Here is a 52,696-nt window from a genome sequence, read left to right as displayed (position 1 = left end):
CCCCTTTCGTCGTCCGGTCCCGGCGCTGCTCGCAATTCTGGTCGCGGCGCAGGCGCTGTTCTGCTGGCGGCTGACCACGCCGCACATGCTGGTGTTCGACGAAATCCATTACGTCCCTGCCGCGCGCACGCTGCTGGCGCTGGAGGGGCCGGTAAATATCGAGCATCCGCTGCTGGGTAAGGCCCTGATCGCGCTCGGCATGATGATCTTCGGTGACAATCCGCTCGGGTGGCGCGCATTGTCGACGCTGGCGGGGACGGCGATCGTCGGGGGCGTGTTCGCGATCGTCTGGCGGATGACCGGGCGGACGCGGGCCGCAGCGATCGGGGCGGTGCTGACGTTCGTCAATTTCATGGTGCTGGTCCAGGCGCGGATCGCGATGCTCGACGGGTTCATGGCGGCCTTCGTCGTGTTGGCGGTCGCCGCGATGGGCTGGGCGTTGCGGGGAACCCCCGCGCAGAGCCGGTGGCGCTGGGGGCTGGGCGCGGTGTTGCTGGGGCTGGCGGTCGGGGTGAAGTGGGCGGCGGTGCCCTATCTCGGCTATGCGGCGATCGGTTTCGTGCTGATGAAGCGGGACGACGCCAGCCGCTGGCCGGGCCTGCGCTGGTGGTCGGCCTGGGGGCTGCTCGGGCTTGGTGCGGCCATCGCCTATGCCGCGACCTTCGCGCCCGCCTTCTTCTATGCGCGCGAGCCGATGACATGGGCGAGCCTCCTGCCCTTCCAACTGGAGATGTACGCCCGCCAGACCCAAGTCCTGCCGCCGCACCATTACCAGTCGGTCTGGTGGAGCTGGCCAGTGATCGGGCGGCCGATCTGGTATTTCTACGAGGTCGCGGACGGAGCGCAGCGGGGCATCTTCCTGCTCGGCAATCCGGCGGTGATGTGGGGCGGGCTGATCGCGGTGGCGGCATGCGCGCTGGGCTGGTTGCGGACGCGCGAGGTGCGGCTGGGAGTTGCGGCGGGCTTGTGGATCGGCGGATTCGCGGTCTGGGCGATCATCCCCAAGTCGCTGGGCTTCTATTATTACTACTTCCTGCCGGCGATCTGGCTGTCGGTCGCGCTGGCAGTGGCGATCGACCGGTGGCGGGTGCGGCTGAAGGATTGGGACGAGGCCTATCTGGCCGGGGCGGTGTGCCTGTTCGTCTATTTCCATCCGATCCTGACGGCGGGGGCGCTGGCGGGGCCGCGCTCCTTCCTGCGCTGGGCGTGGTTTGCGGATTGGCGGTGAGCTTCGGGGCGTGCACTTCGACTTCGCTCATTTCCCTTGAACCCCATTCAGCCTGAGCGAAGTCGAAGGCCAAGGGAATCCCTCAGTACCGCCCCCACACAAACCGCGATGACAGCGCATAATTCCACACCGCGCCGATCAGAACTCCGATCAGCGCCGACACCGCCCACTCGTTCGCCCGGGCATCGTGCAGGAAGGCCGCGACACCGACATTGGCGATCGCCCCGACCGAGCAGACCAGGCAGAAGGACACCCACCCGTCGAGCAGCGGCTTGAACCCCCGCAAGCGCCGGTCGCGATAGGTCAGCGCGTTGTTCAGGAAGAAGTTGAACGTCATGGCGGCGGCCACCGCAACGATCTGGCTGGCCAGGAAACTCGCGCCCAGAGCGATGAAGAACAGGCTGAGTACCGCCATGTGCACACCCACACCCAGCACACCGATGGCGGAGAACATGGCGAAGCGCACCGGCACCACCTTGCCAAAGCGGCGGTCGTAGAGCGCGATCAGATATTCCATCGCCACGACATGATCGAGCTTCGACTCGCCCTCGGTCCGCAGGCGGAACACATAGGGCATCTCGGCGGCGCGAAGCGGGCGCGGCGAGGCGCTCATGATGTCGAGCAGGATCTTGAAACCGATGCCCGACAGATGCGGCACCGTCGCGCGCGCGACATCGGTGCGGACCATGAAGAAGCCGCTCATCGGGTCGGACAGGTCGACGTTCAGCACCCGCTGCGACAGCTTGGTCGCGAAGGCCGACTTGGCGACGCGGTCGCGATCCCAGTCGCCGGTCCCCCCGCCCTCGACGAAGCGCGATCCGACGACCAGGTCGAGATCGGGTTCGGCCTGCAACCGGTCGAGCATCCTGGGCAGCAGCGTCTCATCATGCTGGAGGTCGCCGTCGATCACCGCGACCATCGGCGCGGCGGTGGCGCACATCCCCTCGATACAGGCGGAGGACAGCCCACGTCGCCCGATCCGCTGGATCACCCGGACGCGGGGATCGACCCGCCCCAGCTCGCGCGCGGCGTCCGCCGTGCCGTCGGGGCTGTTGTCGTCGACGAAGATCGCCTCCCACCGCCGCCCGGCCAGCGCCTGGTCGAGCTTGGCGATGAGCACGGGCACATTGGCGCGCTCGTTGAAGGTCGGGATGACGACCGCGAGTTCGAGGAGCGCGCTCACGGGCGTCAGAGCCGTTCGAGGATCGCGTCGGCCATGGCACGGGTCGACAGGCTGCCGCCCAGGTCGCCGGTCCGCGCACCGTCGCGGATCGCGCCCGCCACCGCCGCGTCGATCCGGTCGGCCGCCTCGGCCAGGCCCAGCGAGTGGCGGAGCATCATCGCCGAGGACAAGATCGCAGCGCACGGGTTCGCCTTGCCCTGTCCGGCAATGTCGGGGGCCGAGCCATGGATCGGCTCGTACAGCCCCTTGCCGGTCGCCCCCAAAGCGGCGGAGGGCAGCATCCCAATCGACCCCGCGCACATCGACGCCTGATCCGACAGGATATCGCCGAACAGATTGCCGGTCAGGATGACATCGAACTGGCCCGGATCGCGCACCAACTGCATCGCGCAATTGTCGACATACATATGGTCGAGCGCGACCTCCGGGTAATCCTTCGCCACCTCGACCACCACGTCGCGCCACAACTGCGAGGTCTCCAGCACATTGGCCTTGTCCACCGACAACAGGCGGCGACGACGACGCATCGCGGTCTCGAAGCCGACACGGGCGATCCGCGCGACTTCCTCTTCGTCATAGCGCATCAGGTCATGGCCCTCGCGCAGGCCCGCCTCGGTGGTACCCCGGCCCTTGGCACCGAAATAGACGTCGCCGGTCAGTTCGCGCACGATGACCATGTCGATGCGCCGCGCGATCTCGGGGCGCAGCGAGCTGGCATCCTCCAGCCCCTCGAACAGGCGGGCGGGCCGCAGATTGGCGAACAGGCCGAATGCCTTGCGCAACCCCAGGATCGCCTGTTCGGGACGATGCGCGCGCTCGAGGTTATCAAAGCGCGGATCGCCCACCGCGCCGAACAGCAGCGCATCGGCGCGCTCCGCCACGTCCAGCGTCTCAGGCGGCAGCGGGTGCCCGGCCGCCTCATAAGCCGCACCGCCGACCTTGGCCTCCTCGAAGGTCAGCCCCAGGTCCAGCGCCTCCAGCACGCGCCGCGCTTCCGCCGTCACTTCCGGCCCGATGCCGTCACCGGCGAGGATCGCGATCAATGCCATGGCTGGCCCCTTCTCATCTATGTTCGGAGCGCCCTTTGCCTTAGCGGGCGGGCATCACGCAACCGCCCTTTTGAACCGGTCGAACAGCCGCGCACGGGCGGGCATCGGATCATGGCGCAAGCCCACCAGGATATCGCGCGCCAGAAAGTGCGCGGTGATCCGCCCGGCGGCGAAAATCTCGGGCCAGTCCCCCACCCCGCCCTCGCGCAGGAAATCGGGGAGCGGAAACAGCCGCGCCTCATAGCCGAACGCCGCCCCCACCGACACCGCCGCGCCGCTCTTCGGGCTGACATAGCCGAGGTCGTCGGTCCCGCCGGTCACCGTGCACCGCTCCAGATCGAGCCCGAACCCGAGTTGCCCCAACAGCAGCAGCTCATACCGCACCAGCGCCCCCGCCCAGCCGCGCGCCGAGGGCGCCGACTCGATCGCGGTCAGCACCGCGTCCAGCGCGTCGTAGAGGACGGGATAGGGCTGTTCCTCTGGCAGCGCGGCGGCGGTCAGCGCGCACAGCCACTCGATCCCGGCGGCGGCCAGCGGTTCGCCATGCAGCCCCGCACGGCTATGCCCCGGCTCGATGGTCAGCGCGGCGAGTTGCTCTACCGTACGCGCCCGCCACTCGCCGATGATGCCATTGCCCGGTTGCAGGACGGGCCGCAAAGCCCGCGACCGACCGCCCCGGACATAGCCGGGCTGCACTCCGTCCTCGCGGGTCAGGGCCCGCACGATCGCCCCATGCTCGCCATGCGGCCGGACCGACAGGATGATGGCGGGGGCGACCCGGTGCATGAGGAAGGATGTAGGGGGAAATGGGGTGGGATGCCATGGATGACGGCGGCATGCGCCGGAAGACATGGCCGCCGACCAACGTTATGAGCGCGGCATGGCCCGGCTGCTCCTGTTCAACAAACCCTTTGGGGTCTTATCGCAATTTACCGACCGGGGTTCTCCGACGGCCCGGTCGACCTTGTCGGACTTCATCGCGGTGAAGGGCGTCTATCCCGCCGGGAGGCTCGACCGGGACAGTGAGGGCCTGCTGCTGCTATGCGATGACGGCCGGCTGCAGGCACGGATCGCCGATCCCCGCTTCAAAATGCCCAAGACCTATCTCGTGCAGGTGGAAGGCGATCCGCAGGAGCCGGAACTGGAGCGCTTGCGGCGGGGCGTCCGGCTCAACGACGGCATGACCCTGCCCGCCGATGTCGCGCGTATCGACGCGCCGGACCTGTGGCTGCGCGATCCGCCGATTCGCCAGCGCAAATCCATCCCCGATAGCTGGCTGAAGCTCACCATTCGCGAGGGACGCAACCGGCAGGTGCGCCGCATGACGGCGGCGGTCGGCTTGCCCACCCTGAGGCTGGTCCGCTGGTCGATCGGCGACTGGTCCGTCGCCGGGATCGCGCCGGGACAGTTCCAGGAGGTCTCCGGCCTGGGCAAGGCTCCCGGCACCCTATAGCGGCTTCTCGTCCCGTGACGCCCCCAAAGATATATCGGCAGGGTTCTGCACTTCCATGAATTATCGCCATTCCTTCCATGCCGGCAACAGCGCCGATGTCGTCAAGCACAGCCTGCTGATCGCGCTGGTCCGGGCCTTGCAGCAAAAGCCCGGCGCACTGACGCTGATCGACACCCATGCCGGTTGCGGGCTCTACGACCTGGGCGGCGAGCAGGCGCAACGCACCGGCGAAGCCGCACAGGGCGTGGTCCGCGCCTTTGCCGACACGAACCCCTTGCTGGACGACTATCGCGCCGCCGTACGGGCGGTGAATGTCGAGGCAGAGCCGCAGCTCTACCCCGGCTCGCCGCGCTTCCTGGCACAACTCCTGCGCGCGCAGGATCTGCTGATCGTCAACGAAAAGCACCCCGAGGACGCTCGCGCCTTGCGCGGCGCGATGCGGGGTACCCCGGCGGCCGTGCATGAGCGCGATGCCTATGAGCTGTGGCTGGCCATGCTTCCGACCCGTACGCCGCGCGGCGTGGTGGTGGTCGATCCGCCCTATGAGCAGACCGACGAACGCGAACGCATCACGGCCACCCTCGCCGCCGCGCACCGCAAATGGGCGCATGGCGTGACGGTCATCTGGTATCCGCTGAAAGACCGCGCCACGCACCAGCGGTGGAAATATGAGCTGCGCAAGCTCGGCATCCCAAAATTCCTGGTCGTCGAGCATTGGTTATATGATGCCGATCAGCCCGGCATCTATAACGGCGCGGGGCTGTTCATCGTCAATCCGCCCTATGTCTTCACACAAGGCCTGCCGCCGCTGCTGGAAGCCCTCCGCGCCGCCCTGGCGCCGGAAGGACATAGGGGCGAGATCATGGCAGATTGGCTGAACGAATGAAGAGCAGCCGAGGGAAACCCCCTCACCGGCTATGATAGAAGTCGTACACCTGCTGTGCGACGGCCTGGCTGACCCCCGGCGCTTTCCGCAAATCCTCCAGGCTCGCATTGCGTACCGCCCGGCCCGTGCCGAAGTGCATCAACAGCGCCTTCTTTCGCGCCGGGCCGATGCCGGGCACTTCGTCGAGGGGACTCGCCCCCATCGCCTTGGCCCGCTTGTCGCGGTGGGCGCCGATCACGAAGCGGTGGACCTCGTCGCGTAGCCGCTGGAGGTAAAAGAGCAGCGGCGCGTTGACCGGCAGCATCCGTTCGCTGCCATCCATCATGTGGAAGACCTCGCGCCCCTCGCGGCCGTGGTGCGGGCCCTTGGCGACGCCGACCAGGCAGACATCCTCGATGCCCAGATCCTCCAGCACCGCCTTGGCCGCGTTGAGCTGGCCGCGCCCGCCGTCGATCAGCACCAGATCGGGCCAGGTCGCGTCGTCGCGGTCGGGATTTTCCTCCAACTGGCGGGCGAAGCGGCGGCGGAAGACTTCGCGCATCATGCCGAAATCGTCGTTGGTCGCCGCCTCGTTCCCCTTGATGTTAAACTTGCGATACTGGCCCTTCTGGAACCCCTCCGGCCCCGCCACGACCATCGCGCCCAGCGCGTTGGTACCCTGGATATGGCTGTTGTCGTACACCTCGATCCGCTGCGGTGGCTCCGACAGGTCGAAGAAGTCCGCCACCTCGCGCAGCAGCTTCGCCTGGGTCGTCGACTCGGCCAGACGCCGGTCGAGCGCCTCGACGGCGTTGCGCTTGGCCTGGTCGAGCAGGCGGCGGCGGTCGCCGCGCTGGGGCACCGACAGTTGCACCTTATAGCCCGCCCGCTCACCCAATGCCTCGGTCAGCAACGCGCCCTCGGGCAACTCGCGGTCGAGCAGGATGGTCTTGGCGGGCGGCACCTCCTCATAGAATTGGCTGAGGAAGCTGGTCAGCACCTCTTCCTCGGGCACGTCCGTCGTGTGCGCAGGAAAGAAGCTGCGATGCCCCCAATTCTGGCCGCCACGGATGAAGAAGGCCTGGATGCCCATCACCCCCTCGCGATTGGCCAGCGCGAAGATATCGGCGTCGCCCACGCCCTCCGCATTGATCGCCTGCGTCCCCTGGATGAAGGTCAGCGCCTTCAGCCGGTCGCGCAGGATCGCGGCGAGTTCGAAGTCCATCGCCTCGGCGGCGTCCTGCATCTGCTTGCCGAGCTTGGCCTGGACCTGGGTGGACTTGCCGCCGAGGAAGTTCTTGGCGTCCGCGACCAGTTCGGCATAGGCGGCCTCGTCGATCCGGCCGACACAGGGCGCCGAGCAGCGCTTGATCTGGTAGAGCAGGCAGGGCCGGTCGCGCCCCTTGAAGAAGCTGTCGGTGCAGGAGCGGAGCAGGAACAGCTTTTGCAGCGCGTTCAGCGTGTTGTTGACGCTGCCCGCGCTGGCGAAGGGGCCGTAGTAATTGCCGACCGCGCGCCGCGCGCCGCGATGCTTCTGGATGCGCGGGAAATCATGGTCGTTGCGCAGCAGGATGAAGGGGAAGCTCTTGTCGTCGCGCAACAGCACGTTGAACGCAGGGCGGTAGCGCTTGATCAACTGCGCCTCGAGCAGCAACGCCTCCGCCTCGTTATTGGTCGTGACGATGGTCATCGACCGGGTCTGCGACACCATGCGTTGGAGCCGTTTGGGCAGGCGTTCGACCTGGGTATAGTTGGCAACGCGGTTCTTCAGCGCGCGCGCCTTGCCGACATAGAGGACGTCGCCGCGTGCATCCTGCATCCGGTAGACGCCCGGCCGCAAAGGCAGCGTCGCCAGCACGTTGCGGATTGCGGCCACCCCCGCCTGCAGATCGGGCGCATCGGCGCCGCGCAGGGTGAAGGTGGATTTCTCTTCGTTGAAGCGGTCGACGGGAGGCTCGGACATTGGCCCCGATTTAGGGGCGCGGGGGGCGGATCGCCAGTCCGTCGGACCCAATTGGTTCACGCGAAGACGCGATGGCGCGAAGCTTTTTGGTTCGCGCGGGGGCGCGGGGGACGCAGAGCAGAGTTCCCAACGGTCATCCCAGCGAAGGCTGGGATCTTGTCGTTAAAGGCCCCAGCCTGCGCTGGGGCGACGGGAAAAAAATGGCGCAAGTTCCTCCGCGCTCTCTGCGCCTCTGCGCGAACCACCTTCTTCGCGTCTTCGCGGCTTCGCGCGAACAAAAGACGGGGCGGCTCACCCCTGCGCGAAAAGCTTGGTCCCCATCACGCCGATCACGGTCAGCACCATGAAGCCCGCCTGGATCGGCGCGATCCGGTCGCCGAACACGATGGCCCCACCGATCACCACGCCGATCGCGCCCAGCCCGGTCCACACCGCATAGGCGGTACCCGCCGGAAGCCCGCGCATGGCGAGCGCGAGCAGGCCCATATTCACGAAGCTGAGGATGATCGGCACGCTCGACGCCTGCCAGGTGGCCAGCGTCGCCGCCCATTTCAGGCTGAGCGCCCAGCAAATCTCGGTGATCACGGCAATGCCCAGAATGACCCATGCCATCGGAGCGTCTCCTTGGTCACGGGCTCGAAAAATGGGCATCGGCGCCGGAAACCCGGAAGAGGCGGCGATGCGGGCCTGCCTTTGAGGGGCAGGCTATGATGTGGAGATGGAGTCGGCCCCTCCACCACCGGGCTTTGCCCGACGGTCCCCCTCCCCAAGCGAGCTTGGGGAGGAATGGGCTTTCCCCGCCCTCCGTTCAGGCTGAGCGACGTCGAAGCCTACGCCCTGCCCTATCCACGCGCGGGGAGAGGGATTCCCTTGGGCTTCGACTTCGCTCAGCCCGAACGGAGGAGTGGTGAGCTGCCCTTAAAACGGCCGAACCGCGCCTCGGTCACCCGAAGCGCGGTCCTGTCATCGGCACTCGGACCCGATCAGTTCGGGCGGCCGAGCCCCGCGATGCTGCGGTCGATCATCGCCCGGTCGGCATCGGCCGAGTGGTGCTCGGCGATCAGCAGACCGGCGGCCTTGGCGGCCGCCTCGGCGGCGCGGGCGCGGACCTCGGCCAGCGCGGTGCGCTCGGCGGCGGCGATCTTGTCCTCGGCCATCTTGGCGCGACGCTCCATCAGCGCCTCGGCATCCGCCTTGGCCTTGCTGAGCAACTGCCCGGCCTCATGCTGCGCCTGGACGCGCATCGCCTCGGCATCGGCATGCGCCGCCTTCGCCTTGGCCTCATATTCGGCCTTCAGCGTCTCGGCTTCCTGACGCAGCTTGGTCGCTTCGTCGAGCTGAGCGCGGATCGCGGCGATCTTCTGGTCGAGCGAACGACCGATCATCGCGGGGACCTTCTTCACCAGCATCCCGATCAGCACGACCAGAGCGGCCAGCGCCACCCAGCCGGTCGAATCGAAACCCAGCGCGGTCGGGCTGACGGCATGATGCTCTGCTTCGGCAGGGGCGACGGTGTTGCCAGTCAGGCCATCGCCTTCACGGATCGGACGCGGCGTCATGCCTTCGGCCGATGCCGCATCCGCCAGGTTCTGCGCCACCAGCGCATCGCCATTGGTCAGCACGCCGTTCGCGGAATGATTAGCCATGCGCGCTCACCTTTCGCACCGCGTCGGCCGCCGCATCCTCGCCCAGATGGACGCCGGACAGCTTGGCGACGAGATCGCGCGCGGCTTCCGCCGCCACGGACTGAAGATTGGCCATCGCCTCGGCCTTGGCATTGGCGATCGCCAGGTCGTGATGACCCAGCCGCTCGGCCAGGTCGGCATCGGCCGCCTTGACCTGCGCCTCGAAGGCATGGGTGGCCCGCGCCTTGGCGGCGTTGGTTTCCGCCATCGCGGCGACGCGCGCGGCGTCCATCTCGGCCCGCCATGCCGCCTCGACCCGGTCGGCCTCGGCACGCGCGGCCTCCGCCGCCGCCAGATCGCCGGCGATACGGGCTTCGCGAGCGTCGACGGTCGCCTGAATCTTGGGCACCATCCCACGACCGACCACGAAATAGAGCAGGCCGAAGGTGATCAGGAGCCAGAAGATCTGCGACGCATAGGTCGCACTGATCTGTGCTATCTGGGGCATGGAGTCCTCGTTGCCATATCAACCGGGCGACGGAAGCGCCGCCCGGTTGATCAGAATTATTGGGCGACGAACACCAGGATGATCATCGTCACGAAGGCGAGCAGGCCCAGAAGCTCGGCACCGGCGAAACCGATGAAGAGGCGGCCCTGCTGGCTGTCCGCCGCACCCGGATTGCGCAGCGCGCCTTCGAGGAACTTGGCGAACACGTTGCCCACGCCGAGCGCGGCGATGCCCATGCCGATCGCGGCCAGGCCGGCGCCGATCATCCGTGCAGCTTCTGCGTCCATTTCAATCACTCCAGTTCAAAAAGGGTCGTTTGGGTATTCAAGTCGGCGGCGCGTCCGCCTGCCCGGTCCGGCGTTACCGGATCAGTGCAGGTTGACGGCGTCGTTCAGATAGACCGAGGTCAGCAGCGCGAAGACATAGGCCTGGATCGCGGCGACCAGCAGTTCGAGAAGGGTGATGCCGATCATCAGCAGGAAGCTCGGCAGGGTGATGAGCGCGGCATAGCCCGGGCCCATGTTGATGCCGTTGATGACGAAGGCGGCGAGAACCTTCAGCAGGATGTGCCCCGCGGTCATCGCGACGAACAGTCGCAGACCCAGCGAGAAGGGGCGCACCAGGAAGCTCATCAGCTCGACCACGAAGATCAGCGGGATCATCAGCTTGGGCGTACCGTGCGGCACGAACAGCGCGAAGAAGTGGAAGCCGTGGCGACCGAAGCCGACGATCAGCACGATCGCGAACGAGATCAGCGCGAGCACGCCCGTAACGGTCACATGGCTGGTCACGGTGAAGGGATGGACACCCGGCACCACGCCGAAGGGCAGCAGGCCCAGCACGTTGGCGAAAAGGATGAACATGAACAGCGAGAAGACATACGGCAGGAAGCGCTTGCCTTCGGGGCCGATATTCGACGTCAGCATCGAGTTGACGAAGCCGGTGAAACCCTCGACCGCCGCCTGCCAGCGTCCGGGCACCAGATCGCGCTTCATGCCGCCGATCATGAACACCCACAGCGCGACCAGCGTCGCCACCATCCACAGAGCGGAATTGGTGAAGGAAAGGTCGTAGCCGCCGACCACCCAGTGCCGACCGAGCACCGGCTCGATCAGGAACTGGTGCATCGGATCAATCTTGCCGCCCGATTCTGCCGCCACGCTGCTTCGTTCCCACATATGACGAACGCCCGGTTACTCCGGGCGTTCGCCAGAAATCCGAATGATCTGCCTGAACGCCACGCCGATCCCCAGGAACAGCATCACGATCAGGGCCCAGGGCGCGGTGCCGAACCAGCGGTCGAAGAGCCAGCCGATCAACGCACTGCCGACAAGACTTCCGATCAGCGCGGAGATGACGCGGCTGCCCTGGGAATATCCCCTGTCGGCATCCACCTTCACCCCCTGCCGTGATGCTTCGTCCGCTCTCGCCTTGGCCAATCGCTGATCCAGCGCGGCCAGACGCGGATCGTCCGCATCGCCAAAGTCCCGTCCGGGCTCCTTCTCCGCCACGCAGCCACCCTCACCTGTTTTCGTCACCGAAGGGGAGAATGCGCGCGAACGGCGAGCGACCCCGCCAAGGCGAGGCCCGTTTAGAAAGCGTGTCCTCCCAAGTCAACCGCTTGGGGGTAAGGTTGTGACAGATGTGTTAAGGATTGTGTCTGAAAGGCGACAGGGGGTGTCCATCGAACCTCTTCACCTTCTTCTCCCCTCCCGCAAGCGGGAGGGGTCGGGGGGGGGCTGGCGCTGTCCGCGAGCGATGCCGCTTTTTGGTCGCACGGAATCCCGCCCGCTCCTCACATCGCTGGCTTGAACGCTACCCGAGTCCCCTCCCCCAGCCCCTCCCGCCTGCGGGAGGGGAGGAAGAAGCGCTTCTTAAACGCAGGCCGGGGCGCGTTCCGGTGGCGCGCTCGTCCGCGTCTTCCACACGCCTTCGGGCGTCTTGTACTTTTCGCCGCTCGCGGTCTGCGCGATCAGGTTGCAGCCGCTGGTGAAGGCCATCTGCTCGACGGTCGCGCCGCTGGCCTGCGCCTTTTGGGTATAGGCGGCCTTGCGCTGGATGTTGATGCTGTTGACCAGGGTGCGTAGCTCGGGCGTGGCGGCGCCGACGATGCCCAGATAGCCGTCGGGCTGCTCGCCGACCTGCCCCGCCGCGCGGGCCGCCGCATAGGCCGGGTCGCGCTGCGCCATCGCCATGCCCGACACGCCGAGCAGCGCGACCGCGCCGAGCGCCAGGATCAACGTCTTCGTCTTCATGATCAGAATATCCCCGGATTCTGCTGGATCAGCGATTTGGCCTCGCCATCCAGGCGATATACCACTTCCTGCGTCACATTGATGTTCAGATTGATTTCGATCGGCTTGTCGGGCGCGGAGATGTTCACGCATCCCCCGCTCATCGCCAAAAGCGCGACCGGCATCCATCGTGCTCCACCCAAGATCGGCATTCTGTCCAGCATTTTCAATCCTGTTACGGTCATGGCACGGTCTCGCTTGCGGAAGGCTGAATGGGCGGATTGGCGCGCGGCGCGGCGCGCTTGTTCTGCTCTTCGAGAAGCGCGGGCAGATTGCGCTGGATCAGGCGGCGCGGGTCGTAGAAGGACTGGGCCGAATCGAGCAGCCCGCGGAAAGGCGCCTTGATCCGCACGTTGAAGACGAAGGGCAGCCGCTGGAGCCGCCGGATCAGGAAATTGGTCTTCGCCCCCTTGCCCTGGCTGATCCCGGCGAAGCGGACATCGGTCACCATCTCGCCCGCCAGCGGGCCGTTCATGTCGATCCGCAAGCTGCGATAATTGAGCGAGCGCAGCGCCCCGAAGGCCAGATTGCCCCACAGGCCGAGGTCCTTCTGGCTGATCTCCCCCAGATAGGCGATGCTGCCGCCGCCGGGCCGCACCACCAGCCGCCCGCCTTCGATCCGCCCGCCGCGCTCGTCGAAGATCATCGGCAGCGTGCCGTCGAAGACCCCGGTGGCGTTCAGATTCTGGAAGTCGAACTGGAGCAGGAACTGGTCGGCGGCGGCCCCCTCGACATGGAAGGTCATGCGCCGTTCGACCGGTTGCGAGAAGTCGAGCAGCGTCGGGTCGAGGGTCAACGTGCCGCCCGCAAACGGCCAGCGCCCGCTCTCCACCCTCACCCGTGCGCCCGACAGTGTCTGATAGCGGACCACGCCGTTCGTCACCTGGATGCCGGGGTTGATCGTCTTGACCGTCGCGACCTGACCGGGGGCGCTTTCCAGCGCGAGCAGGTCGGTGAAGCGGATCGTGCCCGCGATCCCGCTGACCGGGCCCAGCGCGGCGGCGAGGTCGATCGCGTCGGTCCCGAACTGCCCGGTCGAGCGGACGCCGTTGCCGTCCCAGTCGATCCGGCCCTGGCCGGTGATCTTGCCCCGGACATCCTCGATCACGCCCTTGGTCACCGGGGTCAGCAGTTCGGGCTGGAATTCCTTGGTGAAGCTTATGCCCGGCACTGCCAGATCGGCCATGCCCACCGACCGGTCGAGCGCGTGGCGGATCGTGATATCGGCGACCTTCACCGACCGGGTCGGCTCGAACAACTGCCCGGTCGCGTCGATCCGGTTGCCCGCCAAGGTCAGGGCGACGCCGCGCGCCGCCATCGGCAGGAAGCGGGGCGATTCGGCGCGGGCGTCGCGCACCTGCAAATCGCCGTTGAGCGACAGCGTGCCGCCCGCGAGCCGCCAATCGCCCGCGGCCTGTTGGAGCAGCAGCGGAATCTGCCCGATCTGCCCCGCGCCACCGTCGAACCGGCCCGCAATCCCCTCCGGCGTGATCCGCCCGGTCAGGTTCGCCGCATCGATCCGGGTCGGCGATTCGGGGCGACCGATACGGCTTTCCACGCCGGTCAGCGCGAAGGAGCGGTCGGCCAGCGCGAAGCGGGTGGTCGCTGCCGCGACGGTCAGCGGGCTGCTGCCGATCCGGCCCACCACCCGCATCGGGCCGAGCCGGGCCCCGCCGCCCAGCCGGGTGCCGTCGAGCCGCACCAGCGCACCGTCGAGCGGACAGAGCCGGGTCGCCATCCGGTTCAGCCGCAGGCCCGAGACGGCCAGCCGGTCGATGGCCAGCGGCTGGCAATCGGGATTGATCCGAATATTCCGCCCGCCGTCCCAGCGCGCCGCGATCGGCAGGACGAGCCCGTCGATCCGACCGCCGCTGATCGGCCCGGACAGCGCCAGCCGCGTGGTGACCGCCGTCTCGCCATTGGCGGCGGCCCGGAACTGCATCCGGTCGAAGGCCAGCGCCGCACCACCCGCCTGATAACGGGCCAATTCCGCCGTGCCGAGAACCGGCGCGCCCGGTGCCGCCTGGCGCAGCGTCGCGCGGATAACGGGAAGTCCCCCGCCCCCCGTCGCCAGCGTCGTATCGACCCGCAGCCCGGTCGCGTCATAGACAAGGCCCGTCTCGCCGCGAAAGGCGATGCGCCCGCCGCTGTCCGAGGCCAGCGCGAGGCTGGGTATGCGCACCGACAGGCCCGCCGCGCGCGGTCCGCTTTGCCGGTCGAGCGCCAACCGCATATCGGCGGCAAAGCGGCGTCCGCTCCGCGCCGCGGCGTTCAGCATCGCGCGCACCACCGGCCCGACCGGGGTGGCGGCGGTGGCGGCGCTCCAGCCCTGGGTCCGGGCGAGCAGGGCGGGGGCGAGTTGCGCACCGCCGAGTTGCATCCGCCCGTCGAAGCGCATCGCGCGACCGAGCAGATAGCGCCCCTCGACGACGCCGCGCTCCGCCCGACCGGCCCGCGCCGCCAGCCCCCGCGCGGTCATCGCCAGCCGACCGCCGGTCGCCGCCGCATCTCCGGCAAAGTCGATCGTCCCGTCGACCGAGGTGGCGGCCAGGGCGGGATGGCGGATCGCCGCACTGTTCAGCGTCGCCCGCCCCTGCCAGCGGTCCAGCGCGGCGGCGAGGGCGACATCGACCCGTGCCGCCAGTTGACGCGCCGTCACCTCGCCGCATTTCAGCCCGTCCAACTTGACCGGTCCCGTCAGCGTCGGCCGTTCGCGCACGATCCGCACCCGCAGCGGCGCGGCAAGCCCGCTCGCGACGCAATCGCCCAAGGTCAGACGCGGCGCGACCGCGCCCAGCCGCCCGGTGAAACCGTCGCTCAACACGCCCTGTCCCGACAGGCTGAGCCCGATCAGCCCCTGCGGCGTATCCAGCCTTATCCCGCCATCCTGCACCACCACATCAAGTGCAGGCAGCGCGAAGGGCTTGCCAGAGGGCGGGCCCATCAACCGGTCGAGCGTGCCCAGCGTGATCCGCCCGTCCACCAGCCGCCCGCGCAACCGCACCCGCCCGGCGCGCACCCCCGTCACCACAGGCCCCGACAGGCCGATGCGCGTCCGCGTCTCCAGCCAGTCGGCGACCAGATCGGGATGGGCCGGGTCACCGATCACCACATTGGTCAGCCTTTGCCGACCGAGCCCCAGATCGGCGATCTTGTAGCGGGCGGGCACGCCGCGCTCGGCCAATGCGCGGTCGATCGCATCCCCGGCCAGCGACTTGCGCGCGATCCACAGCGCGATCAGCGCGACCAGCAGGATCAGGGCGATGGCGATCAGGATATGTTGCAGGCGACGGAAGCGTCGCGTCGGGCTGATGCGCGGTCCGACCTCCTCGTTCGCGCCCTCCACCCCGATGCCACTCCTTCAACCTGCCCCATGTCATAGCCACAGGGTCGCGCCGCACGCAATCGCATGAAGCCCGGCGACAGTTCCCCTCGCCCGCCCTATGCTGTCCCGACAGGGGGAATGGCATGGACGATAAGGGGCGGGATCAGGGTCCGGGTCGCGAGGGCGACCATGCCGGGCATCGCGCACGACTGCGCGAGCGATTGTTGGCGGGCGGCGGATTGCTCGATCATGAACTGCTCGAATATCTGCTGACCACCGCCATTCCCCGCCGGGATACCAAGCCGATCGCCAAGGCGCTGCTGCGCGAATTCCATGATATCGGCGGCGTGCTGACCGCCGATCCGATCGCGCTGCAACGGGTCGACGGGGTGGGCGAGACGGCGGCGGCGACGTTGAAGATCGCCCATGCCTGCGCGCTGCGGCTGGTCCAGGCGGATGCGGCGCGGCGCCCGATCCTGTCCAACTGGCAGGCGCTGCTCGACTATCTCCATGCCGATATGGCGCATCATGGCGTGGAGCGGTTCCGGGTGCTTCACCTCAACACCCGCAACATGCTGATCCGCGACGAATTGATGGGCGAAGGCTCGATCGATCAGGCCCCGGTCTATATTCGCGAGGTCATCCGCCGCGCGCTGGAATTCGGATCGGCGGCGCTGATCCTGGTCCACAACCACCCCAGCGGAGACCCCTCGCCCAGCCGCGCCGATATCGACGTGACGCGTGCCATTGCGGAGGCGGGGCGCAACCTGGGGATCACGGTGCACGACCATCTGATCATCGGCACCTCGGGCCATGTCAGCCTGCGCGCCCAAGGCCTGATCTGAATCCCGTCGGTCCCGAATCGGTCCTTCGCCGATACGGATCGTGACTTGCCGGGTCGATCCGGCTGCCTCATCACGGGGGCCATGATCGACACGATCCGTCATCTGCCGGGCTTCGACCTCGCCTTTCGCGCGGTCGATCGGCTGTTGCGGTCGCGGCGGATGAAGCGGCATCTCCGCGACGCGGTCGCAATCCTGGCGACGCCGCCGATCGTCCCCAAGGATGATGGTGTGGTCATCTTTTCGATGATCGGCACCGCGACGCTGCTGCCCTATCTGGTCGCGGTGAAGTCCTTTCACCATCATCTTGGGATGGGCCGGATCGTCATCCTCGACGACGGCAGCCTGACCGAGGCGGACAAGCGCATCCTGTCCCATCATTGCGGATCGCCGGTCATGCTGAGGCTGGCCGATGTCGATACCGGCACCTGTCCGAAGGGGGGCGCCTGGGAAAGGCTGCTGACGCTCCTCGCCCTTCGCGCGCATGATTATGTCATCCAGCTCGATTCGGACACGGTGACGCTGGGTGACGTGGCCGAGGTGCGGGCCGCGATCGCCGCCAATGGCAGCTTCATCTTCCTGGGCGGCCCGGACGCCGAGGAAAAGGGTATCCAGACCCTGCCCGACTATGTCGCCCGGCGCTATCCGCAGGGCCCGGTGGCCGAGCCCGCGCATATGCAGATCCTGGTCGAATCGCGCCTCGCCGGTCATGCCGATGCCGGGCGTTACTCCTATATACGCGGCTGTGCGGGGTTTGCGGGCTTTGCGCGCGGGGGGCCGAGCGGACGGGCCGAGGCGATGCGCTTCTCTACGGAGGCGACCCGGCTGGTCGGCGAGGATATCTGGCGGCGATGGGGCAGCGAGCAGGTCACCTCCAACTTCCTGCTCACCAACGAACCGGGCGCGCGGCTTCTGCCCTATGCGCGCTATTGCAACTATTGGCTCGACCCCGTCTCGGGCGACGAGCGGCTGATCCATTTCGTCGGCACGCATCGTTATTCCGACGAGACCTATCGCCGGATGACGGCACGCGCGATCGATCGGCTGACCGCCTGACCCTGTGCGTCCCGCCTCCCCGATGCTAGGGGCCGTGGCCAAAGACGCGAAGAGGAATATCACATGCAGGTCTGGACCGGACTGGGCAATCCGGGCGCGCAATATGCGATGCACCGCCACAATGTCGGCTTCATGGCGATGGACGCGATCGCCGAGGTGCATGATTTCGGCCCCGTGAAGAAGCAATTCCAGGGCTGGACCCAGGAAGGGCGGATCGGCGGCCAGAAGATCCTGCTGCTCAAGCCCGCCACCTTCATGAACGAAAGCGGCCGCAGCGTCGGCGAGGCCCTGCGCTTCTACAAGCTGGGGGTCGAGGCGTTGACCGTCTTCCACGACGAACTCGACATCGCGCCGTTCCGGGTGAAGGTGAAGACCGGCGGCGGCACGGCCGGGCATAACGGCCTGCGCTCGATCGACCAGCATCTGGGGCCGGACTTCCGCCGCGTGCGCCTCGGCATCGGCCATCCGGGGCATAAGGATCGCGTCACCGGCTATGTGCTCGGCAATTACGCCAAGGCGGAGATCGAGCCGCTGTCCGACCTGCTCGGCGCGGTGGCGGCGGAGGCGCATTGGCTGGCGGAAGGGGATGATGTCCGTTTCGTCAACGACATCGCGCTACGCATGGGGGACGCGGCATGAGCGTGCGGCGTCTGTTCGCCTCGCTGCTCTATGAGGGGCAGCTGGACGATGCCGATCTGCTGGAGGAGATCGAGCAGAGCTGCTGGGCGCTGGCCGAGGACGATCGCGCCGGGCGGCGCTGGTCGAGGGAGCATGGCTATCGCGGCTATACCAGCTACGCCTCGCTAAACGACCTGCCGATCCGCGATCCCGTCTTCGCCGACCTGCGCAAGAAGCTGGATCGCCATGTCGCGCGCTTCGCCGAGGAATGCGCGTTCGACCTGGGCGGGCGCAAGCTGAAGCTCGATAGCCTGTGGGTCAATGTCCTGAAGCCGGGCGGGCATCACTCCGCGCATATCCATCCGCATTCGGTCGTCTCGGGCACGCTCTATGTCGCCATGCCTGCAGGCTCGGGCGCATTGAAGCTGGAGGACCCGCGCCTCCCGATGCTGATGGCCGCCCCGCCTCGCCGCCCCGATGCGCCGGGAGACCTGGCGACCTTCGCCACCGCGACGCCCCAGCCGGGCACGGTGCTGTTGTGGGAAAGCTGGCTGCGGCACGAGGTGGTGCCCAATGGCGCCAAGGGCGAGCGGATCAGCGTCAGCTTTAACTATCGATAGGAACGACGACGCGTCGCAGACCGGCGACGAGCCGAAAAGTTCCATCGCCTCAGCGATGATTCAGGGCGCTTCGTCGCCCCGATATCGTGCGGTTAACCTATATCGGCTAGGGGATTGCCCATCGCAGCCCCAGGACCGGACGTTACGCCCCATGCTCGAATTTTGTGTCTTCACCTTTGGCATGCTGGCAAGTTTCGTCCTGTCGGGTCTCGGGCGGAACAAGAAAGCGAAGCGGGCGCATCCGCCGATGCTCTATTATATGGGCTTGGTGCTGATGGGCTTTTCGGCCGCGCTGGGTATGATGCTCCTCGCCTATGCCGCCGCGATGATGGCCGGGATCGCCTGAACACCCCGCCCCGTTCGGCCTGAGCGAAGTCGAAGCCTGCCAAGGCAGGCGCTCAGGGCAGGCTTCGACTTCGCTCGGGCGGAACGGGCGTTTGGGATTAAGCGCCCCACCCACCATCGGTTGAGAAATAGCGCCATCGTCGCTAGAGGGGCGCTTTCCCCTTTCCAGTAGGATAAGCGACGCATGGGTTTCCGCTGCGGCATCGTCGGCCTGCCGAATGTCGGCAAGTCCACCCTTTTCAACGCGCTGACCGAAACGGCGGCGGCGCAGGCCGCCAATTATCCGTTCTGCACGATCGAGCCGAATGTCGGCAACGTCGCGGTTCCCGACCCGCGCCTGTACAAGCTGGCCGAGGTCGCCGGGTCGGCCAAGATCATCGAGACGCAGCTGGCCTTCGTCGACATCGCCGGCTTGGTGCGCGGCGCGTCCAAGGGCGAAGGGCTGGGCAACCAGTTCCTGGGCAATATCCGTGAGGTGGACGCGATCGTCCATGTCCTGCGCTGCTTCGAGGACGGCGACGTGACTCACGTCGAGGGCAAGGTCGATCCCATCGCCGACGCCGAGACGGTCGAGACCGAGCTGATGCTCTCCGACCTGGAAAGCCTGGAAAAGCGCGTTCCCGCCTTCATCAAGAAGGGCCAGCAGGGCGACAAGGAGGCCAAGATCGCCGCCTCGGTGCTCGGCCAGACGCTCGACCTGCTGCGTGAGGGCAAGCCCGCCCGCCTGACCAAGCCCAAGGACGAGGAGGAAGCCCGCGTCTTTGCACAGGCACAATTGCTGACCGCCAAGCCGGTCCTCTATGTCTGCAATGTCGAGGAATCGAACGCTGCGAACGGCAACGCCCACTCGGCGCGAGTCTTCGAGAAGGCCGCTGCCGAGGGCGCGCAGGCGGTCGTCGTGTCGGCGGCGATCGAGGCCGAGATCGCGACCATGCCGGTCGAGGATCGCGGCGAATTCCTGTCCGAACTGGGCCTGTCGGAAACCGGCCTGGCCCGCGTGATCCGCGCCGGTTACGCGCTGCTCGACCTGCTCACCTTCTTCACCGTCGGGCCGAAGGAGGCACGCGCCTGGACCGTCCATCGCGGTGCCAAGGCCCCCAATGCGGCGGGCGAGATTCATAGCGACTTCGAGCGCGGCTTCATCCGGGCCGAAACCATCGCCTATGATGACTATGTCGCGTTCAAGGGCGAAGCGGGCGCGCGCGATGCGGGCAAGCTGCGCGCGGAAGGCAAGGAATATGTCGTCCAGGATGGCGACGTGATGCTGTTCCGCTTCAACGTGTGATCCATGATGCGCCGGTCGGCTTCCACCGGCCGGCGCATTCCCGCTTTGCAGGACGCGATCGGCGCGTTACGCCTGACATCATGATCCATGTTAGCCCGTACCGCCGCATCATCTATAGCAGCCGTCCGGTCGGCGAGGATGTGCGTGCCGATCATCAGGCGATTCTGGCGACCTCGCGTCGGAACAACGGCATGGACGGTATCTCGGGCCTATTGTGGATCGGCGAGGGCCAGTATCGCCAGTTGATCGAAGGCCCCGCCGACAGCGTCGCCGAGGCGTTCGAGCGCATCGCCCGCGATCCGCGCCATACCGACATCGCCATTCTGGACGACCGGATGATCGATGCGCCCGCGTTCGGCGAATGGGCGATGGCGGGCCTGCCCGGCGACCGGCCCAGCGACGCGGAGGCACGGCTGCGCCTGCTCCTGCGCAACAGCGATGACGAGATTCGTCGCTTCTTTCCCGTAACCTGACGGCACCTTCCGGGCGACTTGGCTCTACGTGGTTCCCTGCCGATCCTGGCCACGTCCAAGCTCAATCGACATTCGTTTTCGCGCGAAGCTGCGGAGAATGTGTTCGCGCGGAGGCGCGGAGGACGCAGAGAGGGTGTGCCTGCGGTGATCGCAGTCCGTCTTTACCATCGGACCATGCTGAGGCGCGCTGCGGTACGAACAGGATTTCTCTGCGCCTCTGCGCGCATAACTTGGTGAATGTCGATCCGGGGCCGATCGACATTCCTGCTACTTCCCTCTCCACTGGATAGGGGAGAGGGTTAGCGGAGCTTGCCAGCCTGCTGGCTAGGCCGGATCGACATTCAAGCGGAAGGGTCATCATTCCTCCCCTGCAAGGGGAGGGGGACCATGCGCAGCATGGTGGAGGGGTGTCCCCGTATCGAGAGCGCGACACCCCTCCGTCAGGCCTGACGGCCTGCCACCTCCCCTACAAGGGGAGGAATGAGTGAATGTCGATCAGGACTGGACCCAGTGCTCGCCAGTGCAACACGATCACGTTATCGGGTGGGACCGAAAGGACGATCCTCACCGTGACCCGACTCCCCCTCGTCGCTCTCGCGCTGGCCTTGCTGGCCGGTTGCGCCTACCCATACAGCCCGCCGTCGCTGCCGCCGGTCTCCAGCACCTCGCCAGCCGCATCCGTCGCTTCCGCTGCCGCCCCCGCCGAAGCGCGCGCGCCGGTGACGATCCTGGTGTCGATCGACGGGTTTCGCGCCGATTATCTGACGCGCGGCCTGTCACCCCATTTGTCGCACCTGGCGACGGAGGGCGTGACCGCCGCGATGCGACCGTCCTTTCCGTCCAAGACCTTTCCCAACCACTGGACCTTAGTGACCGGCGTGGTGCCCGACCGGCACGGCATCGTCGCCAACAGCTTCACCGACCCCGCGCATCCGGGCGAGCGCTTCACCATGGCCTCGGATCAGCCCTATTGGTGGGATGAGGCCGAACCGGTCTGGGTCACCGCCGAGCGGGCGGGCATTCCCACCGCCACGATGCTGTGGCCCGGCTCCAACGTCGCCTGGGGCGGCACGCTCCAGCCGCGCGGGCACCATGCCGTCACCGGCGGCGTTCGTCCGCATGATTGGTTGCAGTTCAACGCCAACATCTCCGACCGCCAGCGGGTCGATACGGTCATCGACTGGTTGCGACGCCCCGGCCCGACCCGCCCGCGCTTCCTGACGCTCTATTTCGACGAGGTGGATATCGCCGGCCATGACGGCGGCCCGGATTCGGCGGAGGTGAATGCCGCGATCGCCCATGTCGACCAGGCGATCGGCGCGCTGGTATCGGGCCTGGCCGAACTGGGCCTGGCCGCCAATCTGGTGATCGTCTCCGATCATGGCATGGCTGCCACCTCCAGCGAACGGGTCATCGCGCTCGACCGGATGGTCAACCCGGCCGATTACGAAATGTCCGAAGACGGCCCGTTCGCGATGATCCGCGCGGTGCCGGGTCACGAGGCCGCGCTGGAGGCGCGCCTGCTGAGCCATCACGATCATATGGATTGCTGGCGCAGGAACGGGATTCCGGCCCGCTTCCGCTATGGCCGCAACCCGCGCATCGCCCCCTATTTCTGCCTGGCCGATGCCGGGTGGCTGATCGACGCCAAGCCGGCGGACAAGCCCTTTACCGGCGGCGCGCATGGTTACGACAATGCCGATCCCAGCATGACCGCGTTGTTCATCGCGCAAGGCCCGGCCTTCCGCCCCGGCGCGAAGCTGGCCCCGTTCGACAATGTCGATGTGGCGCCTCTGCTGCGCGATCTGATCGGCCTGCCGCCGGGTCGCGGCCTGGACGGAACCGATGCGCCCTTCCGGCGCGTTCTGCGGCGATAAGGGAGGACGGCGATGATCTGGCTGGAGGATATGGCGGTGGGCGACGTGGCGCGGTTCGGCGCCTGCCATGTCGACCGTGACGAGGTGATCGCCTTCGCCGCGCGCTACGATCCCCAGCCCTTCCATCTGTCCGACGAAGCGGCGGCGGCCACCCATTTCGGGCGGCTGTCGGCCAGCGGCTGGCACACCGCATCGATGACGATGGCGATGATCGTCGCGCATTACCGGGACATCGGCTTTCAGAGCCTGGGGTCGCCCGGCATCGACGAACTCCGCTGGCTGAAGCCCGTCTATCCCGGCGACACACTACGTTGTGAGACGGAAGTGCTGGAGACGCGCCGTTCGGCCAGTCGACCGGACATGGGCTTCGTCGTCAGCCTGCTGACCGTCTACAATCAGGACGATGTGGCGGTCATGCGCTTCCGCCCCACCGTCATGATCCGGACCCAGCCCGCCGCCTGAGTCTCAGCGCGGTCCGCGAGACCCTCGCGGACCGCCGGGGCGAGGGCCGCCGCGCCCGCCGCCGGGCGTGCCCCGATTGCCACGCCAGCCCTCCGCACGCGGCACGCCGGGCGTGGGAGCGACGGCGCCATTGCCCCGCCAGCCCTGCCCGCGCCAGCGGTCGCCCCGCCATCCGTCACGGCCCCAGCCGCGCCACTGATCCCGGATCGGGCCGCCGCGCCACGCGCCGCGCCGCCCTTCCCAATAGGCCCGCTGTCCGTCGTTCCAGCGATAGGGCCGACGATAGCGGTCATAGACGTAGATGCCGGTACCCGGATAATAAAAGTCGTTGTACCAGCCATAATAGGACGGCGCATAACCATAGCCGCCGCCATAGCCATAATAGCCGGGGCCATAGCCGCCGCCGAAGCCCGATCCGACCGACACGCCGCTATAGCCATAGCCATCGGCGCAGCCGCCCAGTGCCAGCAACCCGGCCGCCATCAACGCGGCCCAACCCGTCTTGCCGAGGCCCATCCTCGCTCTCCATATCCCTGGCCTGTCGCCATGCGGGTGCGGCAGGGATCCGTCATCCGCGTCGATCGACGGTCAACCCGTCGCGTCGTGCCATGGTTCCTGCACCCATGGCGATGCATGGGCGCTGAACGACGGGGCCGGGGGGCGAAGGGGATTGGCCAAAGGGGATTGGCAAAGCCCGTCAAGCAAGGCTAACCTGAAGCACCGTTCATCATGGACGGGTGAGTTGAGAGGGCGGCGCAGGACCGGAACAATCCGGCGCGACCGCCACGGCGTATCGATCGCGGACGCGAACCAGGTGGAGGGACAGGACGAATGGCGATGACGGAGAACACCGTACCCCCCGGCGAGGCGCCGGAGCCATTCCAGGAAGAGGTCCATGATCCCCGCCGTCGCGACTTCATCAACGTCGCCGCCGTGTCCTTCGCGGGCGTCGGCGCCCTGGCGATCGTTCTGCCGCTGATCAACCAGATGAACCCCTCCGCCGACGTGCTCGCCCAGTCGACCACCGAGGTCGACCTGTCCAAGATCGAGCCCGGCCAGGCGATCAAGACCAGCTTCCGCAAGCAGCCGCTGTTCGTCCGCAACCTGACGCCCAAGGAAATCGCCGAGGCCGATGCAGTGCCGCTGTCCGACCTGCGCGATCCCCAGACGCTGGAGCAGCGGACCAAGCCGGGCAAGAAGAACTGGCTGATCACCCTGGGCGTCTGCACCCATCTGGGCTGCGTGCCGCTGGGCGCGGGCGAGGGCGAGAACAAGGGGCCCTATGGCGGCTATTTCTGCCCCTGCCACGGTTCGGCCTATGACACCGCCGCGCGCATCCGCAAGGGCCCGGCGCCGCTGAACCTGCTGGTTCCCGAGTATAAATTCGACACCGACACGACCGTCACGGTCGGCGCGGCCGCTTGAAGGGGATTTGAGAGATGAGCTTTCCCTGGGCCAAGCATTACGAACCGAAACAGCCGCTCATGCGCTGGCTGGACGAGAAGCTGCCGGTGCCGCGCCTCGTCTACAATGCCGTGGGCGCGGGTTATCCGGTGCCGCGCAACCTGAATTACTTCTGGAATTTCGGCGTGCTGGCGGGTGCCGCCCTCGCCATCCAGATCATCACCGGCGTCGTGCTGGCGATGCATTATGCCGCCAATGCGGGCGTCGCCTTCGACTCGGTCGAAAGCATCATGCGTGACGTGAACGCGGGCTGGTTCCTGCGCTATGCCCACGCCAACGGCGCGTCGATGTTCTTCATCGTGGTCTACACCCATATCTTCCGTGGCCTCTATTACGGATCGTACAAGGCCCCGCGCGAGATGGTGTGGCTGCTGGGCGTCGTCATTTTCCTCCTGATGATGGCGACCGCCTTCATGGGCTATGTGCTCCCCTGGGGGCAGATGAGCTTCTGGGGCGCGCAGGTCATCACCGGCTTCTTTTCGGCGATCCCGCTGGTCGGCGATACCATCCGCATCTGGCTGCTCGGCGGTTTCGCGCCGGACAATGCCGCGCTCAACCGCTTTTTCTCGCTCCACTATCTGCTGCCCTTCGTGATCGCGGGCGTCATCATCCTGCACATCTGGGCGCTGCATATTCCGGGCTCCAACAACCCGACCGGCGTCGATGTGAAGGGCGAGCAGGATACCGTGCCCTTCCACCCCTATTACACCGCCAAGGATGCGGTGGGGCTGGGCGTGTTCCTGCTGGTCTTCGCGGGGCTGCTGTTCTTTTTCCCCAATTATCTGGGGCACCCGGACAATTACATTCCAGCCAACCCGCTCTCGACCCCGGCGCATATCGTGCCCGAATGGTATTTCTGGCCCTTCTACGCGATCCTGCGCGCCTTCACCGCCGACTTCATCCTGCCCGCCAAGCTGTGGGGCGTGCTGGCGATGTTCGGGTCGATCCTGCTGCTGTTCTTCCTCCCCTGGCTGGACAGCTCGCCGGTGCGGTCGAACAATTTCCGGCCCAAGGCGCGGGTCGCCTTCTGGGTTCTGGTGGTCGACGTGCTGCTGCTCGGCTGGTGCGGGGGCTCGCCCGCGACGCCCTTCTTCATCATCCTCAGCCAGCTGACGGCGGCCTATTATTTCCTCCACTTCCTGGTGATCCTGCCCTGGATCGCCCGGACGGAGCGTCCTGCGCCGCTGCCCAACTCGATCACCGAAGCCGTGCTGTCCAAGCATGGCGGCACTGCGCCCACCAAGTCGGCCCTGGCCTGACCCGAACCGAAAGAGGATAGCTGAACATGGTTCGTGGCATCGCATTCCTGGTCGGCGCGGCCTTCACCCTGGTTCTCGCCATCGCGCTGTGGGGCAGCGTGTCGGGGCTCGTCTCCGACCCGCCCGCTCCATCCGCCGAGGAGGAATTCCACCTTCACCCCAAGCCCGCGCATCTGGCGTCGGACGGCATTTTCGGCCGTTTCGACCGTCGCCAGCTCCAACGCGGTTTCCAAGTCTATAAGGAGGTCTGCGCGGCCTGCCACTCGCTGCGGCTGGTGGCGTTCCGCGACCTGAAGGACCTGGGCTATAACGAGGCCGAGGTGAAGGCGATCGCCAACCAGTGGGTGATCGAACAGCCGAGCATCAACCCGGAGACGGGCGAGGCGACGACGCGCAAGAACGTGCCCGCCGACCGCTTCCCCTCGCCCTTCGCCAACGAGGTGGCGGCGCGCGCGGCGAACAACAATGCGCTGCCGCCCGACCTGTCGCTGATGACCAAGGCGCGGCATGACGGCACCAATTACGTCTATTCGCTGATCGGCCCCGACGCCTATCGCAACCAGCCTGCCGAGCTGCTGCGCAAGTTCCCGGACATCAAGACGCCGACGGGCCTGCACTACAATCCCTATTTCGCGAACCTCAACATCGCGATGCCGCCGCCGCTGACCTCGGACGGCCAGGTGCAATATACCGACGGTACGCTGGCGACCCGCGACCAGATGGCCAAGGACGTCGCCGCCTTCCTGACCTGGACCGCCGAGCCCCGGCTGGAATCGCGCCACGCCGCCGGGATCGGGGCGGTGATCTTCATCCTGATCTTCTGCTTCCTGGCCTGGGGCGCGTATCAGAATGTCTGGCGCGACGTGAAGCATTGAGACCGGGGTTGCCCGTGTGAGAGACTTAGGGGCGGTTTCCGAGAGGAGGCCGCCCTTTTTATTGGGAGTACCGCCCCCCCCTCCCGACCTCCGTTCAGCCTGAGCGAAGTCGAAGGCCAAGGGAATCGCTTTGCCAAGCGGGAAGGTCCACGCGTGGGCTTCGACTACGCTCAGCCTGAACGGAGTAAGGGATGCGCCCCCCCCTTTACCCCCGCGCCCCACCGGCCCATGAGACCCAGCATGACCGCCAATGACGACCTGAAAGCCCTGATCCGCACCATCCCGGATTTCCCCAAGCCCGGCATCCAGTTCCGCGACATCACCACTTTACTGCTCGATCCGAAGGGCTTCGCGACCGCCATCGAGCGGATGGCCGCCGCGACGCGAGGGGAAGTCGACCTGATCGCCGGGATCGAAGCGCGCGGTTTCCTGTTCGCCGCCGCGCTCGCGGTGCCGCTGAACGCGGGCGTGCTGCTGATCCGCAAGGACGGCAAGCTGCCCGGCGCGACCATCGCCGAGGATTATGCGCTCGAGTACGGCCAGGACCGGATCGTGATGCACGAGGACGCGCTGGTCCCCGGTGCCCGTGTCCTGCTGGTCGACGATCTGATCGCCACCGGCGGCACCGCGCGCGCCGCCGTCCGGCTGATCCGCAAGGCGGGCGGCGTGGTCGAACAGGCGCAGTTCCTGGTCGACCTGCCCGATCTGGGCGGTGCGGAGGCGTTGCGGGCCGAGGGGCTAGCGGTCGATTCGCTGCTCGCCTTTCCCGACCAGTAATGCGGCTCGCGCTTCATGAGCCCGACATTGCCGGCAATGTCGGCACGCTGATCCGCACCGCCACCTGTTTCGGCGTCGCGGTGGACCTGATCGAGCCGATGGGCTTCCCCTATTCGGATCGGGCGCTCGCCCGCTCGGCGATGGACTATGCGGCGATGGCCGAGGTGGTGCGCCACGCCGATTGGGAGGCTTTCCGGGCCGCGACGCCGGGGCGGATCGTGCTGGCGACGACATTGGGGGCGGTGCCGCTGCCCGAGATGGCGTTCCGGCCCGACGACGTGATCCTGCTCGGCTCGGAAGGGGCGGGCGTGCCGCGTGCGGTGCACGACGCCGCCGACATTCGGGTCCGCGTGCCGATGCGGGAGGGCGTCCGTTCGCTTAACGTCGCGATCACCGGCGGGATTTTGATGGCGGAGGCGCGCCGCCAGACCGGTTGGGCGCATATGGCGGGTTGACCCCCCGCCCCGGCCATGCCCAGAACGCCCCGGTGATGACCAGCCGCACCCCCGATATCGCGCTCGATGCCGAGCAGGACGCCGCCCGCCGGTGGTTCGAATCCCTGCGCGACCGGATTTGCGCCGAGTTCGAGGCGATCGAGCGCGAAGCCGGATCGGACGCCGCCTTCGCCTATACCGCTTGGGACCGTACCGACCCCAGCGGCGAGCCCGGCGGCGGCGGGGTGCGCGGCGTGATGAAGGGGCGGGTCTTCGAAAAGGTCGGGGTCAATGTCTCGACCGTCGGCGGTACCTTCGAGGGGCCGTTCGCCAAGACCATTCACGGCGCGGGCGACGATCCCCGCTTCGTCGCGACGGGGATCAGCCTGGTCGCGCATATGGCGAACCCGCATGTGCCCGCCGTGCATATGAACACCCGCTTCCTGACCACCACCAAGCGCTGGTTCGGCGGCGGCGCGGACCTGAACCCGCCGCTGCCCATCGAAGAGGACACCGCCGATTTCCACGCCCGGTTGAAGGCGGCGTGCGACGCGCATGACCCGGATCATTATCCCCGGTTCAAGGCCTGGGCCGACGACTATTTCTACATCCCGCATCGCCAGGTGCATCGCGGTGTCGGCGGCATCTTCTACGACCATCTGGAGGGCGATTTCGACGGCGATTTCGCCTTCACCCGCGATGTCGGCGAGGCGTTCCTCGACATCTTCCCGCGCATCGTCCGGCGGCGCATGGGTCTGCCCTCGACCGAGGCCGACCGCGCGCGGATGCTGGCGTGGCGCGGGCGCTATGCCGAGTTCAACCTGGTCTATGACCGGGGGACGCTGTTCGGCCTGAAGACCGGCGGCAATATCGACGCGATCCTGATGAGCCTGCCGCCGCTCGCGACCTGGGAATAAGCGCCATGGCATTGATCCCCGTCGATGCGACCGAGGTCGCGACCATCGTCACCACGCTGGAGATGCGCGAGCGGCCCCGCCCGCGTCCCATGCCCCCCGCGTCGCTGAGCCTGGTCGCCTGGGTGCAGCCCGACCCGGCCAAATACCGCACGCTGTTCGCGCGGGTCGGCGCGCCCTGGCTGTGGTTCTCGCGACTGGTGATGTCCGACGACATGCTGACCGCGATCATCCATGATCCCGCCGTGTCGGTCTTCGCGGTGGTCGACCGGGCCGGGATCGAGGTGGGGCTGCTGGAACTCGACCATCGTCAGGCGGGCGAATGCGAGATCGCCTATTTCGGGCTGATCCCCGAACTGGCGGGGCAGGGCCATGGCCGCTGGCTGATGGCACAGGCATTGATGCGCGCCTGGACCGCCAGCGTCGAGCGGGTATGGGTGCATACCTGCACCCTCGATCACCCTTCCGCGCTCAATTTCTATCGGCGTCAGGGTTTCACCGCGATCGGCCGCGCGATCGAGACCTTTGTCGACCCGCGCGCGCTCGGCCTGCTGCCCGAGGACGCCGCGCCGCAAATCCCCCGGATCAGGCCGGTCGATTGACCAGCCGGCGATAGGCGGCCACCGCGATCAGCGCCTGGGCCAGACCCGCCGCCATCGCGACCGCCGCCGCCGCGGCGTGGAGCAGCGCCAGCGCCACCGGATTGCCCGGCCCATCCCCCTTGGACAGGTCGATCAGCATCAGGATCGGCTGGGTCGCGACGATCCCGCCCAGATAGGTGCAGGCGGACAGCGCCGCCATCGGCAACCCCGCCCCGCGCGTCAGCTTGACCGAGCGGGCCAGCGCCGCCACCGCCGCCATCCGCCGCTCGGCCAGCAGGACGGGCCCGACGAGCAACAGCCGCCCCGCCACATAGAGGCCCGGCAGGATGTAGAGCAGCATCCCCGCCCCGACCGGCAGGGCGACCAGCACCATCGCCAGCACATAGCGGGGCGCGATCCCCAGCGCCCGGCCCAGCGCCTCCCCCACGGTCAGCCGCCCCTCGCCGAGCACCAGCGCGAGCAGCGCGGCGGTGCCGATCAGCCCGACGGCATAGCTGGCGAGATACCAGCCGCCATATTGGCCCGCCCATTGGCCGACCGAATCGATCCAGGCGGTGGCCTGCGCGGTCGCCTCCCCCACGCCTTCATCGGGCAGAGGCGGTGCGGGGACCAGCAGCCCCAGCGCCAGCGCGGGCCAGAACAGGAAAGGCCCCGCCAGCCGGATCAGCAGCGAACGATCCCGGAGGAATAGGCCCCAGGCATCCCGCAGGGTCGCGACGATGTTCAATGTCATTACAGTTGCGGCGATCCGTTCTGGCCATCCTGGCGAAGCGCCTGCTCCCCCGCCGTCGCGACATAGAGGCGCGCGATGAAGACATAGGCCAGCGTCATGAACGCCGCGCTGACCACCGCGCTCGCCAAGGTCGTCAACGCCAGCACGAGCCAGAGCATGTCGGGGCCCAGGATCAGCCGGAACACCGCGCCCGTCACGCCCTGTACCGCGAAGACCGACACCGACAGGACGATCAGGAACAGCAGCGTCATGCCGATCAGCCGCCAGGTCATGCCCCGCGTCAACGCGATCGAACGACGAAACGCCCCCAGCCCGCGCCGCTCGTTGAGGACCACGGCATAGGTCAGCATCAACCGCGCGACCAGCCATAGCGCCAGCGGCAGCGCCACAAGAAAATAGATGGTCGCGAAGATCGCCGCCGCGCCCGGCATCGGCGGCATGCGCGAGGGGTCGCCATTGACCGCCATCGCCGCCGCGAAATCGAAACCGAACACCACCATGCCGATGATGAAGACCAGGACCAGCAACGCGACAACGAAACCGATCGCCAGCGCCAGGCCCATTACCGGAAAGAAACGGCGGAACCCGGCACGCGACGCCTCTGCCGACGTGGTGGCGGGATGCGTCGCCAGCGCCATGATCCCCAGTTGCGCCCATACCCCCAGCACCAGCGACACGATGGTCACGACCAGCCCCGGGCCGGAGACATTGCCGGCGGACGACGCGCCGCCCTGGGGCAGGACCAGAAGCTGCAACAGGCTGGGCAGCACGAAGCCGATCGCGGCGAAGGGTATCAGCATGGCGGCCCTGCCCGCCAGCACCTGCTGCGTGCTGTCCCACACCGATCCGATCCTGACGGTCATCGTTCCTCCCTTGAGCCGGCCATGGTCGCCCCCTGATCGTCCGGGCAATCGCCCCGACCTAGCCCCCCGACCTAGCCCATCGCGACGTGCAACGCCATCGTGACCGCAACGGGCTCTCCCCGCTTGCCCACCGCTTGCATCAGGGCGATGGCGGGCGCAGATAGCCGTGATCGTGACCCATTTTCCCGACATGCCCGATATCGAATGGCGGGTCAGCCCCGGCCTGACCCCCTATGACCAGTCGCTCGCCGAGATGGAGGCGCGCGCGACCGCCGTGGCGCAGGGCCAGGCGCGCGAGCTGGTCTGGCTGCTCGAACACCCGCCCGTCTATACGGCGGGGACCAGCGCCGACCCGGTCGAGCTGGTCGATCCGCGCTTTCCGGTGTTCCAGACCGGGCGCGGCGGCAAATATACCTATCACGGCCCCGGCCAGCGCACCGGCTATCTGATCCTCGACCTCAACCGGCGCGGCCGCGATGTGCGGCAATTCGTCCATGGTCTGGAGGACTGGCTGATCGCCGCGCTCGCCCGACTGGGGGTCAACGCCTTCAGCGTCGACGAGCGGGTCGGCATCTGGACGCGCGACGGAGGCACGGAGGCGAAGATCGGCGCGATCGGCGTCCGGGTGCGTCGCTGGGTCACGCTTCACGGCTTCGCGATCAACATCGCGCCCGACCTGTCCCATTTCGGTGGAATCGTTCCCTGCGGCTTGCCGGAGTTCCCCGTGACCAGTCTTTTTGCGTTAAACGGCGTCAAGTCGTTGGAAACCTTTGACGAGGCGCTAGCGTTCACTCTTCCGGCGTTCCTCCAGTCCCTGGGGCAGGTCCGACAAAACGAGGCTTGAGGCCTGGGCGGTATCCGATTAATGTCCACCCCGATTTGGGTAATAGGGCCAGCAAGCCGTTCCAAATCCTTAATATCAAGGGAGCTTCCAATGCGTGCAATCATCTCCAAGGTCCTGACGGGCTCGATCATCGCCGGCGCGGCGCTCGCGGTTTCGGCTTGCGGCTCGAACACCGAGAACACCACCGACGCGAACATGACCACCGAAATGAACGCTTCGGAAGGCATGGACACCGCCACCGACAACATGACCGCCGTCGACGGCGCCATGAACGGCGGCATGATGGCCAACGACACCATGTCGAACGACATGATGATGGCCAACGACACGATGATGACCAACGCGACCAACGCGATGTAATCATCGTCGGGGTCATTCCCGACGTGGGAGGGGCCGTCCGGGCGACCGGGCGGCCCCTTTTCCTTGGCGCGTCGCGCGATTTTCGCTGCCCTTCCGTAACGACACCGTCCACCGCACGGGGTTGCCGAACCCGTGATTTCCATTTGGGGAAAAGCCGGAAAAGCGTTATGTTTCGGGACGCTCGAAGGCCCTACGGGGGAAGGATCGAAATCAGATGAAGGTGGTGCGTACCGCGCTGGTCGCCGGCGTGGCGTTTTGGGGGATGGGTGCCGCGGCACCCGCATCGGCGCAATTTTTCCTGCAGCCCTATAATTTCGAAGGCAAACCGGTTCGGGGTGACGAACCCGGTATCGGACAGCCGCTTCCGGGCGCGACCCCGGCGGAATTGCGGGCGGGACTGTTGTGGAACATGCGCGCGGCGCTGAACGTCGCCGCCCTGCAATGCCAGTTCGAGCCGATGCTTTCGACCGTCTCCAACTACAACGCGATCCTGAAGGATCACGATGTGGAATTGAAGGGCGCGTTCGACACGCTGGGCGCCTATTTCAAGCGGACCAGCAAGACGCCGCGCGAAGGCCAGATGGCGCTCGATCAATATGGCACGCGCACCTATTCCAGCTTCGCGGCGGTCGCGGCCCAACTCAATTTCTGCCAGACGGCGGGATCGATCGCGCATGCGGCGGTCTTCACCCCGCGCGGCCATCTGGGCGAACTGGCGGTCGATCGGATGCGCGAACTGCGCAACAGCCTGACCCCTTATGGCGAGCAGCGTTTCCCGCGTTACATCGGCCGCGAGCATTTCGCCGCGACCATGCCGCGCCTCGATGCGCTGTGCTGGAACAAGAAGGCCGAATGGGTGGTCAAGAAGTGCGGGGCACAGAACTGGCCGCCTGCGGGCCGCACCAACTTGGCGGCGCGCTAAGGCACGATCCTCCCCAAGCTGCGCTTGGGGAGGGGAACAGCCGCGGAGTGGTGGTGGAGGGGCAGGAACGCTCGCGAGGAGCAGGGGCCCCAGCAGCCGTGATACCCCTCCGTCAGGTCTGACGGCCTGCCACCTCCCCTTGCAGGGGTGGAATGGGGAATGTCGATCGGTGCCAGGAAGCGATCCTCCCCGGCACGGGGAGGTGGCAGCGCGCAAGCGCTGACGGAGGGGGGCATCCTCACAGGACATCCCTTGCGGAACGCTCCCTCCACCGCCGCTTCACGGCGGTCCCCCTCCCCGTACCGGGGAGGATAAAAGGGCCCCCTCCCCTTTTGCGCCGGGATTTGCTACGCGCGCCTCATGCTCAATCTGAATGGCATCACCGTGCGCCTGGGCGGCCGCACGATCCTCGACGGCGCATCGGCCGCACTCCCCCCCGGCAGCCGGGTCGGCCTGATCGGTCGCAACGGCGCGGGCAAGTCGACACTCGTCCGCGTGATCGCAGGCCAGTTGGAGGCCGATGACGGCGCCTGCGAAATGCCCAAGGGCGCGCGCCTGGGCTATATCGCACAGGAAGCCCCCGACGGCACCGCGACCCCGTTCGAAACGGTGCTGGCCGCCGATGTGGAACGCGCCGAACTGATGGAGCGGAGCGAGACGGAGAGCGACCCGGAAAAGCTGGGCGACATCTACGAACGGCTGATCGCGATCGACGCCTATACCGCGCCCGCGCGCGCCTCCAGCATCCTGCAAGGCCTGGGCTTCGACGAGGCGATGCAGGGCCGCCCGCTGTCCAGCTATTCGGGCGGGTGGAAGATGCGCGTGGCGCTGGCCGCGTTGCTCTTCTCCGCGCCCGACGTGCTGCTGCTCGACGAACCGTCGAACCACCTCGACCTCGAAGCGGTGATGTGGCTGGAAGATTTCCTCAAATCCTATCGCGCGACGATCCTGCTGGTCAGCCATGAGCGCGACTTCCTGAACAATGTCGTCGACCATATCCTGCACCTCCAGAACGGCAAGGTGACGCTCTATCCCGGCGGTTACGACTCGTTCGAGCGCCAGCGCGCCGAGCGGATGGCGCAGCTCGCCGCCGCCAAGGCCAACCAGGAGGCGCAGCGCGCCAAGTTGCAGGACTATATCGCCCGCAACTCCGCCCGCGCCTCGACCGCCAAACAGGCACAGAGCCGCGCCAAGATGCTGTCCAAGATGCAGCCCATCGCCGAAATGGCGAACGACCCGTCGCTGTCCTTCGACTTCCCCGATCCCGACCAGCTGCGCCCGCCGCTGATCACGCTGGACCTCGCCAGCGTCGGCTATTCGGAAACGCCGATCCTGAAGCGGCTGAACCTGCGCATCGACCCGGACGACCGGATCGCGTTGCTGGGCCGCAACGGCAACGGCAAGACCACCCTCGCCCGCCTGCTCGCCGCGCAACTGACGCCGATGGAAGGCGAGATGAACGCGTCCGGCAAGATGCGCGTCGGCTATTTCACCCAGTATCAGGTGGAGGAACTCGACACCGACGACACGCCGCTGGAGCATATGACCCGCATCATGCGCGGCGCGACCCCGGCGGCGGTGCGGGCACAGCTCGGGCGCTTCGGCTTTTCGGGCGACAAGGCGACGACCAAGGTCGGCAAGCTGTCGGGCGGCGAACGCGCCCGGCTGGCGCTGGCGCTGATCACCCGCGACGCGCCGCACATGCTGATCCTCGACGAGCCGACCAACCACCTGGACGTCGACGCGCGCGAGGCGCTGGTCCAGGCGCTCAACATGTACAAGGGCACGGTCGTGCTGGTCAGCCATGACCGTCACATGCTGGAGATGACGGCGGACCGGCTGGTGCTGGTCGACAATGGCACGGCGAAGGAATTCGACGGGTCGCTGGACGATTATATCGCCTTCGTCTTGAAGGGCGATGCGGGCCAGGGCGACGCCGCCTCCAAGGCCGACCGCGCGGCGAGCAAAAAGGCTTCGGCCGAGCAGCGCGAGCGCTTCAACGCGATGAAGAAGACGCTGCGTGGCATCGAGGACGAGATGGCCAAGCTGACCCGCGAACGCGACGCGCTGGACAAGGCCATGAACGATCCGGCGGCGGCCGAACCGCGCCATGCCAAACTGTCGATGGGCGAACTGAACAAGCGCCGCGCCGAGGCGGTCGAGAAGCTGGCCGAGGCAGAGGCGCGCTGGATGGAAGCGGGCGAGGCGATGGAGGCGGCCTGATCCGCACCCTACGTTCGCACTGAGCGAAGTCGAAGTGCGGCGGGGGATTGCCGTGGCCTTCGACTTCGCTCAGGCTGAACGGACGTTGAGGATACCGCCCTCCCCAAAACCTACTTGTTCCCCGGCGGAGGCCGGGGTCCAGTTTCTACGACGCCGGTGGCGCGCCAACCGGCGCGTGGGAGGCCATCGCCCGCACACAGCAACTGGACCCCGGCCTTCGCCGGGGTACGCCAAGTAATTAGGCCTCGGCTTCGTCCGAACCCTCGGCGTCATCGGCCGGATTCTCGATCCACGCCTCGACCTCGCCGTTCAGCTTCAGGGTCAGCGGGCGGCCATGGCGGTCGACCTTCTTGCCCAGCGCGACGCGAATCCAGCCTTCGGAAATGCAATATTCCTCGACGTCGCGGCGCTCCGCACCCTTGAAGCGGATGCCGACCCCACGCGAGAGGAGGTCCTGGTCGAAATAGGGGCTGTCCGGGTTGGTGGACAGGCGATCGGGAACGGTATCGGTCATGTCCCGGCCTTAACGCCGACTCGATGCCGCTGCCAAGAAAAAGCGGCGCCGGGTGATCCCGACGCCGCCATGGGATTTAGTTGCAGACCCGGACCTGCACGTTGCGGCCCCAATAAGGGTCCCAGCGCCAATCGGTCCAGCAGCGCGGCGCGTAGCTGCGATACTCATACTGATACACCGGCGGCGGGGGCGGCGGTGCGTAATAGGGGTCGTAGCCGCGATTATAATAATAGCCGCGATCGACATAGCGCGGCTGGTTGCTGCTCGCGATGGCAGCGCCCACGCCCAGGCCGACGATGCCGCCCAGCAACGCACCCGCCACCGCGTCGCCGCCGCGATCACGGTGATAATAGCCGCCCCAGCCGCGACCCCAACGCTGCGCCTCGGCCGGGGCCGCAGCGGTCAGCGCGGTCGCGGCCAGCGCGACGCCCATCCCCAGCTTCTTCAACATTCCGTTCATCTCGAACCTCCGATACTCAAACGCCCGGTCCGCTGATGGCAAAACGCGCACGCTGCGTCCGTGTTGCCTTTCCTAGTCGCTTCGGGCTGAATGGCGTTGGAATGCAGCGTTTAGTCAGGGTTCAGGAGAAGGCGGCGACATGGCCCATTGGCTGCTGAAATCGGAGGCCGACAGCTATGGCTGGGACGATCTGGTCCGCGACGGCACGACCGAATGGGACGGCGTGCGCAACGCCGCCGCCGCCAAGCATCTCCGCGCGATGGCGGTCGGCGACTCGGCCCTCTTCTATCACAGCGGAAAGGAGAAAGCGGCGGTCGGCATCGCGACCATCACCCGCGCGGCACGGGCCGATGGTGAGGACGGCCGCTGGGTTTCGGTCCAAGTCGCGCCCGACCGCCCCCTCCCCCGTCCCGTCACGCTGGCGGCGATGAAGGCGGACACGCGCCTCGCCGACCTGCCGATGCTCCGCCAGTCGCGGCTGTCGGTGTCGCCGGTGGGCGAGGCGGAGTGGGCGGTGCTGATGGCGATGGCCCAAAATTAATCCTCCCCTGCAAGGGGAGGGGGACCAGCGAAGCTGGTGGAGGGGTGTAACCGCCAGCGATGGGTCCGATCATCAGCGGTGACACCCCTCCGTCAGGCCTGCGGCCTGCCACCTCCCCTTTCAGGGGAGGAATGTCCCGATCACCCCATATTTCGGGCGTACTCCGCTGCCTCTTGGACCTGCTCCGGCGTGGGCCGCACGCCGGTATAGAGCACGAACTGCTCCAGCGCCTGGATGGTCGCGACCTCGGTGCCGGTGATGACCCGCTTGCCCATGTCCCGCGCGACGCCCAGGAACCGGGTCTCGGGCGGATATTGCACCACGTCGAAGGCGATCTCCGCCTCGGCGATCATCGCCTCGGGAAAGGCCAGCTGGTCCTCATTGCCGCCGGTCATGCCGATCGGGGTGACGTTGATCAGCAGCGGCGCGCCCTCGCCCAATTCGCTCGCCCAGGCAAAGCCATAGAGATCGGCGAGCCCGCGTCCCACCGCTTCGTTGCGTGCGACGATGGTGCCCTGGCCGAAACCCGAGTCGCGAAGCGCCGCCGCCACGGCCTTGGCCATGCCACCCGACCCGCGCAGCACGAAGGGCGTCGCGCGGTCGATATCGGCGATCAGTTCGACCACGGCGGCATAGTCGGTGTTGTAGCCGGTCAGCCGCCCGTCATCGTTGACGATCGTGTTGACGCTGTCGATCGCCGCCGCCGACCCGGCGAGGCCGTCGAGCATCGGGATCACCGCTTCCTTGAACGGCATCGAGATCGCGCAGCCCCGGATATTCAGCGCCCGGATTCCGCCCACCGCCGCCGCCAGATCGGTGGTGCTGAACGACTTGTAGACATAGTCGAGCCCGGTCAGCTCGTAGAGGCGGTTGTGGAAGCGCGATCCGAAATTGCCGGGCCGCGCCGACAGCGACATGCACAGCCGCGTATCGCGACCGATGGGAGGTTTGGTGGTCATTCCCGCTGTTTAGCCCAGCATCGTGGCGAGTGCATCCCTTGCCGCAAGGTCACCGCAACAACCTGGGATCGATCACCAAATGCCGGATATGCTGCCGGTTCCAAGTATAGGTCACATGCACCAGCCCATCGCGCGTCTGGATCACCGCCGGATAGGCATAGCCGTCGGGCATCGGCTTGGCCTCCAGCGTCAGGACGCTGCGCCAATGCACCCCATCGTCCGACAACCCGATATTGAGCGGCCAGCGCGGGCCGTCGCCGGGCGTATTCGGGGCATGGGCGCTGTGGTTGTAGACGATCAGTTGCCGCCCATCGGCCAATGTCACCGCATCGGTGCCCGCATTGGGATTGGGCAGGTCGATCGCCGCGATCGGGGACCAGGTGACGCCATTGTCCCGCGACCAGCTTTGCGCCAGCGCCCCCTGCCGCGTCCGCGCGACCAGTTCCAGCTTGCCGTCCTTGTGAAACAGGATGCTGGGCTGGATCGCCTCGATATGCATGGGCGAGGCGATGCGTGGGCCGACCGTCCAGTGCCCTCCCTGATCGGTGCTCCGCTCGATTCGCAGCGACCAGATATTGGCCTCCGCCGTTCCCTCTTCGCGGCTGGAGGGGGACAGCCAACTTCCATCGGCGGCGATCACCGGCTTGTTCTTGATCGGACCCAGTGCGCCATCCGGCAACGGCTCGGGCGCTGTCCAGGTCCGACCGCCGTCGCCGGAGCGGATGACCATGCCCCACCATTCGCGCGGATTGGGCCCGACCTTGTAATAGAGGTGCAGCGGTCCGCCCGGCGGCTGGAACAGCACCGGGTTCCAGGTCGGATAACGCGTGTCGCCCTGCGGCGACACGCCGTCCGCGACCGGCACCGGCGCGCTCCATCCCCCCGGCCCCCGCCGCGCGAACCAGATGCGGACATCGGGGCGGCTCTCCCCCGATCCGGCGAACCAGGCGGCGGCCAGCGTCCCGTCGAGCAGTTGCACCAGGGTCGAGGCATGAGCCTGGGGATAAGGGGCCTGCGCATCGACGAACTCGGACAACAGGATCGGCGATCGGCTCGCCGCCGTCGCCATCGGGGTCGCGACGACCAGCATGGGGGCCATCCAGGCCGCAAGCATCTTCATCCCGTCATTCTCCACCGGAGCCATTTGGCGCGCGGATAGACGCTATCGCCGCATCTCGCCAGCGATCGTCCGGACCAGTTCGCCCGCAGGCATGGCACGGGCGAGCGGCGCGCCCTGCCCTGCCCATTGCGCGCCATAGCCATGCTCGCCCCGCGCCTTGGCGGCGGCGTTCAGCGCCTTTCCCGCATCATAGGCGATAGGATAGGCGGGCGGCACGGCGGACAGCCGCTCCCCCAGCGCGGTGAAGCGATTGGGCAGGCAGCGCGCGGGCCGCCCCGAAATCGCACGGGTCATGACGGTGTGCGCCGCCCCCTCCCCCATCAGCGCCGAGCGATAGGCCGCATCCGCCGCGCTTTCGGGACAGGCGATGAAGGCCGTACCCAGTTGCGCCGCCACCGCGCCCAGCGCCAAGGCCGCCGACACGCCTGCGCCGTCCATGATCCCGCCCGCCGCGACGACGGGCCGCTCGGCGCACTTCGCCAGCATACGAGTCAGCGCCAGTGTCCCCAGCCGGTCGTCGCGCGCATCGGGATCGAAGACGCCGCGATGGCCGCCGGCTTCATAGCCCTGCGCGACCAGGGCATCGATCCCGGCCCGCTCCGCCGCCCGCGCCTCGTCCAGCGAGGTGACGCTCGCCAGCAACAGGCATCCCGCCCGTTTCAGCGCGGCGATTCGCTCGGGGCCGGGCAGGCCGAAGTGAAAGCTGACCACCGCCGGGCGCGCCCGGATCAGCAGCGCCAGCATCGCGTCGTCATCGACGAAGCTCGCATAGATGGTGCGCAGTCCCTGGGGTGGTTCGGCCCCCTGTTCGGCAAAGGCGGGGCGCAGCGCCTCGCACCACGCCGCCTCGCGCGCCGGATCATGGGCGGGCGGGGCATGGACGAAGAGATTGACGTTGAACGGCCGCTCGGTCCGGGCGCGGGTCTCGGCGATCATCGCGGCGGCCTGCTCCACGCCGCTCGCCCCCAGCGCGATCGCGCCCATCCCGCCCGCCTCGTTCACCGCCGCCGCCATGGCGGGGGTCGATACCCCCGCCATCGGCGCCTGCAAAACGGGTATGCGCGCGATCAGGTCGGTCAGCGACACGGGATCAGCGGGGCGCCTTGGCCCCCTCGATCGCGGCCTGCGGATCGACCGAGGGCGCGCCCTTGGCCGGCGTGCCGGTATTGGCGATCGATCCGGTATCGCCGCGCACATCCTCCTCGACCTTGTTGACCGCCGCGTCGGCGCCATTGGCCGGGGCGTCGCCCGCCGCCGCCGGTTCCTTGGCCGCCGGGGCGGCGGGCAGCGGCAGGTTCGATCCCTGCTGGTTGAGGTACAGGATCACGTTCGCGCGGTCCTGAGGATTGGAGAGACCGGCGAAGGTCATCTTGGTGCCGGGCGCGAACTTGCGCGGGGATGTCAGCCAGGCGTTCATCTTGTCCCAGTCCCAATTGCCGCCGACCGCCTTCAGCGCGTCGGAAAAGGCGAACCCCGCCTTCCCCTGCGCGATCGCCTCGCCCATGGTGGCATAGAGATTGGGGCCGATGCCGTTCGCGCCGCCCTGGTTGATGGTGTGGCAGGCGGCGCATTTCTTGAACACTTCCGCGCCCTTGGCTGCATCGGCGGTGGGCAGGAGCGACGCGATCGGCACCTCCGCCGCGGCCCCGCCGCCGCCCTCGGCCTCGACACCCTCGATCGCATAGCCCATTTTTTCCGGCCGTTCGTCGTGGAACATCATGCCGCCGACGATCGAAAGGCCCAGTGCCGCGCCTGCCGCGCCCAGCACCCATCCCGCGATCGTATTGGTCTTTAGGTCCATCGCTTTTCGCTGCCCCGCCAATATCTCTCCTGAACGCGGACCTTAGGTGCCGCTTTCGCGGACGGCAAGTTTTGTGTCTCGGCTTCCCCGCTTGATCGCGTGTCGCGCCGCGATTAGGCCGCTGACCCATGGAAAATTATGCCGCCCCCGCCCGCCCGATCGTCGAGGCGATGACGAACGCCGCGCTGGCCGAGCCGCACCGCGCCGTCGCCTTTCAGGGCGCGCCGGGCGCGAACAGCCATGTCGCGGCGATGGAGGCCTATCCCGACGGCCTGCCGCTGCCCTGTTTCGACTTCGCCGACGCGCTGGACGCGGTGAAGAGCGGCAAGGCCGACCGGGCGATCATCCCGATCGAGAATTCGCTGCACGGGCGGGTCGCGGACATCCACTTCCTGCTGCCCGAATCCGGGCTGGCGATCGTGGGCGAGCATTTCCTGTCGATCCGCCACGCGCTGATGGCGACGGGCACGCGCGAGGAACTGGCGGAGGCGATGAGCCATCCGCAGGCGCTGGGTCAATGCCGCCACTGGCTGCGCGCCCACGGTATCCGCCCCATCGCCTATGCCGACACGGCGGGCGCGGCGGCGCGCGTGGCGGAGATGGGCGATCCCAGCGTCGCCGCCCTCGCCCCCCCGCGCGCCGCCGAGCTGTACGGGCTGAACCTGCTGGCCGAGGACGTATCGGACGGCGATCGCAACATGACCCGCTTCGTCGCGCTGGCACGGGGCAGCCAGCCGCCGGTCGACGACGGACCGTGGATGACCAGCCTGATCTTCGAGGTGAAGAACATCCCCGCTGCGCTCTACAAGGCGATGGGCGGTTTCGCCACGAACGGCGTCAACATGACCAAGCTGGAAAGCTATCAGCGCTCAGGGAGCTTCGCGGCGACCGAATTCTATTGCGACGTGGTCGGCAAGCCGGGCGAACCCGCTTTCGACCGGGCGATCGAGGAACTGGGCTTCCACAGCAAATGGGTGCGGATGCTGGGCACCTACGCCCAGGCGCGCGAGCGGGGGTAACGGGGTGCCCCATTCCTCCCCTGCAAGGGGAGGTGGCAGGCCGCAGGCCTGACGGAGGGGTGTCACGGTTAGCGGGGACACCCCTCCACCACCGCTTCGCGGCGGTCCCCCCCCCTTGCAGGGGAGGAGTTATCTCGCCCACGTCTCCAGCAGCGTATGCGCGATGGCATAGGCCGGCGGCACGCCGAAGCGCGACGTATCCCCCGCCAGCGCCGCGCGCACCTCGTCCCGCGATACCCAGATCGCGTCCTCCAGCTCGGTCGTGTCGATGGTCAGCCGATCGTCCACCGCCTCCGCCACGCACGCGATCATCAGCGACGACGGGAACGGCCAGGGCTGGCTGGCGATGTAGCGGACATTCTCGACCCGCACTCCCGCTTCCTCGAACAGCTCGCGCGCGACCGCTTCCTCGATCGATTCGCCGGGCTCCAGAAACCCCGCCAGCGCGGAATAGCGCCCCGGCGGAAAGGCGGGCTGGCGACCGAGCAGCGCACGGCCCCCATGCTCGGCGATCATGATCACCACCGGATCGACGCGCGGGAAATGCTCGGTCCCGCAAGCGGGGCATTGGCGCCCCCAGCCCGCGCGGAACGGCACCGTCTCCGCCCCGCACCGCGCGCAGAAGCGATGGCGCGCATGCCAGTCCACCACCGAACGCGCCGCCGCATAGGTCGCCGCCTCCCCCGCCGCCAGCGCATGGAGCGCGGCGATCATCTCGAACGAGCGGCCCACCGCCGGTTGGCCGGTCAGCTTGGCGAAATGGGGCGTGCCCTCCTCGATGCCGAGCAGGACATGGTCCTCGGGCACGGCATCGGGGGCGATATGGGCCCAGACCAGCCGCCCCTCCGCCATTTCCGGCTGATAGTCGCGCAAGACCAGCAACCGCGCCGCCGGATCGACCAGGGCCGCAGCGAACCCTTCAGGATCGTGGCGCAACGGATCGGCGCGGTCCAATCGGCCGCCGGTAAAGCCGATCGTCACGGACGCGACTGCCCCAGATCCTGATAGAGCGCCGCCGCCAGATCGCGGCGGAGCGGATATTTGTCGGCGGGGAAATAATTGACCATCACCGTGCCGCGCAGATGCCGGGTCGGATCGACATAGGCGACCGTGCCCGCCGCCCCGCCCCAGCCATAGGTTCCCTTGCCCGGCCCGCCCGGCGTGTCGGCCAGCGTTACCGACCCGCCCGCGCCATAGCCGGTCGGCACCGCCCCCGCGCTGCCCCCGGTCGATCCCGACACGCCGCCATAGGTCACCCCCTGGGGCAGCAGGTTGGACATGGCGAGGCCGACCGTCTCGGCCTTCAGCACCCGCACGCCGTCCAGCTCGCCGCCATTTTGCAGCATCTGAAGGAACCGGTCATAGTCGCGCGCCGACATGACCAGCCCCGCGCCGCCATAGGGAAAGCTCGGCGCCTGGAGGAACACCGATCTCGCCGCCGGATCGACCGGGACCAGATTGTCGCCGAGGAAGGTGTAATTGCTGACCAGCCGGTTCGCCGCCGACGCGGGCACCTGCCAATAGCTGGAATTCATCTTGAGCGGGGTGAAGAGCCGCGTCTGCACGAACCGCTCGAACGGCATTCCCGACACCTTCTCGACCACCGCCGCCATCACGTCGAGGCCGATCGAATAGCTCCACTTCGTTCCCGGCTCGGCGATCAGCGGCAGGGTGGCGACGCGCTCGGCGAATTGCTGGAGGTTGGCGGGGCGGGTCGGGCGGACCTGCGCCTCCACCTGCGCATTGGCGGCGAAGGGCACGATCCCCAGCCGCTCATATTCCTTGAGCAGCGGCCCCTTGGTCACGATGCTGTATCCCAGCCCCGCCGTATGGGTCAGCAGGTTGCGGATCGTGATCGGCCGGGTCGCCGGGCGGCTGTCGAGCGAGGCGTCGGGGGCGGTCAGCACCCGCATCTGCTTATAGGCGGGATAGATGTCGGACAGCGGCTGATCGAGTTTCAGCTTGCCCTCCTCGATCAGCATCATCGCCGCCATGGCGGTGATCGGCTTGGTCATCGAATAGACGCGCCACAGGCTGTCGGGCGTGACGGCGGGGGCGTTGGGCTCGACACCCGTGCGACCGGCGGACACGAACATCGCCGGCTTGCCCGGAAGCCCGATCGCGGCGACGATGCCGGGCATCTTCCCCGACCGGACATAGCTGTCGAACAGCGCCTGGGTCGCGGGCAGCGGGGCGGCGGTTCGCGCCTGGGGTCGGGCTTGCGCGGCGACCTGCGCCGGGGCGGTGGCACTCAACAGGGTCAGCATCACCCCGCCCGTCATCATCACACGGCGCATCATCGGCTTCAGGCCCCTTTCAAACGATCGGCTGCCCGCGCGAACAATGTGGGCAGGCCGGCGGTTCCCAATTCGGCGATCGGCCACCATTCGCCCGCCACCGAATCATCCGGTTCGCCCTTGCTCTTCGCGAGCGCCAATTCCAGCTCGAAATGGGTGAAGCCATGGACGACCGTCTCGTTTAGCATTGTCCAGGGCCCCCTGCCCGGCGCATCGGCCAGACCGGGTCGGTCGTCCTCCCAAGGCCCGGTGGGCAGCGCGCGCATCCCGCCCAGCATCCCCTTGTCCGGGCGACGGACCAGCCAGACCCGGCCGTCCCGCTCGATCCAGAAGACGGTGCCGTGGCGATAGGGGCGCTTCTTCTTCGGGGCCTTGGCGGGTAGCGTCTCGGCGATCCCCTGCGCCCGCGCATCGCAATCGGTGGCGAGCGGGCAGAGCAGGCATTGCGGTTTCTTCACCGTGCAGATGGAAGACCCCAGGTCCATCATGGCTTGCGCGAAATCCCCGGCTCGCGCGTCCGGCGTGATCCGGTCGGTCGCCTCGCGAATCGCGGGGCGTGCGGCGGGCAATGGCGTCGTGATGGCGAAGAGTCGCGCAACGACCCGCTCGACATTGGCGTCGACCACCACCGCGCGCTCGCCGAACGCGATCGCCGCCACCGCCGCCGCCGTATAGGCCCCCAGTCCCGGCAGGTCGCGAAGCGCCGCCTCGGTCGCGGGAAAGCGCCCGTTATGCTCGGCGACCACCGCGCGCGCCGCCTTCACGAGATTGCGCGCACGGGCATAGTAGCCCAGCCCCGCCCAGGCGGCCATGATGTCCTCGTCTGACGCCGCCGCCAGGCTCGCCACATCGGGCCAGCGCGCCACCCAGGCGGTGAAACGGGGCGTGACCGCCGCCACCGTCGTCTGTTGCAGCATCACCTCGGACAGCCAGACCCGGTACGGATCGGGCGTCTGCCCCGGACGGCTGCGCCAGGGCAGGTCGCGGGCGTGCCGGTCATACCAGGCGAGCAGCCGGGCGGCGGGCATATCGGGCGATGATGAATGCTTGGCGTCCACCCGCCCGCTATGGCATGGAGCCCGATATGAGCAAGCGCGTCCGCGCCCCCCAGGAGCCGCCCCCCCGTTCCAACCGCCCCCGTGCGGTGTCCGAACTGCTGCCCGCCATCGGCGGCGCGGCCTTTCGCCGCTTCGGCTTCGTGCAGAGCGCGATCGTCAGCCGCTGGCCCGACATCGTCGGCCCCCGCCTGTCGACCGCCAGCGCGCCCGAATCGATCCGCTTTCCCCAGGGCGAGAAGCAGAATGGCGTGCTGACGCTGGTCGTGCGCGGCGCGCATGCACCGATGATGCAGCATATCGCGCCCGAGATCATCGAGCGGGTGAACCGCTTCTTCGGCTATCCGGCAGTCGCGCGGCTCCAGATCCGGCAGGGCGAGCTGCCCATGGCCGCCCCGCGCCGCGCCGCGCCGCCCAAGCCCCAGCCCGTGCCGCCCGAAATGGGCGACGGGTTGCGCCAGATCGCCGACCCGGAGCTGCGCGCGGTCCTCGAATCGCTTGCCGCGGGCGTCGCTGCGACGCGCGGCCTTCCCAAGGTGTCGTGATGCGTCTTTTCCTGTCGCTGGCCGCGCTCGGCCTTTCGCTCTCCGCCGCCGCCAGCGCCGACGCCGCCCAGGCGCGAGCCAAGGTCGACTGGACGACCCATATCACCCAGACGCCTGCGGGCGCCTATGTCATCGGCAACCCCGATGCGCGGGTGAAGCTGGTGGAATATGTCAGCTATACCTGCCCACATTGCGCCGCCTTCGTGAACAGCGCGACGCCGGTGCTCAAGGGGCAGTTCGTCCGCTCGGGCTCGACCAGCATCGAGGTGCGCCATTATCTGCTCAACCGGGTCGACCTCGCTGCGTCGCTCATCGCGCGGTGCGGCGGCGCGGGCAAGTTCGTCGGGCTGACCGAGACGCTGTTCGCGCAGCAGAAGAGCTGGGGCCAGCGCGCCATGGAGTTCGATCAGGCCAATGGCCAGCGCATCGGCACCTATCCGCTTGCGGCGCAGATGCGCGCGATCGCCGATGGCGCCGGGCTGACCGCGATCGGCAAGGCGGCGGGGCTCGGCGATGCGCAGATCACGGCCTGCCTGTCGGACCGCGCCGCCACCGACCGGATCGTCGCGATGACCAGTTCCGCCCCCGAAAGCATCGAAGGGACGCCGGGCTTCTTCATCAACGGCAAACAGGCGATGGGCGTCTTCACCTGGGATTGGCTGATGCCGCTGTTGCGCGCCGCCGGTTCGCGCTAATTCCCTTTTTTTCCTCGGAGCATATGTCGATGAAGTCTCGCCTTCTCCTCCTCGCCCTTCCGCTCGCCCTTGCGGCCTGTGGCGGCGGCAATGGCGACGCCAACAGCACCGCCCCCGCCGCTTCGCCGCTGCCCGCGATCGCCGCCCCTACGGGCCAGGACTGGACCCAGGTCGTCAGCAAGACCGACGAAGGCTATGTGATGGGCAACCCCAATGCGCCCATCAAGCTGGTCGAATATGGCTCGCGCCTGTGCCCCGCCTGTGGCGCGTTCGCGCGTGAGGGTTACGAGCCGCTGACGAACACCTACGTCAAGTCGGGTAAGGTCAGCTGGGAATTCCGCGAATTTCTGATCCACGGCGCGCCCGACCTGCCCCCGGCGCTGCTCGGCATCTGCGCGGGCGAGGCGACCTTCTTCCCGGTGCTGGAGCAGATGTACCAGTCGCAGCAGGGCTTCAACGACAAGCTCCAGGCGATGCCGCCCGCGATGCAGCAGCAGTTGCAGAACGCCAAGCCGGTCGATGTCATCAAGGCGCTGGCCGATCAGATGGACCTGATCAACTTCGTCAAGCAGCGCGGCATCCCCGAAGCCAAGGCGCGCCAGTGCCTGAGCGACATGACGCAGATCGACCGCCTGACCAAGCAGACCCAGGATCGCGGCGCCGACGGCACGGTGACCGGTACGCCGACCTTCCTCCTGAACGGCAAGCCGCTGAAGGGCGCGATCAGCTGGAGCGATGTCCAGGCGGCGCTGAAGAAAGCGGGCGCGTAAGCAGGGCGTTTCTGGTTACGGGAAAGGCGGTCGGGCGAAGGTCCGGCCGCCTTTTTCTGTTACTGGAGATATTCCCGCGCCATCCGGCATGACCCCGGCGAAGGTCGGGGTCCAATTGCCCGGTCATCAATGCCGCGGGTAGGACCTGGCTGCGCATGAGCGAAGGCCACCCGCACGCACTTTCTCCTTGAGCCCCTCACCTCGCTCACGCTGGGCAAGGTCGAAGTGCATACCCTGCCCCCCGCCCCACGCGATTCCCTTGGCCTTCGACTGCGCTCAGGCTGAACGGAGGATGGGGTGACTGGACAATGCGAAAACCCCCGCAACGCCGCCCCACCTCCCAACACCCGTTCGCACTGAGCGAAGTCGAAGTGCACGCCCCCGGCCCCGCCTCACGAAACCCCCGCGACCTTCGACTGTGCTCCGGCCGAACGGAGGTCGGGGCAAGACAAACAGGGCGGACGCGAAAAGGGCCCGGGGATCGCTCCCCAGGCCCTCTTGCGTCTGGGCTGGCATCCCAGCCGGTCCGGTTCCCGGCGAGGCCTTCGCCCCGCCGGTCCCCGATCCGACTTAGAAGTCCATGCCGCCCATGCCGCCCATGCCGCCGCCGGCGGGCATGGCGGGCTTGTCTTCGGGCAGCTCGGCCACGGTGGCTTCCGTGGTGATGAGCAGGCCCGCGACCGACGCCGCGTTCTGGAGCGCGGTGCGCACGACCTTGGTCGGGTCGATCACGCCGGCGGCGACCAGGTTCTCGTACGTGTCGGTCGACGCGTTGAAGCCGAACGAGGTGTCGTTCTGGTCGAGCAGCTTGCCCGACACGACCGCACCGTCATGACCGGCGTTCTGAGCGATCTGGCGAACCAGCGCGGTCAGCGACTTGCGGACAATGTCGATACCACGGGTCTGGTCGTCGTTGACGCCCTTGAGGCCGTCGAGCGCCTTGGTCGCGTACAGCAGCGCCGTACCGCCGCCGGGGACGATGCCCTCTTCGACGGCCGCGCGGGTCGCGTGCAGCGCGTCGTCGACGCGGTCCTTGCGCTCCTTCACCTCGACCTCGGTCGCACCGCCGACCTTGATCACGGCGACGCCGCCAGCGAGCTTGGCCAGACGCTCCTGGAGCTTCTCGCGGTCGTAATCGCTGGTGGTGTTCTCGATCTGCGCACGGATCGCCTCAGTGCGGCCCTTGATCGCTTCGGCATCACCCGCGCCATCGACGATGGTGGTGTTGTCCTTGTCGATCGTAACGCGCTTGGCGGTGCCCAGCATGCCGACGGTGACGGTTTCGAGCTTGATGCCCAAGTCTTCCGAGATCAGCTCGCCCGCGGTCAGGATGGCGATGTCTTCCAGCATCGCCTTGCGACGATCGCCGAAGCCCGGCGCCTTGACCGCTGCGACCTTCAGGCCGCCGCGCAGCTTGTTGACGACGAGCGTGGCCAGAGCCTCGCCCTCGATGTCCTCGGCGATGATCAGGAGCGGACGGCCCGACTGGACGACGGCTTCCAGGATCGGGAGCATCGCCTGCAGGTTCGACAGCTTCTTCTCGTGGATCAGGATGTACGGGTCGTTCAGTTCGACCGTCATCTTTTCCGGGTTGGTGATGAAGTAGGGCGACAGGTAACCACGGTCGAACTGCATGCCCTCGACGACGTCGAGTTCGAATTCGAGGCCCTTGGCCTCCTCGACGGTGATGACGCCTTCCTTGCCGACCTTTTCCATGGCTTCGGCGATCTTCTCGCCGACTTCACGGTCGCCATTGGCCGAGATGATGCCGACCTGGGCGACTTCGTTCGAGCCCGAGACGGGCTTCGAGCGGGCCTTGATGTCCTCGACCACCTTGGTGACGGCGATGTCGATGCCGCGCTTCAGGTCCATCGGGTTCATGCCGGCCGCGACCGACTTCATGCCCTCGCGGACGATCGCCTGGGCCAAGACGGTCGCGGTGGTGGTGCCGTCACCGGCGATGTCGTTGGTCTTCGACGCCACTTCGCGCACCATCTGCGCACCCATATTCTCGAACTTGTCCTTGAGTTCGATTTCCTTGGCGACGCTGACGCCGTCCTTGGTGATGCGGGGGGCACCGAAGGACTTGTCGATCACGACGTTGCGGCCCTTGGGGCCCAGCGTGACCTTGACGGCATCGGCGAGGATGTCGACGCCCTTCAGAATGCGCTCACGCGCGTCGCGCGAAAACTTGACTTCCTTGGCTGCCATGGTGGCTACCCTTTCTCTGAAATTTCGTCACCCCAGCGAAGGCTGGGGTCTCGTGCGGAAGAAAGATGCCAGCCTGCGCTGGCATGACGGGACTATTCTCAGCCGATGACGCCGAGGATGTCCGATTCCTTCATGATCAGCAGGTCTTCACCGTTCACCTTGACCTCGGTGCCCGACCACTTGCCGAACAGGATGCGGTCGCCCGCCTTCACGTCCAGCGGGGTCAGCTTGCCGTCTTCGGCCTTCGCACCCGAACCGGCGGCGACGACTTCGCCCTCCTGGGGCTTTTCCTTGGCGGTGTCGGGGATGATGATCCCGCCAGCCGTCTTTTCCTCGGCCTCGACGCGACGGACGAGAACGCGGTCGTGCAACGGACGAAAGTTCATTGCCATGTCCCTTTATCTGGCATGTTACACTTTTCTGGCACTCGAGCCATGCGAGTGCCAACACCCCGGATATGTGAACGACGGTTCAGGGCGTCAACGGTCCATCCCAAAAAATTTCGACGGGCCGCCCGAAAGCCGGGAACAAAATCGCAGGCCATCCGCGTCCGTATTGGCCCCATAATACGGGCCATTGCCGAGCCTTCGCGGCTGGGCTAGCCATGCCGGATGACCGACGCTCGCGCAGACGCTCTTCCGCCCGCCTCCCCGCTCGACCAGGATTTCAGTCGCCCGGGGCGCAAGCCCGGCAAGCGCAGTGGCTGGCGGATCGTCAAGGCGGCCTGGCGGCTGCTGGTGGGGATCAAGGATTTCCTGGTGCTCGCGGCGATGCTGCTGTTCTTCGGGCTGATCTTCGCGGCGCTCAACGCGCGGCCGGGGACCAAGGCGATCACCGACGGCGCGCTCCTCCTGAAGCTGGACGGCCCGATCGTCGAACAGCCCGAGACGATCGCGCCGCTCGCGCTGCTGTCGGGCGGCGACACCCCGCGCCAGTATCGCCTGCGCGACGTGGTGCGCGCGATCGACACCGCCAAGGGCGATGGCCGGGTGAAGCTGCTGGTCCTCGACCTCGACGCGTTCGGCGGCGCCTATCCGGCGACCTTGCAGGAAGTCGGCGATGCGATCACCCGCTTCCGCAAGAGCGGCAAGCCGGTGCTGACCTATGCCACCGCCTATACCGACGGCGCCTATCGCCTGGCATCGAACGCCAGCGAGATCTGGGTCAATCCGCTGGGCGGCACGCTGTTCGCGGGGCCGGGCGGCAACCAGCTTTACTATAAGGGGCTGATCGACAAGCTGGGCGTCAACACCCATGTCTATCGCGTCGGCAAGTTCAAATCCTTCGTCGAGCCCTATATCCGCACCGACCAGAGCCCCGATGCGCGGGCCGCGTCGCAGGCCCTGTACGGCACGCTGTTCGCCCAGTGGCGCGAAGCCGTCGCCAAGGCGCGGCCCAAGGCGCAGATCGACACCTTCCTGTCACAGCCCGACCGCGCGGTGCTCGCTACCAACGGCAATATCGCCGAGGCCAATCTGAAGGCCGGGCTGGTCGACAAGCTGGGCGACCGCATGGCCTTTGGCAAACGGGTGGCGGAGATCGCCGGGGTCGAGGCGAACAAGCCCGCGGGCAGCTTCCGCACCATCTCCTATGCGTCCTGGGTGCGCGCCAATCCGCTGCCCACCAGCGGCGACGCGATCGGCGTGCTGACCGTCGCGGGCGATATCGTCGATGGCGAAGCGGGCCCCGGCACCGCCGCCGGAGAGACGGTGTCCAAGGCACTGCTCGACGGGCTGGCCGCCAAGAAGCTGAAGGCACTGGTCGTGCGCGTCGATTCGCCGGGTGGCTCGGTGCTGGCGTCCGAGCAGATCCGCCAGGCGATCCTGGAGGCCAAGCGGCAGAAGCTGCCGGTCGTCGTCTCGATGGGCGGGCTCGCCGCGTCGGGGGGCTATTGGGTCTCGACCCCCGCCGACATGATCTTCGCCGAACCGGGGACGATCACCGGGTCGATCGGCATCTTCGGCATCATCCCGACCTTCGAGAACACGCTCGCCAAGATCGGCGTGACCACCGACGGGGTGAAGACCACGCCGCTGACCGGCCAGCCCGACGTGCTGGGCGGCACCACGCCGATGCTCGACACGATCCTGCAAGCGGGAATCGAGAATGGCTATCGCCAGTTCCTGTCCCGTGTCGCGCAGTCGCGCCACATGACGCCGGAAAAGGTCGACACCATCGCGCAGGGCCGCGTGTGGGACGGCGGCACCGCGCGCCAGATCGGCCTGGTCGACCGCTTCGGCAATCTGTCCGACGCCATCGCCGAGGCCGCGCGCCGCGCCAAGCTGGACCCCGCCAAGGTCCATGCCGAATATCTGGAGAAGAAGCCGGGCTTCGCGTCCTTCCTGGCCGAAGGTTTCGAGAGCGACGATGACGGCCAGCAGGGCGGCGACGTCTTCGCCATCGCCGCCGCCGAGCGTCGTGCGGTGGTCGCGCGCGCGCTGGGCGACGTCACCCGGCTGGTGCGCGGCGGATCGGTGCAGGCGCGCTGCCTGGAATGCGGTGGGCTGGGTCCGATGGCGAAGGCCGGCGACCAGCGGCTGCTCGACATGGTGATCGCGAAGCTGGGGCTGTAACGCCCCCCACCCCCGTTCAGCCTGAGCGAAGTCGAAGGCCATGCCCCGCCCGATCGGCAAGCGTTATCCCATGCACTTCGACTTCGTTCAGTGCGAACGGAGGTTGGGATTGGCACTTCCCGAACCGCCGCGCTTCACGCTAGGCAGGTCCATCACTTCCGGAGTCCTCGCCCAGCATGATCGCCATCCGCGCCGCCCGCCCCGATGACGCCGCCGCCATCGCCGCCATCTATGCCCCGCATGTTCTGGCCGGCGTCGTGTCGTTCGAGACCCAGGCCCCGGATGCCGACACGATGCGCGCGCGGATGGAGGGGGCGGACGGCCTTTATCCCTGGATCGTCGCGACGCTGGCGGACGAGCAGGGGAATGAGGAAGGCGTGATCGGCTATGCCTATGCCGCCCGGTTCCGCGAGCGCGAAGCCTATCGCTGGGTGGTGGAGACGACCATCTATGTCGCCGATGTGTCGCAGCGTTCGGGCATCGGACGACTGCTGTACGAGGCGCTGGTCGACACGCTGACCGCGCAAGGCTTCACCCAGGCGATGGGCGTGATCGCGCTGCCCAATGACGGCTCGATCAAGCTGCACGAAGCGGTCGGCTTCCGCCGCGCGGGCGTCTTCCGCGAAGTCGGGCACAAGCATGGCCGCTGGATCGATGTCGGGTACTGGCAGCGCGAACTCGCCGAGCCCGCCCCCCATCCCGCCGAACCCAAGCGCTTCGCCGATGTCGGCGTAGTCCGCGACCCGGTGTCGGCGAAACATCGCTAGAGCGGGATGACATGGAGTCGACCCGAGC

The 52,696-nt window shown here is 67.5% G+C and carries 57 protein-coding genes; 30 read left to right on the top strand and 27 right to left on the bottom strand.

Annotated elements, in window-relative coordinates:
• Positions 1–1,228, top strand: a 1,228-nt coding sequence (locus OXQ33_RS12495) for a phospholipid carrier-dependent glycosyltransferase (RefSeq protein WP_267435016.1), incomplete at its 5' end; no start/stop codon positions are given.
• A gap of 82 nt (positions 1,229–1,310) precedes the next feature.
• Here OXQ33_RS12495 and OXQ33_RS12490 read toward each other — a convergent pair.
• The 3 genes from OXQ33_RS12490 to recO are packed head-to-tail and all read right to left on the bottom strand — an operon-like array spanning position 1,311 to position 4,246.
• On the bottom strand, positions 1,311–2,411 hold the full coding sequence (locus OXQ33_RS12490; RefSeq protein ID WP_267435015.1) for a glycosyltransferase family 2 protein: 1,101 nt from the start codon (positions 2,409–2,411) through the stop codon (positions 1,311–1,313).
• A gap of 5 nt (positions 2,412–2,416) precedes the next feature.
• The gene (gene leuB, locus OXQ33_RS12485) at positions 2,417–3,460 is read right to left on the bottom strand and encodes a 3-isopropylmalate dehydrogenase (protein WP_267435014.1); all 1,044 of its coding nucleotides are present in this window, start codon (positions 3,458–3,460) and stop codon (positions 2,417–2,419) included.
• 54 nt (positions 3,461–3,514) lie between these two features.
• Positions 3,515–4,246 carry a DNA repair protein RecO gene (gene recO, locus OXQ33_RS12480; RefSeq protein ID WP_267435013.1) on the bottom strand — a complete coding sequence of 244 codons (732 nt, stop codon included), beginning with the start codon at positions 4,244–4,246 and terminating at the stop codon, positions 3,515–3,517.
• 94 nt (positions 4,247–4,340) lie between these two features.
• On the opposite strand from recO, the gene OXQ33_RS12475 reads away from it, so the two are divergent.
• Entirely contained in the window at positions 4,341–4,913 is a 573-nt protein-coding gene (locus OXQ33_RS12475) for a pseudouridine synthase (protein ID WP_267435023.1), read from the top strand.
• A gap of 55 nt (positions 4,914–4,968) precedes the next feature.
• Complete coding sequence (gene rlmJ, locus OXQ33_RS12470) at positions 4,969–5,799, top strand: 23S rRNA (adenine(2030)-N(6))-methyltransferase RlmJ (protein WP_267435012.1); 831 nt, start codon at positions 4,969–4,971, stop codon at positions 5,797–5,799.
• A gap of 22 nt (positions 5,800–5,821) precedes the next feature.
• Here rlmJ and uvrC read toward each other — a convergent pair whose 3' ends face one another.
• The 10 genes from uvrC to OXQ33_RS12420 form a co-directional block, all read right to left on the bottom strand.
• On the bottom strand, positions 5,822–7,741 hold the full coding sequence (gene uvrC / locus OXQ33_RS12465; RefSeq protein ID WP_267435011.1) for an excinuclease ABC subunit UvrC: 1,920 nt from the start codon (positions 7,739–7,741) through the stop codon (positions 5,822–5,824).
• Between the two features lie 291 nt (positions 7,742–8,032).
• Positions 8,033–8,353 carry an SMR family transporter gene (locus OXQ33_RS12460; RefSeq protein ID WP_267435010.1) on the bottom strand — a complete coding sequence of 107 codons (321 nt, stop codon included), beginning with the start codon at positions 8,351–8,353 and terminating at the stop codon, positions 8,033–8,035.
• A 371-nt stretch (positions 8,354–8,724) separates the two neighbouring features.
• Positions 8,725–9,387 carry a hypothetical protein gene (locus OXQ33_RS12455; protein WP_267435009.1) on the bottom strand — a complete coding sequence of 221 codons (663 nt, stop codon included), beginning with the start codon at positions 9,385–9,387 and terminating at the stop codon, positions 8,725–8,727.
• Entirely contained in the window at positions 9,380–9,874 is a 495-nt protein-coding gene (locus tag OXQ33_RS12450) for an ATPase (protein ID WP_267435008.1), read from the bottom strand. Before OXQ33_RS12450 ends, OXQ33_RS12455 begins: the two co-directional genes overlap by 8 nt.
• Positions 9,875–9,930: 56 nt before the next feature.
• The gene (locus tag OXQ33_RS12445) at positions 9,931–10,161 is read right to left on the bottom strand and encodes a F0F1 ATP synthase subunit C (protein WP_267435007.1); all 231 of its coding nucleotides are present in this window, start codon (positions 10,159–10,161) and stop codon (positions 9,931–9,933) included.
• A gap of 81 nt (positions 10,162–10,242) precedes the next feature.
• Complete coding sequence (locus OXQ33_RS12440; RefSeq protein WP_267435006.1) at positions 10,243–11,034, bottom strand: F0F1 ATP synthase subunit A; 792 nt, start codon at positions 11,032–11,034, stop codon at positions 10,243–10,245.
• A gap of 33 nt (positions 11,035–11,067) precedes the next feature.
• Positions 11,068–11,385 carry an AtpZ/AtpI family protein gene (locus tag OXQ33_RS12435; protein ID WP_267435022.1) on the bottom strand — a complete coding sequence of 106 codons (318 nt, stop codon included), beginning with the start codon at positions 11,383–11,385 and terminating at the stop codon, positions 11,068–11,070.
• 363 nt (positions 11,386–11,748) lie between these two features.
• Positions 11,749–12,129: a YdbL family protein gene (locus OXQ33_RS12430; RefSeq protein ID WP_267435005.1), complete on the bottom strand. Its 381-nt coding sequence runs from the start codon at positions 12,127–12,129 to the stop codon at positions 11,749–11,751.
• Positions 12,130–12,131: 2 nt separating this feature from the next.
• Entirely contained in the window at positions 12,132–12,320 is a 189-nt protein-coding gene (locus OXQ33_RS12425; protein ID WP_230481998.1) for a YnbE family lipoprotein, read from the bottom strand.
• Between the two features lie 29 nt (positions 12,321–12,349).
• Positions 12,350–15,514 (bottom strand): YdbH domain-containing protein, encoded by a 3,165-nt coding sequence (locus OXQ33_RS12420; protein WP_267435004.1) that lies wholly within the window; start codon positions 15,512–15,514, stop codon positions 12,350–12,352.
• Positions 15,515–15,636: 122 nt separating this feature from the next.
• Here OXQ33_RS12420 and radC point away from each other — a divergent pair, with 122 nt between their 5' ends.
• The 9 genes from radC (at position 15,637) to OXQ33_RS12375 (ending at position 23,071) form a co-directional block, all read left to right on the top strand.
• Positions 15,637–16,338 carry a DNA repair protein RadC gene (gene radC, locus OXQ33_RS12415; protein WP_267435003.1) on the top strand — a complete coding sequence of 234 codons (702 nt, stop codon included), beginning with the start codon at positions 15,637–15,639 and terminating at the stop codon, positions 16,336–16,338.
• A gap of 81 nt (positions 16,339–16,419) precedes the next feature.
• The gene (locus OXQ33_RS12410) at positions 16,420–17,391 is read left to right on the top strand and encodes a hypothetical protein (RefSeq protein WP_267435002.1); all 972 of its coding nucleotides are present in this window, start codon (positions 16,420–16,422) and stop codon (positions 17,389–17,391) included.
• 63 nt (positions 17,392–17,454) lie between these two features.
• Positions 17,455–18,030: an aminoacyl-tRNA hydrolase gene (gene pth / locus OXQ33_RS12405; RefSeq protein ID WP_267435001.1), complete on the top strand. Its 576-nt coding sequence runs from the start codon at positions 17,455–17,457 to the stop codon at positions 18,028–18,030.
• Positions 18,027–18,629 (top strand): TIGR02466 family protein, encoded by a 603-nt coding sequence (locus OXQ33_RS12400; RefSeq protein WP_267435000.1) that lies wholly within the window; start codon positions 18,027–18,029, stop codon positions 18,627–18,629. Before pth ends, OXQ33_RS12400 begins: the two co-directional genes overlap by 4 nt.
• Before the next feature lie 151 nt (positions 18,630–18,780).
• Positions 18,781–18,975: a hypothetical protein gene (locus OXQ33_RS12395; RefSeq protein ID WP_267434999.1), complete on the top strand. Its 195-nt coding sequence runs from the start codon at positions 18,781–18,783 to the stop codon at positions 18,973–18,975.
• 183 nt (positions 18,976–19,158) lie between these two features.
• Positions 19,159–20,259, top strand: coding sequence for a redox-regulated ATPase YchF (gene ychF, locus OXQ33_RS12390; protein WP_267434998.1), 1,101 nt, complete (start codon positions 19,159–19,161; stop codon positions 20,257–20,259).
• 80 nt (positions 20,260–20,339) lie between these two features.
• On the top strand, positions 20,340–20,732 hold the full coding sequence (locus OXQ33_RS12385) for a BLUF domain-containing protein (protein ID WP_267434997.1): 393 nt from the start codon (positions 20,340–20,342) through the stop codon (positions 20,730–20,732).
• Between the two features lie 569 nt (positions 20,733–21,301).
• Positions 21,302–22,609, top strand: a complete 1,308-nt coding sequence (locus tag OXQ33_RS12380) for an ectonucleotide pyrophosphatase/phosphodiesterase (protein WP_267434996.1) — start codon at positions 21,302–21,304, stop codon at positions 22,607–22,609.
• A 12-nt stretch (positions 22,610–22,621) separates the two neighbouring features.
• The gene (locus tag OXQ33_RS12375; protein ID WP_267434995.1) at positions 22,622–23,071 is read left to right on the top strand and encodes a MaoC family dehydratase; all 450 of its coding nucleotides are present in this window, start codon (positions 22,622–22,624) and stop codon (positions 23,069–23,071) included.
• Between the two features lie 3 nt (positions 23,072–23,074).
• Here OXQ33_RS12375 and OXQ33_RS12370 read toward each other — a convergent pair whose 3' ends face one another.
• Positions 23,075–23,587 (bottom strand): hypothetical protein, encoded by a 513-nt coding sequence (locus tag OXQ33_RS12370; RefSeq protein ID WP_267434994.1) that lies wholly within the window; start codon positions 23,585–23,587, stop codon positions 23,075–23,077.
• Between the two features lie 315 nt (positions 23,588–23,902).
• Between OXQ33_RS12370 and petA the strand changes: the two genes are divergently transcribed.
• The 7 genes from petA to OXQ33_RS12335 all read left to right on the top strand — a co-directional run bounded on the left by petA (position 23,903) and on the right by OXQ33_RS12335 (position 29,396).
• Positions 23,903–24,496 (top strand): ubiquinol-cytochrome c reductase iron-sulfur subunit, encoded by a 594-nt coding sequence (gene petA / locus OXQ33_RS12365; protein WP_267434993.1) that lies wholly within the window; start codon positions 23,903–23,905, stop codon positions 24,494–24,496.
• Between the two features lie 14 nt (positions 24,497–24,510).
• Positions 24,511–25,794: a cytochrome b/b6 gene (locus OXQ33_RS12360; RefSeq protein ID WP_267434992.1), complete on the top strand. Its 1,284-nt coding sequence runs from the start codon at positions 24,511–24,513 to the stop codon at positions 25,792–25,794.
• A gap of 26 nt (positions 25,795–25,820) precedes the next feature.
• On the top strand, positions 25,821–26,669 hold the full coding sequence (locus OXQ33_RS12355; protein ID WP_267434991.1) for a cytochrome c1: 849 nt from the start codon (positions 25,821–25,823) through the stop codon (positions 26,667–26,669).
• Between the two features lie 240 nt (positions 26,670–26,909).
• A complete protein-coding gene (locus OXQ33_RS12350) occupies positions 26,910–27,446 on the top strand; it encodes an adenine phosphoribosyltransferase (RefSeq protein WP_267434990.1) in 537 nt (178 codons plus the stop codon).
• On the top strand, positions 27,446–27,901 hold the full coding sequence (locus OXQ33_RS12345) for a TrmH family RNA methyltransferase (protein ID WP_267434989.1): 456 nt from the start codon (positions 27,446–27,448) through the stop codon (positions 27,899–27,901). Before OXQ33_RS12350 ends, OXQ33_RS12345 begins: the two co-directional genes overlap by 1 nt.
• Positions 27,902–27,936: 35 nt before the next feature.
• A complete protein-coding gene (gene hemF, locus OXQ33_RS12340; RefSeq protein WP_267434988.1) occupies positions 27,937–28,797 on the top strand; it encodes an oxygen-dependent coproporphyrinogen oxidase in 861 nt (286 codons plus the stop codon).
• A gap of 5 nt (positions 28,798–28,802) precedes the next feature.
• Positions 28,803–29,396: a GNAT family N-acetyltransferase gene (locus OXQ33_RS12335; RefSeq protein WP_267434987.1), complete on the top strand. Its 594-nt coding sequence runs from the start codon at positions 28,803–28,805 to the stop codon at positions 29,394–29,396.
• Here OXQ33_RS12335 and OXQ33_RS12330 read toward each other — a convergent pair.
• Positions 29,380–30,129: a hypothetical protein gene (locus OXQ33_RS12330; protein ID WP_267434986.1), complete on the bottom strand. Its 750-nt coding sequence runs from the start codon at positions 30,127–30,129 to the stop codon at positions 29,380–29,382. The genes OXQ33_RS12335 and OXQ33_RS12330 overlap by 17 nt on opposite strands.
• On the bottom strand, positions 30,129–30,992 hold the full coding sequence (locus tag OXQ33_RS12325) for a hypothetical protein (protein ID WP_267434985.1): 864 nt from the start codon (positions 30,990–30,992) through the stop codon (positions 30,129–30,131). The genes OXQ33_RS12330 and OXQ33_RS12325 overlap by 1 nt, the downstream gene beginning before the upstream one ends.
• A 190-nt stretch (positions 30,993–31,182) precedes the next feature.
• On the opposite strand from OXQ33_RS12325, the gene lipB reads away from it, so the two are divergent.
• From lipB to OXQ33_RS12305, 4 genes are all read left to right on the top strand, one after another.
• Positions 31,183–31,836 (top strand): lipoyl(octanoyl) transferase LipB, encoded by a 654-nt coding sequence (gene lipB, locus OXQ33_RS12320; protein ID WP_267435021.1) that lies wholly within the window; start codon positions 31,183–31,185, stop codon positions 31,834–31,836.
• A gap of 90 nt (positions 31,837–31,926) precedes the next feature.
• Positions 31,927–32,196 carry a hypothetical protein gene (locus OXQ33_RS12315; RefSeq protein ID WP_267434984.1) on the top strand — a complete coding sequence of 90 codons (270 nt, stop codon included), beginning with the start codon at positions 31,927–31,929 and terminating at the stop codon, positions 32,194–32,196.
• 214 nt (positions 32,197–32,410) lie between these two features.
• The gene (locus tag OXQ33_RS12310) at positions 32,411–33,118 is read left to right on the top strand and encodes a hypothetical protein (RefSeq protein ID WP_267434983.1); all 708 of its coding nucleotides are present in this window, start codon (positions 32,411–32,413) and stop codon (positions 33,116–33,118) included.
• Positions 33,119–33,478: 360 nt separating this feature from the next.
• Complete coding sequence (locus OXQ33_RS12305) at positions 33,479–35,341, top strand: ABC-F family ATP-binding cassette domain-containing protein (protein ID WP_267434982.1); 1,863 nt, start codon at positions 33,479–33,481, stop codon at positions 35,339–35,341.
• 238 nt (positions 35,342–35,579) lie between these two features.
• Here the strand turns inward: OXQ33_RS12305 and OXQ33_RS12300 are convergent, their stop codons facing one another.
• Together OXQ33_RS12300 and OXQ33_RS12295 are read right to left on the bottom strand one after the other, a co-directional pair.
• Positions 35,580–35,855 carry a DUF3297 family protein gene (locus OXQ33_RS12300; RefSeq protein ID WP_267434981.1) on the bottom strand — a complete coding sequence of 92 codons (276 nt, stop codon included), beginning with the start codon at positions 35,853–35,855 and terminating at the stop codon, positions 35,580–35,582.
• Between the two features lie 76 nt (positions 35,856–35,931).
• Complete coding sequence (locus tag OXQ33_RS12295; protein ID WP_267434980.1) at positions 35,932–36,315, bottom strand: hypothetical protein; 384 nt, start codon at positions 36,313–36,315, stop codon at positions 35,932–35,934.
• A 139-nt stretch (positions 36,316–36,454) separates the two neighbouring features.
• Here OXQ33_RS12295 and OXQ33_RS12290 point away from each other — a divergent pair, with 139 nt between their 5' ends.
• Positions 36,455–36,856, top strand: a complete 402-nt coding sequence (locus OXQ33_RS12290; protein ID WP_267434979.1) for an EVE domain-containing protein — start codon at positions 36,455–36,457, stop codon at positions 36,854–36,856.
• Positions 36,857–36,996: 140 nt separating this feature from the next.
• Here OXQ33_RS12290 and OXQ33_RS12285 read toward each other — a convergent pair whose 3' ends face one another.
• Genes OXQ33_RS12285 through OXQ33_RS12270 form a run of 4 tightly spaced genes read right to left on the bottom strand, consistent with a single transcriptional unit; the run spans position 36,997 to position 40,736 of the window.
• Positions 36,997–37,815, bottom strand: coding sequence for a shikimate 5-dehydrogenase (locus OXQ33_RS12285; RefSeq protein WP_267434978.1), 819 nt, complete (start codon positions 37,813–37,815; stop codon positions 36,997–36,999).
• Positions 37,816–37,864: 49 nt separating this feature from the next.
• Positions 37,865–38,935, bottom strand: a complete 1,071-nt coding sequence (locus OXQ33_RS12280; RefSeq protein ID WP_267434977.1) for a sialidase family protein — start codon at positions 38,933–38,935, stop codon at positions 37,865–37,867.
• 42 nt (positions 38,936–38,977) lie between these two features.
• Positions 38,978–40,021: a nitronate monooxygenase gene (locus OXQ33_RS12275; protein ID WP_267434976.1), complete on the bottom strand. Its 1,044-nt coding sequence runs from the start codon at positions 40,019–40,021 to the stop codon at positions 38,978–38,980.
• Positions 40,022–40,025: 4 nt separating this feature from the next.
• Complete coding sequence (locus OXQ33_RS12270) at positions 40,026–40,736, bottom strand: cytochrome c family protein (protein ID WP_267434975.1); 711 nt, start codon at positions 40,734–40,736, stop codon at positions 40,026–40,028.
• Positions 40,737–40,864: 128 nt separating this feature from the next.
• Here OXQ33_RS12270 and OXQ33_RS12265 point away from each other — a divergent pair, with 128 nt between their 5' ends.
• Positions 40,865–41,755 (top strand): prephenate dehydratase, encoded by an 891-nt coding sequence (locus OXQ33_RS12265; protein WP_267434974.1) that lies wholly within the window; start codon positions 40,865–40,867, stop codon positions 41,753–41,755.
• A 129-nt stretch (positions 41,756–41,884) separates the two neighbouring features.
• On the opposite strand, the gene nudC is transcribed toward OXQ33_RS12265, so the two are convergent.
• From nudC to mutY, 3 genes are read right to left on the bottom strand one after another with little or no spacing between them, the layout of a single operon-like run.
• Positions 41,885–42,736: an NAD(+) diphosphatase gene (nudC, locus tag OXQ33_RS12260; protein WP_267434973.1), complete on the bottom strand. Its 852-nt coding sequence runs from the start codon at positions 42,734–42,736 to the stop codon at positions 41,885–41,887.
• Positions 42,733–44,052 (bottom strand): serine hydrolase domain-containing protein, encoded by a 1,320-nt coding sequence (locus OXQ33_RS12255; protein ID WP_267435020.1) that lies wholly within the window; start codon positions 44,050–44,052, stop codon positions 42,733–42,735. Before OXQ33_RS12255 ends, nudC begins: the two co-directional genes overlap by 4 nt.
• An 8-nt stretch (positions 44,053–44,060) precedes the next feature.
• Positions 44,061–45,080: an A/G-specific adenine glycosylase gene (gene mutY, locus OXQ33_RS12250; RefSeq protein WP_267435019.1), complete on the bottom strand. Its 1,020-nt coding sequence runs from the start codon at positions 45,078–45,080 to the stop codon at positions 44,061–44,063.
• Between the two features lie 56 nt (positions 45,081–45,136).
• On the opposite strand from mutY, the gene OXQ33_RS12245 reads away from it, so the two are divergent.
• The 3 genes from OXQ33_RS12245 to OXQ33_RS12235 are packed head-to-tail and all read left to right on the top strand — an operon-like array spanning position 45,137 to position 47,117.
• Complete coding sequence (locus OXQ33_RS12245; RefSeq protein ID WP_156361024.1) at positions 45,137–45,652, top strand: DciA family protein; 516 nt, start codon at positions 45,137–45,139, stop codon at positions 45,650–45,652.
• Positions 45,652–46,347, top strand: coding sequence for a thioredoxin domain-containing protein (locus OXQ33_RS12240; protein ID WP_267435018.1), 696 nt, complete (start codon positions 45,652–45,654; stop codon positions 46,345–46,347). The genes OXQ33_RS12245 and OXQ33_RS12240 overlap by 1 nt, the downstream gene beginning before the upstream one ends.
• Positions 46,348–46,376: 29 nt before the next feature.
• On the top strand, positions 46,377–47,117 hold the full coding sequence (locus OXQ33_RS12235) for a thioredoxin domain-containing protein (RefSeq protein ID WP_267434972.1): 741 nt from the start codon (positions 46,377–46,379) through the stop codon (positions 47,115–47,117).
• A gap of 570 nt (positions 47,118–47,687) precedes the next feature.
• On the opposite strand, the gene groL is transcribed toward OXQ33_RS12235, so the two are convergent.
• Together groL and groES are read right to left on the bottom strand one after the other, a co-directional pair.
• Positions 47,688–49,328, bottom strand: a complete 1,641-nt coding sequence (groL, locus tag OXQ33_RS12230; RefSeq protein WP_267434971.1) for a chaperonin GroEL — start codon at positions 49,326–49,328, stop codon at positions 47,688–47,690.
• Positions 49,329–49,426: 98 nt separating this feature from the next.
• Entirely contained in the window at positions 49,427–49,714 is a 288-nt protein-coding gene (gene groES / locus OXQ33_RS12225) for a co-chaperone GroES (protein ID WP_267435017.1), read from the bottom strand.
• A 225-nt stretch (positions 49,715–49,939) separates the two neighbouring features.
• Here groES and sppA point away from each other — a divergent pair, with 225 nt between their 5' ends.
• Both sppA and OXQ33_RS12215 read left to right on the top strand, forming a co-directional pair.
• A complete protein-coding gene (gene sppA, locus OXQ33_RS12220; RefSeq protein ID WP_267434970.1) occupies positions 49,940–51,901 on the top strand; it encodes a signal peptide peptidase SppA in 1,962 nt (653 codons plus the stop codon).
• Between the two features lie 176 nt (positions 51,902–52,077).
• Positions 52,078–52,668, top strand: a complete 591-nt coding sequence (locus OXQ33_RS12215; RefSeq protein ID WP_267434969.1) for a GNAT family N-acetyltransferase — start codon at positions 52,078–52,080, stop codon at positions 52,666–52,668.
• Positions 52,669–52,696: the final 28 nt, after the last annotated feature.

The sequence above is a fragment of the Sphingomonas sp. GM_Shp_1 genome (genome assembly GCF_026540895.1).
Classification (GTDB): Bacteria; Pseudomonadota; Alphaproteobacteria; order Sphingomonadales; family Sphingomonadaceae; genus Sphingomonas.
This window is presented reverse-complemented; position numbering and strand designations above follow the sequence as displayed.

Excerpts from the sequence above, each read along its gene's own strand:
- leuB (WP_267435014.1), bottom strand. The coding sequence starts at position 3,460 with ATGGCATTGATCGCGATCCTCGCCGGTGACGGCATCGGGCCGGAAGTG.
- recO (WP_267435013.1), bottom strand. The coding sequence starts at position 4,246 with ATGCACCGGGTCGCCCCCGCCATCATCCTGTCGGTCCGGCCGCATGGC.
- OXQ33_RS12475 (WP_267435023.1), top strand. The coding sequence starts at position 4,341 with ATGGCCCGGCTGCTCCTGTTCAACAAACCCTTTGGGGTCTTATCGCAA.
- rlmJ (WP_267435012.1), top strand. The coding sequence starts at position 4,969 with ATGAATTATCGCCATTCCTTCCATGCCGGCAACAGCGCCGATGTCGTC.
- uvrC (WP_267435011.1), bottom strand. The coding sequence starts at position 7,741 with ATGTCCGAGCCTCCCGTCGACCGCTTCAACGAAGAGAAATCCACCTTC.
- OXQ33_RS12460 (WP_267435010.1), bottom strand. The coding sequence starts at position 8,353 with ATGGCATGGGTCATTCTGGGCATTGCCGTGATCACCGAGATTTGCTGG.
- OXQ33_RS12455 (WP_267435009.1), bottom strand. The coding sequence starts at position 9,387 with ATGGCTAATCATTCCGCGAACGGCGTGCTGACCAATGGCGATGCGCTG.
- OXQ33_RS12450 (WP_267435008.1), bottom strand. The coding sequence starts at position 9,874 with ATGCCCCAGATAGCACAGATCAGTGCGACCTATGCGTCGCAGATCTTC.
- OXQ33_RS12445 (WP_267435007.1), bottom strand. The coding sequence starts at position 10,161 with ATGGACGCAGAAGCTGCACGGATGATCGGCGCCGGCCTGGCCGCGATC.
- OXQ33_RS12430 (WP_267435005.1), bottom strand. The coding sequence starts at position 12,129 with ATGAAGACGAAGACGTTGATCCTGGCGCTCGGCGCGGTCGCGCTGCTC.
- OXQ33_RS12425 (WP_230481998.1), bottom strand. The coding sequence starts at position 12,320 with ATGCCGATCTTGGGTGGAGCACGATGGATGCCGGTCGCGCTTTTGGCG.
- radC (WP_267435003.1), top strand. The coding sequence starts at position 15,637 with ATGGACGATAAGGGGCGGGATCAGGGTCCGGGTCGCGAGGGCGACCAT.
- OXQ33_RS12410 (WP_267435002.1), top strand. The coding sequence starts at position 16,420 with ATGATCGACACGATCCGTCATCTGCCGGGCTTCGACCTCGCCTTTCGC.
- pth (WP_267435001.1), top strand. The coding sequence starts at position 17,455 with ATGCAGGTCTGGACCGGACTGGGCAATCCGGGCGCGCAATATGCGATG.
- OXQ33_RS12400 (WP_267435000.1), top strand. The coding sequence starts at position 18,027 with ATGAGCGTGCGGCGTCTGTTCGCCTCGCTGCTCTATGAGGGGCAGCTG.
- OXQ33_RS12395 (WP_267434999.1), top strand. The coding sequence starts at position 18,781 with ATGCTCGAATTTTGTGTCTTCACCTTTGGCATGCTGGCAAGTTTCGTC.
- ychF (WP_267434998.1), top strand. The coding sequence starts at position 19,159 with ATGGGTTTCCGCTGCGGCATCGTCGGCCTGCCGAATGTCGGCAAGTCC.
- OXQ33_RS12385 (WP_267434997.1), top strand. The coding sequence starts at position 20,340 with ATGATCCATGTTAGCCCGTACCGCCGCATCATCTATAGCAGCCGTCCG.
- OXQ33_RS12375 (WP_267434995.1), top strand. The coding sequence starts at position 22,622 with ATGATCTGGCTGGAGGATATGGCGGTGGGCGACGTGGCGCGGTTCGGC.
- OXQ33_RS12370 (WP_267434994.1), bottom strand. The coding sequence starts at position 23,587 with ATGGGCCTCGGCAAGACGGGTTGGGCCGCGTTGATGGCGGCCGGGTTG.
- petA (WP_267434993.1), top strand. The coding sequence starts at position 23,903 with ATGGCGATGACGGAGAACACCGTACCCCCCGGCGAGGCGCCGGAGCCA.
- OXQ33_RS12360 (WP_267434992.1), top strand. The coding sequence starts at position 24,511 with ATGAGCTTTCCCTGGGCCAAGCATTACGAACCGAAACAGCCGCTCATG.
- OXQ33_RS12355 (WP_267434991.1), top strand. The coding sequence starts at position 25,821 with ATGGTTCGTGGCATCGCATTCCTGGTCGGCGCGGCCTTCACCCTGGTT.
- OXQ33_RS12350 (WP_267434990.1), top strand. The coding sequence starts at position 26,910 with ATGACCGCCAATGACGACCTGAAAGCCCTGATCCGCACCATCCCGGAT.
- OXQ33_RS12345 (WP_267434989.1), top strand. The coding sequence starts at position 27,446 with ATGCGGCTCGCGCTTCATGAGCCCGACATTGCCGGCAATGTCGGCACG.
- hemF (WP_267434988.1), top strand. The coding sequence starts at position 27,937 with ATGACCAGCCGCACCCCCGATATCGCGCTCGATGCCGAGCAGGACGCC.
- OXQ33_RS12335 (WP_267434987.1), top strand. The coding sequence starts at position 28,803 with ATGGCATTGATCCCCGTCGATGCGACCGAGGTCGCGACCATCGTCACC.
- OXQ33_RS12330 (WP_267434986.1), bottom strand. The coding sequence starts at position 30,129 with ATGACATTGAACATCGTCGCGACCCTGCGGGATGCCTGGGGCCTATTC.
- OXQ33_RS12325 (WP_267434985.1), bottom strand. The coding sequence starts at position 30,992 with ATGACCGTCAGGATCGGATCGGTGTGGGACAGCACGCAGCAGGTGCTG.
- lipB (WP_267435021.1), top strand. The coding sequence starts at position 31,183 with ATGCCCGATATCGAATGGCGGGTCAGCCCCGGCCTGACCCCCTATGAC.
- OXQ33_RS12315 (WP_267434984.1), top strand. The coding sequence starts at position 31,927 with ATGCGTGCAATCATCTCCAAGGTCCTGACGGGCTCGATCATCGCCGGC.
- OXQ33_RS12310 (WP_267434983.1), top strand. The coding sequence starts at position 32,411 with ATGAAGGTGGTGCGTACCGCGCTGGTCGCCGGCGTGGCGTTTTGGGGG.
- OXQ33_RS12305 (WP_267434982.1), top strand. The coding sequence starts at position 33,479 with ATGCTCAATCTGAATGGCATCACCGTGCGCCTGGGCGGCCGCACGATC.
- OXQ33_RS12300 (WP_267434981.1), bottom strand. The coding sequence starts at position 35,855 with ATGACCGATACCGTTCCCGATCGCCTGTCCACCAACCCGGACAGCCCC.
- OXQ33_RS12295 (WP_267434980.1), bottom strand. The coding sequence starts at position 36,315 with ATGAACGGAATGTTGAAGAAGCTGGGGATGGGCGTCGCGCTGGCCGCG.
- OXQ33_RS12290 (WP_267434979.1), top strand. The coding sequence starts at position 36,455 with ATGGCCCATTGGCTGCTGAAATCGGAGGCCGACAGCTATGGCTGGGAC.
- OXQ33_RS12285 (WP_267434978.1), bottom strand. The coding sequence starts at position 37,815 with ATGACCACCAAACCTCCCATCGGTCGCGATACGCGGCTGTGCATGTCG.
- OXQ33_RS12280 (WP_267434977.1), bottom strand. The coding sequence starts at position 38,935 with ATGAAGATGCTTGCGGCCTGGATGGCCCCCATGCTGGTCGTCGCGACC.
- OXQ33_RS12270 (WP_267434975.1), bottom strand. The coding sequence starts at position 40,736 with ATGGACCTAAAGACCAATACGATCGCGGGATGGGTGCTGGGCGCGGCA.
- OXQ33_RS12265 (WP_267434974.1), top strand. The coding sequence starts at position 40,865 with ATGGAAAATTATGCCGCCCCCGCCCGCCCGATCGTCGAGGCGATGACG.
- OXQ33_RS12255 (WP_267435020.1), bottom strand. The coding sequence starts at position 44,052 with ATGCGCCGTGTGATGATGACGGGCGGGGTGATGCTGACCCTGTTGAGT.
- mutY (WP_267435019.1), bottom strand. The coding sequence starts at position 45,080 with ATGCCCGCCGCCCGGCTGCTCGCCTGGTATGACCGGCACGCCCGCGAC.
- OXQ33_RS12245 (WP_156361024.1), top strand. The coding sequence starts at position 45,137 with ATGAGCAAGCGCGTCCGCGCCCCCCAGGAGCCGCCCCCCCGTTCCAAC.
- OXQ33_RS12240 (WP_267435018.1), top strand. The coding sequence starts at position 45,652 with ATGCGTCTTTTCCTGTCGCTGGCCGCGCTCGGCCTTTCGCTCTCCGCC.
- OXQ33_RS12235 (WP_267434972.1), top strand. The coding sequence starts at position 46,377 with ATGAAGTCTCGCCTTCTCCTCCTCGCCCTTCCGCTCGCCCTTGCGGCC.
- groL (WP_267434971.1), bottom strand. The coding sequence starts at position 49,328 with ATGGCAGCCAAGGAAGTCAAGTTTTCGCGCGACGCGCGTGAGCGCATT.
- groES (WP_267435017.1), bottom strand. The coding sequence starts at position 49,714 with ATGAACTTTCGTCCGTTGCACGACCGCGTTCTCGTCCGTCGCGTCGAG.
- sppA (WP_267434970.1), top strand. The coding sequence starts at position 49,940 with ATGACCGACGCTCGCGCAGACGCTCTTCCGCCCGCCTCCCCGCTCGAC.
- OXQ33_RS12215 (WP_267434969.1), top strand. The coding sequence starts at position 52,078 with ATGATCGCCATCCGCGCCGCCCGCCCCGATGACGCCGCCGCCATCGCC.